General features: G+C 58.0%; 53 protein-coding genes (2 of these 53 running past the window's edge). 23 read left to right on the top strand and 30 right to left on the bottom strand.

What is annotated here, in order from left to right:
- Nucleotides 1-1,200, bottom strand: partial view of a 1-acyl-sn-glycerol-3-phosphate acyltransferase gene (locus tag K1X75_04545; protein MBX7057310.1) — the beginning only. 1,218 nt of this gene lie to the left of the window's left edge; 1,200 of the gene's 2,418 nt are visible here — the first part of the coding sequence; it begins with the start codon at nucleotides 1,198-1,200; its stop codon lies off the left edge, out of view.
- A gap of 17 nt (nucleotides 1,201-1,217) precedes the next feature.
- Nucleotides 1,218-2,621, bottom strand: coding sequence for a Si-specific NAD(P)(+) transhydrogenase (gene sthA / locus K1X75_04550; protein MBX7057311.1), 1,404 nt, complete (start codon nucleotides 2,619-2,621; stop codon nucleotides 1,218-1,220).
- 104 nt (nucleotides 2,622-2,725) lie between these two features.
- On the opposite strand from sthA, the gene K1X75_04555 reads away from it, so the two are divergent.
- Together K1X75_04555 and fliM are read left to right on the top strand one after the other, a co-directional pair.
- Nucleotides 2,726-3,781: a hypothetical protein gene (locus K1X75_04555; GenBank protein MBX7057312.1), complete on the top strand. Its 1,056-nt coding sequence runs from the start codon at nucleotides 2,726-2,728 to the stop codon at nucleotides 3,779-3,781.
- A 26-nt stretch (nucleotides 3,782-3,807) separates the two neighbouring features.
- The gene (gene fliM, locus K1X75_04560; protein MBX7057313.1) at nucleotides 3,808-4,833 is read left to right on the top strand and encodes a flagellar motor switch protein FliM; all 1,026 of its coding nucleotides are present in this window, start codon (nucleotides 3,808-3,810) and stop codon (nucleotides 4,831-4,833) included.
- Nucleotides 4,834-4,860: 27 nt separating this feature from the next.
- On the opposite strand, the gene K1X75_04565 is transcribed toward fliM, so the two are convergent.
- Together K1X75_04565 and K1X75_04570 are read right to left on the bottom strand one after the other, a co-directional pair.
- Nucleotides 4,861-5,397: a hypothetical protein gene (locus K1X75_04565; protein ID MBX7057314.1), complete on the bottom strand. Its 537-nt coding sequence runs from the start codon at nucleotides 5,395-5,397 to the stop codon at nucleotides 4,861-4,863.
- A complete protein-coding gene (locus tag K1X75_04570) occupies nucleotides 5,394-5,843 on the bottom strand; it encodes a hypothetical protein (GenBank protein ID MBX7057315.1) in 450 nt (149 codons plus the stop codon). The genes K1X75_04565 and K1X75_04570 overlap by 4 nt, the downstream gene beginning before the upstream one ends.
- Before the next feature lie 15 nt (nucleotides 5,844-5,858).
- On the opposite strand from K1X75_04570, the gene K1X75_04575 reads away from it, so the two are divergent.
- The 3 genes from K1X75_04575 to K1X75_04585 all read left to right on the top strand — a co-directional run bounded on the left by K1X75_04575 (nucleotide 5,859) and on the right by K1X75_04585 (nucleotide 7,746).
- Nucleotides 5,859-6,116: a hypothetical protein gene (locus K1X75_04575; GenBank protein MBX7057316.1), complete on the top strand. Its 258-nt coding sequence runs from the start codon at nucleotides 5,859-5,861 to the stop codon at nucleotides 6,114-6,116.
- 46 nt (nucleotides 6,117-6,162) lie between these two features.
- Nucleotides 6,163-6,849 (top strand): hypothetical protein, encoded by a 687-nt coding sequence (locus K1X75_04580; protein MBX7057317.1) that lies wholly within the window; start codon nucleotides 6,163-6,165, stop codon nucleotides 6,847-6,849.
- 66 nt (nucleotides 6,850-6,915) lie between these two features.
- A complete protein-coding gene (locus K1X75_04585; GenBank protein ID MBX7057318.1) occupies nucleotides 6,916-7,746 on the top strand; it encodes a tetratricopeptide repeat protein in 831 nt (276 codons plus the stop codon).
- On the opposite strand, the gene K1X75_04590 is transcribed toward K1X75_04585, so the two are convergent.
- From K1X75_04590 to K1X75_04600, 3 genes are all read right to left on the bottom strand, one after another.
- Nucleotides 7,743-10,205, bottom strand: a complete 2,463-nt coding sequence (locus K1X75_04590; GenBank protein ID MBX7057319.1) for a cyclic nucleotide-binding domain-containing protein — start codon at nucleotides 10,203-10,205, stop codon at nucleotides 7,743-7,745. The two genes, K1X75_04585 and K1X75_04590, sit on opposite strands and share 4 nt — an antisense overlap.
- 79 nt (nucleotides 10,206-10,284) lie before the next feature.
- On the bottom strand, nucleotides 10,285-10,974 hold the full coding sequence (locus tag K1X75_04595; GenBank protein MBX7057320.1) for a YggS family pyridoxal phosphate-dependent enzyme: 690 nt from the start codon (nucleotides 10,972-10,974) through the stop codon (nucleotides 10,285-10,287).
- Nucleotides 10,975-10,980: 6 nt separating this feature from the next.
- Nucleotides 10,981-11,502, bottom strand: coding sequence for a hypothetical protein (locus K1X75_04600; protein MBX7057321.1), 522 nt, complete (start codon nucleotides 11,500-11,502; stop codon nucleotides 10,981-10,983).
- A gap of 205 nt (nucleotides 11,503-11,707) precedes the next feature.
- Between K1X75_04600 and sppA the strand changes: the two genes are divergently transcribed.
- The 5 genes from sppA to K1X75_04625 all read left to right on the top strand — a co-directional run bounded on the left by sppA (nucleotide 11,708) and on the right by K1X75_04625 (nucleotide 15,347).
- Nucleotides 11,708-12,688 (top strand): signal peptide peptidase SppA, encoded by a 981-nt coding sequence (gene sppA, locus K1X75_04605; GenBank protein MBX7057322.1) that lies wholly within the window; start codon nucleotides 11,708-11,710, stop codon nucleotides 12,686-12,688.
- Between the two features lie 3 nt (nucleotides 12,689-12,691).
- On the top strand, nucleotides 12,692-13,291 hold the full coding sequence (locus K1X75_04610; protein ID MBX7057323.1) for a hypothetical protein: 600 nt from the start codon (nucleotides 12,692-12,694) through the stop codon (nucleotides 13,289-13,291).
- A gap of 15 nt (nucleotides 13,292-13,306) precedes the next feature.
- Nucleotides 13,307-14,041 (top strand): 5'/3'-nucleotidase SurE, encoded by a 735-nt coding sequence (gene surE, locus K1X75_04615; GenBank protein ID MBX7057324.1) that lies wholly within the window; start codon nucleotides 13,307-13,309, stop codon nucleotides 14,039-14,041.
- Nucleotides 14,032-14,700, top strand: coding sequence for a tetratricopeptide repeat protein (locus K1X75_04620; GenBank protein ID MBX7057325.1), 669 nt, complete (start codon nucleotides 14,032-14,034; stop codon nucleotides 14,698-14,700). The genes surE and K1X75_04620 overlap by 10 nt, the downstream gene beginning before the upstream one ends.
- Nucleotides 14,701-14,762: 62 nt before the next feature.
- Nucleotides 14,763-15,347: a DUF3332 domain-containing protein gene (locus K1X75_04625; GenBank protein MBX7057326.1), complete on the top strand. Its 585-nt coding sequence runs from the start codon at nucleotides 14,763-14,765 to the stop codon at nucleotides 15,345-15,347.
- Between the two features lie 50 nt (nucleotides 15,348-15,397).
- On the opposite strand, the gene carB is transcribed toward K1X75_04625, so the two are convergent.
- Both carB and K1X75_04635 read right to left on the bottom strand, forming a co-directional pair.
- Nucleotides 15,398-18,781 (bottom strand): carbamoyl-phosphate synthase large subunit, encoded by a 3,384-nt coding sequence (gene carB, locus K1X75_04630; protein MBX7057327.1) that lies wholly within the window; start codon nucleotides 18,779-18,781, stop codon nucleotides 15,398-15,400.
- Between the two features lie 86 nt (nucleotides 18,782-18,867).
- On the bottom strand, nucleotides 18,868-19,902 hold the full coding sequence (locus tag K1X75_04635) for a M23 family metallopeptidase (protein MBX7057328.1): 1,035 nt from the start codon (nucleotides 19,900-19,902) through the stop codon (nucleotides 18,868-18,870).
- Between the two features lie 130 nt (nucleotides 19,903-20,032).
- Between K1X75_04635 and lysS the strand changes: the two genes are divergently transcribed.
- The gene (gene lysS / locus K1X75_04640) at nucleotides 20,033-21,559 is read left to right on the top strand and encodes a lysine--tRNA ligase (protein MBX7057329.1); all 1,527 of its coding nucleotides are present in this window, start codon (nucleotides 20,033-20,035) and stop codon (nucleotides 21,557-21,559) included.
- A gap of 68 nt (nucleotides 21,560-21,627) precedes the next feature.
- Here lysS and K1X75_04645 read toward each other — a convergent pair whose 3' ends face one another.
- Both K1X75_04645 and K1X75_04650 read right to left on the bottom strand, forming a co-directional pair.
- Complete coding sequence (locus tag K1X75_04645; protein MBX7057330.1) at nucleotides 21,628-25,335, bottom strand: vitamin B12-dependent ribonucleotide reductase; 3,708 nt, start codon at nucleotides 25,333-25,335, stop codon at nucleotides 21,628-21,630.
- 424 nt (nucleotides 25,336-25,759) lie between these two features.
- Nucleotides 25,760-26,767, bottom strand: coding sequence for a hypothetical protein (locus K1X75_04650; GenBank protein ID MBX7057331.1), 1,008 nt, complete (start codon nucleotides 26,765-26,767; stop codon nucleotides 25,760-25,762).
- A 25-nt stretch (nucleotides 26,768-26,792) separates the two neighbouring features.
- Between K1X75_04650 and lysA the strand changes: the two genes are divergently transcribed.
- Nucleotides 26,793-28,079 carry a diaminopimelate decarboxylase gene (lysA, locus tag K1X75_04655; GenBank protein ID MBX7057332.1) on the top strand — a complete coding sequence of 429 codons (1,287 nt, stop codon included), beginning with the start codon at nucleotides 26,793-26,795 and terminating at the stop codon, nucleotides 28,077-28,079.
- A 36-nt stretch (nucleotides 28,080-28,115) separates the two neighbouring features.
- The gene (locus tag K1X75_04660; protein MBX7057333.1) at nucleotides 28,116-29,180 is read left to right on the top strand and encodes a hypothetical protein; all 1,065 of its coding nucleotides are present in this window, start codon (nucleotides 28,116-28,118) and stop codon (nucleotides 29,178-29,180) included.
- A 9-nt stretch (nucleotides 29,181-29,189) separates the two neighbouring features.
- Here K1X75_04660 and K1X75_04665 read toward each other — a convergent pair whose 3' ends face one another.
- Both K1X75_04665 and K1X75_04670 read right to left on the bottom strand, forming a co-directional pair.
- Complete coding sequence (locus tag K1X75_04665; GenBank protein MBX7057334.1) at nucleotides 29,190-29,543, bottom strand: hypothetical protein; 354 nt, start codon at nucleotides 29,541-29,543, stop codon at nucleotides 29,190-29,192.
- Nucleotide 29,544: 1 nt separating this feature from the next.
- Nucleotides 29,545-31,629, bottom strand: coding sequence for a UvrD-helicase domain-containing protein (locus K1X75_04670; GenBank protein MBX7057335.1), 2,085 nt, complete (start codon nucleotides 31,627-31,629; stop codon nucleotides 29,545-29,547).
- 117 nt (nucleotides 31,630-31,746) lie between these two features.
- On the opposite strand from K1X75_04670, the gene K1X75_04675 reads away from it, so the two are divergent.
- A complete protein-coding gene (locus K1X75_04675; protein ID MBX7057336.1) occupies nucleotides 31,747-32,841 on the top strand; it encodes a saccharopine dehydrogenase NADP-binding domain-containing protein in 1,095 nt (364 codons plus the stop codon).
- Between the two features lie 40 nt (nucleotides 32,842-32,881).
- Nucleotides 32,882-33,964, top strand: coding sequence for a hypothetical protein (locus K1X75_04680; GenBank protein ID MBX7057337.1), 1,083 nt, complete (start codon nucleotides 32,882-32,884; stop codon nucleotides 33,962-33,964).
- 43 nt (nucleotides 33,965-34,007) lie between these two features.
- Here the strand turns inward: K1X75_04680 and K1X75_04685 are convergent, their stop codons facing one another.
- The 3 genes from K1X75_04685 to K1X75_04695 are packed head-to-tail and all read right to left on the bottom strand — an operon-like array spanning nucleotide 34,008 to nucleotide 36,429.
- A complete protein-coding gene (locus K1X75_04685; protein MBX7057338.1) occupies nucleotides 34,008-35,258 on the bottom strand; it encodes a sulfate adenylyltransferase in 1,251 nt (416 codons plus the stop codon).
- 2 nt (nucleotides 35,259-35,260) lie between these two features.
- Complete coding sequence (gene cysD, locus K1X75_04690; GenBank protein MBX7057339.1) at nucleotides 35,261-36,163, bottom strand: sulfate adenylyltransferase subunit CysD; 903 nt, start codon at nucleotides 36,161-36,163, stop codon at nucleotides 35,261-35,263.
- A gap of 14 nt (nucleotides 36,164-36,177) precedes the next feature.
- Nucleotides 36,178-36,429: a hypothetical protein gene (locus K1X75_04695; GenBank protein ID MBX7057340.1), complete on the bottom strand. Its 252-nt coding sequence runs from the start codon at nucleotides 36,427-36,429 to the stop codon at nucleotides 36,178-36,180.
- On the opposite strand from K1X75_04695, the gene K1X75_04700 reads away from it, so the two are divergent.
- Nucleotides 36,325-37,041 carry a phosphoadenylyl-sulfate reductase gene (locus tag K1X75_04700; GenBank protein ID MBX7057341.1) on the top strand — a complete coding sequence of 239 codons (717 nt, stop codon included), beginning with the start codon at nucleotides 36,325-36,327 and terminating at the stop codon, nucleotides 37,039-37,041. The two genes, K1X75_04695 and K1X75_04700, sit on opposite strands and share 105 nt — an antisense overlap.
- Nucleotides 37,017-37,853 carry a uroporphyrinogen-III C-methyltransferase gene (gene cobA / locus K1X75_04705; GenBank protein MBX7057342.1) on the top strand — a complete coding sequence of 279 codons (837 nt, stop codon included), beginning with the start codon at nucleotides 37,017-37,019 and terminating at the stop codon, nucleotides 37,851-37,853. The genes K1X75_04700 and cobA overlap by 25 nt, the downstream gene beginning before the upstream one ends.
- Here the strand turns inward: cobA and K1X75_04710 are convergent.
- Nucleotides 37,820-38,836, bottom strand: coding sequence for an NAD-dependent epimerase/dehydratase family protein (locus K1X75_04710; GenBank protein MBX7057343.1), 1,017 nt, complete (start codon nucleotides 38,834-38,836; stop codon nucleotides 37,820-37,822). The two genes, cobA and K1X75_04710, sit on opposite strands and share 34 nt — an antisense overlap.
- Nucleotides 38,837-38,883: 47 nt before the next feature.
- Nucleotides 38,884-39,750, bottom strand: coding sequence for a rhomboid family intramembrane serine protease (locus K1X75_04715; GenBank protein MBX7057344.1), 867 nt, complete (start codon nucleotides 39,748-39,750; stop codon nucleotides 38,884-38,886).
- Between the two features lie 118 nt (nucleotides 39,751-39,868).
- Here K1X75_04715 and K1X75_04720 point away from each other — a divergent pair, with 118 nt between their 5' ends.
- Nucleotides 39,869-41,065 (top strand): DUF1343 domain-containing protein, encoded by a 1,197-nt coding sequence (locus K1X75_04720; protein ID MBX7057345.1) that lies wholly within the window; start codon nucleotides 39,869-39,871, stop codon nucleotides 41,063-41,065.
- Nucleotides 41,066-41,087: 22 nt separating this feature from the next.
- On the opposite strand, the gene K1X75_04725 is transcribed toward K1X75_04720, so the two are convergent.
- Together K1X75_04725 and lepA are read right to left on the bottom strand one after the other, a co-directional pair.
- Nucleotides 41,088-42,041: a hypothetical protein gene (locus K1X75_04725; GenBank protein MBX7057346.1), complete on the bottom strand. Its 954-nt coding sequence runs from the start codon at nucleotides 42,039-42,041 to the stop codon at nucleotides 41,088-41,090.
- Nucleotides 42,041-43,843 carry a translation elongation factor 4 gene (gene lepA, locus K1X75_04730; protein MBX7057347.1) on the bottom strand — a complete coding sequence of 601 codons (1,803 nt, stop codon included), beginning with the start codon at nucleotides 43,841-43,843 and terminating at the stop codon, nucleotides 42,041-42,043. Before lepA ends, K1X75_04725 begins: the two co-directional genes overlap by 1 nt.
- Before the next feature lie 190 nt (nucleotides 43,844-44,033).
- On the opposite strand from lepA, the gene K1X75_04735 reads away from it, so the two are divergent.
- From K1X75_04735 to K1X75_04750, 4 genes are all read left to right on the top strand, one after another.
- Nucleotides 44,034-45,011 carry a M48 family metallopeptidase gene (locus K1X75_04735; protein MBX7057348.1) on the top strand — a complete coding sequence of 326 codons (978 nt, stop codon included), beginning with the start codon at nucleotides 44,034-44,036 and terminating at the stop codon, nucleotides 45,009-45,011.
- A 237-nt stretch (nucleotides 45,012-45,248) separates the two neighbouring features.
- Nucleotides 45,249-46,988: a gamma-glutamyltransferase family protein gene (locus K1X75_04740; protein MBX7057349.1), complete on the top strand. Its 1,740-nt coding sequence runs from the start codon at nucleotides 45,249-45,251 to the stop codon at nucleotides 46,986-46,988.
- A gap of 115 nt (nucleotides 46,989-47,103) precedes the next feature.
- The gene (gene gshA, locus K1X75_04745; GenBank protein ID MBX7057350.1) at nucleotides 47,104-48,687 is read left to right on the top strand and encodes a glutamate--cysteine ligase; all 1,584 of its coding nucleotides are present in this window, start codon (nucleotides 47,104-47,106) and stop codon (nucleotides 48,685-48,687) included.
- Entirely contained in the window at nucleotides 48,684-49,721 is a 1,038-nt protein-coding gene (locus tag K1X75_04750) for a carboxylate--amine ligase (protein MBX7057351.1), read from the top strand. The genes gshA and K1X75_04750 overlap by 4 nt, the downstream gene beginning before the upstream one ends.
- Here K1X75_04750 and K1X75_04755 read toward each other — a convergent pair.
- From K1X75_04755 to K1X75_04800, 10 genes are read right to left on the bottom strand one after another with little or no spacing between them, the layout of a single operon-like run.
- The gene (locus K1X75_04755; protein MBX7057352.1) at nucleotides 49,710-50,567 is read right to left on the bottom strand and encodes a class I SAM-dependent methyltransferase; all 858 of its coding nucleotides are present in this window, start codon (nucleotides 50,565-50,567) and stop codon (nucleotides 49,710-49,712) included. The genes K1X75_04750 and K1X75_04755 overlap by 12 nt on opposite strands.
- A 2-nt stretch (nucleotides 50,568-50,569) precedes the next feature.
- Nucleotides 50,570-50,827: a glutathione S-transferase N-terminal domain-containing protein gene (locus K1X75_04760; protein ID MBX7057353.1), complete on the bottom strand. Its 258-nt coding sequence runs from the start codon at nucleotides 50,825-50,827 to the stop codon at nucleotides 50,570-50,572.
- A gap of 10 nt (nucleotides 50,828-50,837) precedes the next feature.
- Nucleotides 50,838-51,149, bottom strand: coding sequence for a Grx4 family monothiol glutaredoxin (gene grxD / locus K1X75_04765; protein ID MBX7057354.1), 312 nt, complete (start codon nucleotides 51,147-51,149; stop codon nucleotides 50,838-50,840).
- 35 nt (nucleotides 51,150-51,184) lie between these two features.
- Nucleotides 51,185-51,409, bottom strand: coding sequence for a BolA/IbaG family iron-sulfur metabolism protein (locus K1X75_04770; GenBank protein ID MBX7057355.1), 225 nt, complete (start codon nucleotides 51,407-51,409; stop codon nucleotides 51,185-51,187).
- A 54-nt stretch (nucleotides 51,410-51,463) separates the two neighbouring features.
- Nucleotides 51,464-51,706, bottom strand: coding sequence for a BolA family transcriptional regulator (locus K1X75_04775; protein ID MBX7057356.1), 243 nt, complete (start codon nucleotides 51,704-51,706; stop codon nucleotides 51,464-51,466).
- Nucleotides 51,678-52,787: a tRNA pseudouridine(13) synthase TruD gene (locus tag K1X75_04780; GenBank protein ID MBX7057357.1), complete on the bottom strand. Its 1,110-nt coding sequence runs from the start codon at nucleotides 52,785-52,787 to the stop codon at nucleotides 51,678-51,680. Before K1X75_04780 ends, K1X75_04775 begins: the two co-directional genes overlap by 29 nt.
- A complete protein-coding gene (gmhB, locus tag K1X75_04785) occupies nucleotides 52,780-53,331 on the bottom strand; it encodes a D-glycero-beta-D-manno-heptose 1,7-bisphosphate 7-phosphatase (protein ID MBX7057358.1) in 552 nt (183 codons plus the stop codon). The genes K1X75_04780 and gmhB overlap by 8 nt, the downstream gene beginning before the upstream one ends.
- Complete coding sequence (locus K1X75_04790; protein ID MBX7057359.1) at nucleotides 53,328-54,101, bottom strand: ABC transporter permease; 774 nt, start codon at nucleotides 54,099-54,101, stop codon at nucleotides 53,328-53,330. The genes gmhB and K1X75_04790 overlap by 4 nt, the downstream gene beginning before the upstream one ends.
- Nucleotides 54,098-55,033, bottom strand: coding sequence for an ABC transporter ATP-binding protein (locus K1X75_04795; protein ID MBX7057360.1), 936 nt, complete (start codon nucleotides 55,031-55,033; stop codon nucleotides 54,098-54,100). Before K1X75_04795 ends, K1X75_04790 begins: the two co-directional genes overlap by 4 nt.
- Nucleotides 55,030-56,307: a 4-hydroxy-3-methylbut-2-enyl diphosphate reductase gene (locus K1X75_04800; GenBank protein ID MBX7057361.1), complete on the bottom strand. Its 1,278-nt coding sequence runs from the start codon at nucleotides 56,305-56,307 to the stop codon at nucleotides 55,030-55,032. The genes K1X75_04795 and K1X75_04800 overlap by 4 nt, the downstream gene beginning before the upstream one ends.
- Nucleotides 56,308-56,329: 22 nt before the next feature.
- Between K1X75_04800 and K1X75_04805 the strand changes: the two genes are divergently transcribed.
- On the top strand, nucleotides 56,330-56,524 hold the 5' portion of the coding sequence (locus K1X75_04805) for a hypothetical protein (protein MBX7057362.1). Its footprint extends 93 nt past the window's final position; 195 of the gene's 288 nt are visible here — the first part of the coding sequence; it begins with the start codon at nucleotides 56,330-56,332; its stop codon lies off the right edge, out of view.

A 56,524-nucleotide genomic window follows, 5' to 3' on the forward strand; every position in this document is an offset into this window, starting at 1 on the left:
GTAGATACGCTTACGCAAGAGAGCGACAAAGCTGGCGCCTGCGGCCTGCGAGAGCGATTGATTGTGGAGCTGCATGGCGCGCCCGGTATCCAGCGACATGGGACGTGTTACAAAAAGACCGGCCAGCGCCTCTGGCGGTTTGCGCCTGGAGAGGATATCAAATATCGTCTGATAGAGACGCATGCGAATCTTATGTTCGGCGGCGAGTTCCAGCACTGGCTCCAGGCTGAAGGCGCCTTCCACCAGCTCGGTACTGGCCAGCACTTCGCGCTCAATCACCGCGGTAGGACGGACCAGCGCCTCAATGCGCTCCATAAGCCCCGGCTCTTCCTCGCTCATCATGCGTCGTACAAACTGCATGCCAAAGGAGCGATTTCGACTGTTGGGACTGGCGGCGGTAGCAATGAGATCCGCGAGGCCCGACATCCCCATCAAAGTACTCGGGTCAGCTCCCATCGCTCGACCGAAACGAAACATCTCGCGGAAACCCTGGCTGAGGATCATGCCCTGTAAATTGGCGCCGCTGGCCGGCAGCAGCTCGGCCATGCCGCAGGCAATTGCAATAGGATTCTTCAGCAACCCGCCGACTTCAACGCCCACGCAGTCTCGCGTATCTGCAGTATGAATGGTCTCGCTATGCAATAGCGTCCGAAATACGTCGGCGGTCATTTGATCGTGCGCGCCAACATTGAAAAAACTATAGTGCTGAGCGTAGATTTCTGCCAGCAGACTCGGCCCAGTTATCACAGCGCTATGGATATCAGCGCGCTCCTTCTCTTTCAAGAGGGCATCAACGTACTGATGGAATGTCGCCGCACCATATTTGCGCCGCGTACTGCGTGAAGCCAGGCCCTTAGTCATTACCGCCAGATAGTGCGGTCCCGCCGAGGATAAACGACGAATTGCATCAGCGGCGATTTCCTCAAACGTGCGCGAGGGGCAGGCAATCAGCAGCGCCCACTGGCCCTCTTGCAAGAACTTCAAATCCAGCGCTATGTCGACATTCTCATGCAGCCGATAGGGATTGCCGCGAACGCGGCCAATGCGCTCCTGCTGCAATCGACGCGCCTCGCGCGGATCGGGAAGCCACAGCGTAACTCGCTGACTCTTTGGCGCCAGCACGCTGGAGAGTATCAGGCCAAATGGTCCGCCGCCGATGATGGCAAGATTTGCCGGCGTTTCTACTTCGGTATGATTCATCCTTCTGCTCCGCCGTCCTAGAAGAGACGGTTCAAACCATTCAGCGCCGCAACCCGATAGGCTTCGGCCATTGTCGGATAGTTGAATGTTGTATTAACAAAGTAATGCACGTCATTGACCGGTGCGGCCTGGCTCATGATCGCCTGGCCAATATGAATGATTTCTGCGGCCTGGTAGCCAAAGCAATGGATACCCAGAATTTCGCCGCTTTCCCGATGAAAAAGCAGCTTCAGCATGCCTGCCGTGGTTCCGGCAATTTGCGCTCTGGCCAGGCTGCGAAAGAATGCGTGACCCACTTCGTAGGGCGCTCCGGCAAGGGTCAGCTCGCGCTCTGTCTTGCCAATGCAGCTGATTTCAGGATTGGTGTAGATGCCGGCCGGGGCCTCGTGCAACTTCAGAGCCGCCGCCCTTCCCTGGCAAAGATGTGCAGCGGCATAGCGTCCTTGGTCATAGGATGCGCTGGCCAACGCCGGCGGACCGGCCACGTCGCCGATTGCGTAGATGTGGCTGCAGCTCGATTGATAAAACTCATTTACGGGAATGTTCCCCCGTCGATCGGGCGCAATGCCAAGCTCCTCCAGACCAAGGCCATCGGAGTTTCCGGTTCGTCCGTTGGCCCACAGCAGGTAGTCGGATTTGAGCTTTTTTCCCGATTTCAAATGCAGTATGACGCCGTCGTCACGGCCCTCGACGCGCTCGTATTCCTCATTGTGTCGAATCAGCACGCCTTGTTCCCGGAGATGATAGGCGAGGGCGTCTACAATTTCGTCGTCCAGAAAAGCCAGCAGCTTCTCACGCATATTGATCAAATTCAACTTCACGCCAAGGCCGCGAAATATCGAAGCGTATTCACAGCCAATGACTCCCGCCCCGTAGACTGTGAGGCTTTGCGGAGTTTCGCTCAAATTGAGAATGGAATCGCTATCGCAAATTCTGGGATGACTGAAATCGATGTCTGCCGGTCGGTACGGCCTCGAACCGGTCGCAACGAAAAAATTCCGTGCATGAAGCAGCCGTTCGCCCGCGGCTGTGACCACCGACAGGACCCCGGCTTCTGCAAAGCGCGCCTGACCGGCGATAATATCCACGTGGTTTCTTTCGTAGAAATCCTGGCGCATACGCACCTGGGATTGAATAACCGCGGCGGCGCTGCGCAGCAACTCGGGCAACGGAGTGTGCAAATTATCCAGAGCGCTGCGAAACAGCGGATTCCGTTTGAAGCTGATCAAATCCTGCACGGACTGACGCAGGGCTTTGCTGGGTATCGTCCCGCTGTGAGTGCAGGCCCCCCCGACCTGGGGCAATCGCTCCACCATCGCCGTTCTTCGTCCGGCCTTGGCGCACTGCATGGCAGCGCCTTCGCCCGCTGGCCCGCTGCCTATGACTACCACATCGTACTCTGTCGCCGCCGAGCCTTCCATCCGGCGGCAAGCTCAGGAAGAAACGGGAGCGAACGCCATGCTTTTTTTTATCCGGCGGGAATTCGGGCGGCTCTGCGCTGCAATCTGCCGATAACTGAAACGATATGCTGTCTCCAGCCCTCGTTGCATACGGAAGACGCCTGACGCTCTTGCTGGCGCTGGCCATTGGCGCGCCCGGCTACGCCCGCAATCTGGATCTTCCAGAGCGCGATGCCCGCGGAGACGAGACCGTGGACTATTGGTCGCGCTACGCGCGGGCCGAGCTGGCTCTGGAGCGCAGCCTGTTTCGAGGCGGCGACGACATCGCGGTGCGCTTTCGCGTCAGCAACACGGGAGTCCGCGCCCTGCGCATCTATCCCCAGGATGGACCCAATCGCACCTGGCAGCTGATGGTTACGGACCGCCAGGGACGGGAGCTTCCGCTCGAATTCAATGCCGCCAGCTATGCCAGACGCGAACACGGCAATCAACGCATCGAAGACCTTTACGGCTCGCCGGTTCGTGAAGTCATATTGCAGCCAGGCGAAACGCTAGAACGAATGCTCTATCTCAATGATTTCTTTCGCCTGTCCCCCGGCGGAGAGTATCGCCTGATTGGCTACTTTTACCCCGATGCGCGCAACGAGTTTGTTGTGCGTAGCAGCGTTACCCTCAGTCTCCGCATTCGATCGGCTCAGAGCGCGGCCCATGGCGCCGCCCCCGGACGCTTTCAGGCGCCGGACGGAAGCGCCCAGCAGATGGGCCTTAGCGCCGAGGAGACGGTCTATCTGTTTCTCTCCGCTGAGATGCAGCGCAACTGGGAGAATTACTTGAAATATGTGGAGCTGAGTCGTTACATTACCAGCTATGATCGCTTTTCGTCGCGCTTCGCTCGCGCCCAGGAAGCGGAACGCCCCAGCATACTTGAGGAATTTGCCGCCTATCTTTGCGGCGATCCAGCGGACCGCTTGCGGCGTTTTCGAATTCTCTCTGCAGAACCGGAGAGAGATGAAGACGGCGCAACCATGATGGATGGCCGAATGTTTGTTCGCGCCTCCGCTCTCCGCGAGGCGGAAGGCTACTCTGCGCAGTATGAATATACCTACACCCTGGAACGGGCGCGCGGCGGCGAGGCTGGATTCTGGAAGATAGTGCAAGTAGAAGCGCGATTGATTCGCTGAGATCCTGAGTCTGAGGAGACGTTGCAATGACCGAAATTCTATCGCAGGACGAAATCGACGCGCTGCTGACTGCAATTTCGTCGGGCGAGGTCGACCCCGAAGACTACAGCTCCGTCGGCGAACAGAAAAAGGTCAAGATCTACGATTTCAGGCGTCCGGACAAGTTCTCTAAAGACCAGATTCGTACGCTGCAGATGATGCATGAAACTTTCGCCCGTTTGACCACAACGGCGCTCTCCGCTCAGCTTCGCGCCCTTGTCAGCGTCCACGTTGGCTCAGTGGACCAGCTGACCTACGAGGAATTTATTCGCTCCATCCCGAATCCAACAACTCTGGCCGTGATCAACATGGATCCGCTGCGCGGTTCTGCTGTACTGGAAATTGATCCGAGCATTACCTTTACGATCATCGACCGACTATTTGGCGGTCCCGGCGAACCAACCAAGATCACTCGAGAACTCTCAGATATCGAGATGTCAGTTATGGAAGGCATCATCGTCCGGATTCTTGGCAACCTCCGGGAAGCATGGTCCACCGTGATCGACCTGCGGCCGCGACTGGGCAACATCGAGACCAATCCACAGTTTGCGCAAATCGTTCCGCCCAATGACATGGTGGTGTTGATTACCCTGGAAACTAAAGTGGGCGATGTGGAAGGAATGACGAACCTTTGTATTCCCTATATTACAATTGAACCTATTATTTCTAAGTTGTCCGCACAGTACTGGTACGCCCAGATTCGGCGCGGCGACGAAGATCAGAACCGCGATATCATTCAGGATCGCCTGGATCAGGTGATGATTCCCCTGCGCTGCGAAGTTGGCGACGTGGAGCTTCCTCTGCAGGATATTGTAAGCCTCAATGTCGGCGATGTGGTCAAACTTTCGGCCACCCACATAAAATCCGATATGGTCGTGAAGGTTGGGGACCGTCGCAAATTCAGCTGTCGTCCTGGCAAGATTGGCAGCCGTCTTTGTATCCAGATCGGCGAGACGCTGGAAGACATTCCAGACGAGTTGCTGGGATCAACCAAATCGGACGAAGAAGACTGATGCGGAGCCCTGCGCCGGGGGCTTCGCTCAGCTCTTGCCTGGCGGCGCGGCCGGCTGCAGAAATTCGGAATCGGCGCGCACTGCCAGCGGCAGCTTGATGGCAGCGCCAGGCGCAACCAGGTAATAGGCGCCGTGCTCATCAAGATAGAGATTTTCTACAAGCGAGGCCATGGCCATTCCAGAGAGACGCACCGCAAAGCCACGCTGCGGGATCTCAACTACAATACAATCCTCGGCAGTCATCGCCGCGTTTGCCGCAGGAACCTGAAGTTCCTCGCCGCTATCCAGACGCAGCATAAGCTGCAGTTGGCCGTTTTCGATCAGCGGATGGCAAACGATGGCGTGTAGCGGATAGGCCTCTACTGCGTCCAGGTCGCCGCGCTCCCTTAGCTCTCCAAATCGATTGTCGATCCAGTAGCCCTGTGCATCGCGCCGTAGTTGCGCCTTGAAATATCGCAATACCTCTACATTGTCAATTTCGGCGCCCTGAAAACGCCAGCGACCGGCGCGGTCGACCAGGATGCCTGGCCTCGTCCGAAGCTCTCCTGGCGCAGTCCGTTTCATCGGCTGTTCCCGACCTCGACTTCGCCGGCATAGTTATAGAGCAAGATATTCAGCTGATTGCGCGCCAGCTCCAGTTGCCCGGTCTCCTCCAGATGCCCATCCCGTTGGCGGGTTCCAGTTCTCATGGACTGTGATCGATCCAGCGCCGTTGACTGGACCCAGATGCCCGCGGCGCCGCGGCTGCGCGCCTCCGATTGGAGAAAAGCAACAAAGGAAGGGTCCTGTAAATCCGCACTCGCATCCCGTACTACCAGTCGCCCAAGGCTCTGGAAGCTGCGCTCCGGCCTGCTGCGCCTTATTTCGACTTCGCCGACGTCGCTTCGACGCAGGTTGGGATAGTCTGGCGACGGGAAGAACTCAACCGAGTAGCAGGCCCCGGAGCAAAAAATAATCCCGGCGGCCAGCGCCCTGACCAGGAATTGTACTTTCTTTGCAAACTCCCGCATGGATTCTCTGCGTCTATGGCGCGCAAGCAGGGGAACGCTGCCGATGTGTGGAGCGCACTGGCGCCCTTGATCACCGACCTGGTCCCGACACTTCTGGACCGCTGGGCCGATGCACAGGAGCGTCCGGGCCTCAAAGAGCTACAGCGCGACCAGGTTCGCATGGAGCGCAGGATTGCGACGCTGGTCAACCACATTCGACGATTGTTGTTTGTTGCGGCGCTACTGGCGCTATGGAATGCCGTTTTGACAGCGCTCTGGTTCTTGCGCAACTAGCGCGCTGACAGAAGACGAACCAGGACAAAGGGAGATCGTAGTTCGAATGGAGCAGCCGACCAGGGAGGAACAGCGAAAAGAGAACCCGCTGCGCATCGGCATGTGCACGCTGGACGAGCTGGAAGAAAAGATCAAAGCCTTCCGGATTATGAACCAGTCGGCCCTGAAAAAACGCTACATCCTCTCCCGCGAGCCCATCACCGTTCCCGGGCAGGGCGTCATCATTCAAAAAAGCGGGGAAATCGATATCAGCAAGGCCAAGCTGTTACGACGCCATTTTGTGGGCGATCACGTATTCAAGAGTTTCCAGCCCGACGAAGGAATTGTCATCATATCGGACATGTCCAGCCCTGAGGGCATTGCTCTTTCCATGGACATCGTAACTCAAATCATGAATATCGGCGGCGGCGCCTACGAAGGCTTCATTGACCGCGTGGACTCTTTTAGCGACTTCCTGAATCTACTAAAAAAGGCGCTGTTTCCCAAACTGTTGATCATTGGCTATATACCGCCGGAGCGGCTGGAGGTTGAGAAGATCAACTTTGTTCGCGCACGCCGCGTTGACTACTACATACGGGCCATTGAACTCACGCATAGTACACAGAAGCCACAGGCCTATTTTCCCAAAATCAAACAGGTCCATATTGATATTCGGGAGCCAAAGAGCTGGGGTCGATTCATCATAGAAATTGTTCGCGAATACACCAAGCCTTACTTTGTCGAAGATTTTTGAGATCGTCGCCGCAGCGGCCCCGCAATCGCAGCTTATGGACGGCGCTCAGCCGTCGATAAGTAGAATATGCCGAAGTTCTCGGATCTGATCTGCTTTCTGCTCTGTCTTTTTTTGTCGCTTCCTTCAGCGTTAGGCGCCCGCGCCTCAAGCGCACGACAGAATGCGGCGCGATCGGCCGAAGCGCGTCAGCTGCTGGTGCGAGCAGCCGGCGAGGATGACCTGCGCGCCCTGGCTACCCTGGCCCAGGCGCGCCAGCTGGATTCCTCTAATCCGGAGATTCACTTTCGCATCGGCTATATCTATCAGAAGATGAATCGTCGGCCGGATAGCGCGGCAAGCTACGAAGCCGCGCTGCGACTCTCGCCCTGCCATGTGTCAGCACTCAACAATCTCGCCAACCTTCGGCGCGATGCAAACCAGGACGCTCGAGCGCTGCCGTTGTTGCAGAAGGCAATTCGCTGCAACCCGCGGCTGGTTCAACCTTACTACAATCTTGGCAACCTCTACCGCGACAGCGAGCAGCTCGAACTCGCCGTCGCCAACTACCGGCAGGCTCTCAACCTGGCGCCCCGTCACATACACGCTCGTCACAATCTGGCGGTAGTACAACTCAATCGAGCGGAAAGAATTCAGCAGCCATCCGATCCGCGGCGGGCAGAACTGTTGCGGGCTGCGCTGCAAGAATTTGAACGCGCTGCAAGACTGGAAGCAACGGACCCCTTGCTGCTGGCAAACCATGGCCGCGCCCTGGAACTCCTCGGCTTACGGGATGCCGCGCTGCAGAAATACAGACGGGCCCTGGAAATTCTCCCCAGCGGCGGGCGCTGGCGGCTGGAGCTCGGGCGTCGAATCCAGCGATTGCAGATTCTGGACGGCGGTCAGGCCGGCGACATTTAGACCTTATAAAAATCGAGATTTTCTTGCAGTTCTTTGGGCATGGATTCGCCAAACTTCCGGTAGCGGACTTCCAGCTCGCGCAATTTGCGCGTCCGAATATTCTTGAATCGATTGTGGATATCGGAAAAGGCCGGTTGGTTGGCAACGTTGTCACGAATACTCTTGGCAAAAGGGATGTGCCGGTAGAGGATCGCACGCACCACTTTGTTCAACTTCATAACGCCCTGTGACTCGAACTTGATCCAGTTGATATAGTCATTGACAAATCGATCGCGGTCGCTGCGGAAACGTTTGAATTCTACCGCCAGCTTTTCCTTCAATTCCGGGCTCAGCTCTCTGTTCTTCTTATAGAATTGAACGTAGTCGGTGTAGTCGGCGGTGATGGAAGGCTGAGAAACGTTGTTCCAGTCCGGGCCCATGATGGTCTTGGTTAATTCCCAGCGGAAGGCGGCTACCGCCTCCATCAAAAGAGTAAAAAGGTCCGCCGTAGCGAAAACGGGAACGGCAATTCGGCCGGGCGAGCTCTTGCTTCTCCCGGAAACGTCCTGCCACATCATCACCTTGGTTCCAATGGAAGGAACGATAATGAAATTCGGAATGACCTGAGTCTGGATGAATTCCTTGAGGATATCGCGAGATTCGTCATTCAGTAGAACTTCTCGGTGGAAAGCCGAAAAGTCCACGGCCAGCAAATTGTCGATTTCCTGACTGAGGCGCTCGTAGGTAACCTGCGCCTTATCCAGCGCCATCGTGACCTGATAGCGTGTGAGCAAGGGAAAGGCCGTGGTCGGCGAGCCGGTAGTCAGTCGCACGTTGACTTCCAAAAAGCTTTGGATTTCGTAGTGTACGCGGCGCTCTGCGGTGTTTACATCCGCAGTCATATCGCTGTCTTTCTTCCAACCGCGATCCTTAAACTCCGTTTTCATCTTTTCAAAGTAGGTGAGGCCCATCTCGTCGACGGAAGGCGGTTCTTCGGCCCTGGAAACCCGGTCCAGCCAGTCCAGCGAATTGTAAATCCGGTGGCGAGCGGCGCTATTGTCTTCGGCGCTGAATATATAGGCGAGGTGATCGTCGTCCAACAGCTCCTCGTCGAAGAAGCCATAGTTCAACATCAGCTTTACGGGCATCGGCACATTGCCGTGCGATTCACGAAACTTATAGTATCCGGCCTCGTACACCTTCCAGTAGGACTGACTGATTTGCCGTCGAATCTTACGCGCATCGCCGCCGGAATCCATGGGGTTTTGCTGCTTCTTGAAAGCCTTTAGCTGAGCGATCAAGTTCTTCTGATCGTCGGCGCCGATCTTCAAGAAACTCATGATCTTACCGACCGAGCCGGCCAGCTCACTTTTCACGGCCTGCATGTCGACGCCCGCTTTGATTTCGGTAACAGGCTTTTCCTGCGAGGCGGTCAATTCGTCCTGGTGTTGATCGAGAAATGCGCGCAGCTTTTCCAGCGAGGGCGAAGTCCCTTCAAATACGATTCCAAAGTTTTGCTGATAGCCGCGCAACAGGGTGTCTGCGCTGCTAACCAGAAATCTACAGATGGCCGTAAATTCCGGCAGTGAAACATTGTTCCATCCGGAATCGAGCAGATCGGACAGCAAGAAGAACTTCTCGACGAAGGCGTAGTCTCCTTCCAGCAGGCTTTCCAGACCAAGATCTACGGAATCGTGCAGCTGATATAATTCCTGAATGCTGGCCTGCGTCATCGTCGCCAGCTTGCGGCTCAAACCTTCAAGGATCTTAATATCAGCCTGAAACATGGCGCCCTGAATGTTTGGCGCGAGCCCCAGTAGTCGCCGGACAAAATTGAATTCGTCCATATCAAATTCAGAATCAAATTCGTAGCTCTTCTTCAACAGACCGGAGTTGTCGCTCTGCAACCAGATCAGATTGATTGCCTGCGGAAACTGTCCGCCGTTTTGCAGAAAGTCTGAAACTGTAATTCTGGCTTGCGTAACGGTTGCATCGATGACTTCCCCGCCTTGAGTCTGGCCGGGATCAAAGGGTTGCGGATTGCAGCGGTAGTATGCCAGGGAAAGGTTGTCTGAAATCTTCAGCAGCTGCGCCAGATACGCGGAAAGACCGCGGACAGCCTGCTGACTCTGCATTGCCTCCTGCAGCAGCGAGCGCGCGGCCATGACCCCGACGTTGAGCTTGCTGAGAATCAACGACTGGTAGGCGCCGCGCGCCGGAAAAGAACTAACTACACAATCCTTTGAAGCAACATAGTGACAGGGAAGGGGCTGGCCATTCAGCAATTGTGCAAAGCCAGGGAAGGAATTCGCCCCAAGCGTGTAGAGACGACGTTTCCCGGTCCGATCGAGGCGATTGATTGCCGCGACCTCGCCCTGATGCACGAGCACCAGGCTTTGCATCTGGGAACCGGCGCGCAGTACCGGCGAGCCCGCTGGAATTTTCGCCTGTTGTAAAGGCTTCGTTGGGTCGAGACTCATGCCGGCTGAAAAAACGCCCGATCAGAAGGTCATCAAGCGTCGAGCCCGACAAGAAAAATCGGCGCCGTCTGCTGAAAAATCACGGGGCCTTCCAGGCCCCGCCGGCGCGCACTCCGAACAACAGGCTGCCAACCCGGATCATTGTTGCGCCTTCTTCCACTCCGATTCTCCAATCGGCGCTCATGCCCATGCTGAGTTCTCCGCCAGGCGCTAGTTCATCGCGTATTTTACGCGCCCTTTGGAAAACTCGGCGCGTTGCCCCGTGATCGCCGCTGGATGGGCCCATGGTCATAAATCCGCGAAATCGCAGGCGTTCGCTGTCCGCTTGCGCGCAGAGTTCCCTGGCGCCAGGCTCATCGATTCCTCCGGCTTTGCTGGTTTCACCGGTAAGGTCCAGTTGAATCAAGAATTGCATCGAGCCGCCTTTGTGAACCAGCGCTTTCTGCAACGACTGTAAGGAGTGCAGGGAGGATACGCCGTGAGCCCAGTGAAAAAGGCCGGCCACCTGACGCGCTGCGCTGCTTTGTAGAGGACCAATATGATGATAGATCGGCTGGCGATTGGGCGGCAGGTCCGCGACCTGCACCAGCGGAAATTTGTCCCGCGCCTCATTCTGGCGATTTTCGCCGAAATCGACCAGTCCGCACTCGAGCCAGCCTCGAATTCTCTCCGGACCGTGCGTCTTGCTGACGCCGATGATTCGCACGTCGCTGCGGCCCATCCGTTCCAGCTCCGCACGCAGCGAATCCAGCAACGCACAATCTTCCACGTCAGCTCAGGGTCGCGTCAGTCGGGCAACTCGTTCGGGGTCCAATTCTTTCAAGCCGCCGCGATCGACCAGGGCTTGAGCATTGGGACGGCTGCCAGCCACTGGCTCGCCGAAGTTCAGGGCGTTCAAGTTCTCCATTTCAACCTGGACACTTTTTAGAGCTCGAATCAGGCGCTCCATCGCCCCCTGGACCTCAGGCCTCAAGGTCTGTGGATCGATGCCTCTGGCCAACTCGGGGAAGAGCGGTTGATCGCCAAAGCGGAGATCGGCGCTGATTTCAGCAGGATTGGAGTTGAGATAGCTGAAGCGAGCCTGCTCACGCGAATAGTCGCGCTGGATGTCACCGAGACTGGACTGCAAACGCAACAGACGGGACTCAAGGACGCCCTGCTGCAGGGTATCTAGCCCGCTTTCCCGCGGTCCGGCCGCTTCGATTCCCGAAACGGATGCCTCGGGCCCGCGCTCCTGCTTGCGATCTCGTAGAATACCTTCTGCCGAGCTGAGAATGGATCTGCCGTTGATTTGCATGGGCGTACCCGGTGGTCTTATGTCTCCGCAGGCCGCTTTGACAATCCCCGCGGCCTTTCAGGTATATTTTCGGCGGGTTGAGCACTTTTCTGCATCATTTCGCAAAAAAATGCCCGGGCCATCTTCCTGGTCAAGCGACATAAAACGCTTGCCGGCTTGCTTCACGGCCGACGATCATTAGAAGCGAGTCCCACTCCGAGGTACCATGGACCGATCCCGATTGCTCACCGCGCTGGCGCTGGCCTTTACGCTGCTGGCAGTGATTCTCAGCCTGCTGAATATTAGCCTGGGGCGCGGTTCGCGGACCTTTGTATCGCCGGCGGAGAGCTTCATCAACTCCGGGCGCGCCGGTGTTGCTTTCATTGAAATCAAAGGCGTTATCGGCGATGGCGGCGGGCCGGGGGGGGCCGACCAAATCGTGGCCAGCCTGGATGCAGCGGAGAAGGATGCCGCCGTTCGGGCCGTGCTGCTCTCAATCAACAGCCCTGGCGGTTCGGTTGGAGCGACGAAAAAGATCTACGACCGTATCATGCGACTGCGTAAATCGCGCCCGGTGGTTGCCATTATCACCGACGTAGCCGCCAGCGGCGGCTACTACGTGGCAAGCGCAGCTGACAAGGTCTATGCCTATGCCGGTTCCCTGGTCGGCTCGATTGGAGTGATCGCCATCCACCCCAATGTCGGCCCCTTCCTGGATCGCTACGGCATTCAGATTGAAACCATCAAGGCCGGTCGTTTCAAGGACTCCAGTTATCCCTTTCGAAATATGACCGAGGAGGAGCGCGCCATGCACCAGCGCGCGCTTGATCAAGCCTACGATCAATTTATTGTCGATGTGGCTGAAGGGCGTCGCCAATCGCAGGCGACCGTTCGCAGTTGGGCGGAGGGTCGCATCTTCTCGGGAACGCAAGCCCGCGCCGAGCAAATGATCGATGATCTGGGCGGCGAAGATCGCGCGCTACAGGCGATTCGCGAAGCATTGAAAAGCGACGAAGAGCTGCCGGTGCTGCGGCCGCGTCGCGAATTCTGGGACGAATTCTGGAGCTCTTCGCCATGGGGTTCGCGCGTAGACCACGGCTCAGCGGCCATGCAATCCGCATTGCAATCGCCTATGCTGTATTTGTATCCGGGAGGTTTGGGATTCAGTCTTGAACTCAGCGGCGCCACGCGCGCCCTGGAGCGCTGATTCATGGCGGCCCGATTTCTATACAACCTGGTCAATCTTGCCTATCTGGCCCTGCAGCGACCCAGCGAGCTGCCAATTGCCATCGAACGCGCATCGTCGCTTCGCGGCCCGCTGATCGGAATTGTTACTCTCACTGCTCTGGCCCAGGGCGTCGGCGCCTATTTGATGCGCGACTATTACGATAGTAACTTTGCTCTGGTTATCCTTGTCTTTGCTGCTATCGTCGCGGCTGTTACCGTGCTCTGGGCGATCCTCTTTGCTTCAGTGATCGACGCTTTTGTCCTGCGCCTCAAACACGAACGCGCTGGACGGATCTGGTCAATGGCCGCCATTCTGATGTGTTCGGCGCTGCCCAATGCCTTTATAATTGCTGTGGCCATCATTGCGCGCTTTCTGGCTCAGCCCCTGATTCTGACAATCCCGATGTACCTAGGCGTATTCGTCTGGAGTCTGTTTATTACTTTGCGCGGGCTGCAGTATTTGTATGAGCTTAATACACGAGCCGCCATTCGATTGTATTTCCAATCGCTAGCTATTACCCTTGGTTTTCCGGCTGCAGTCGTTGCATTCGTGTCCCTGCGACTTGCTCAGTCTTTCCTTTGAGAGCCTCGCAGCGCTATGCGAATCCTGCTTTGCAATGACGATGGTCCAGATGCAGAGGGTGTGCGCTGCCTGCAACAGCGCTTGTCCGCCCTGGGAGAAACGTGGGCAATCACGCCTGATCGCGAGCGCAGCGCCACATCCCATGCTCTGTCGATTCGTGAAAGCCTGCAATTGAAGGAGGTCGGTCATCGTCGCTTCACATTGAGCGGCTATCCGGCCGATTGCGCCAATGTTGGCCTGCATTCTGGCCGATTTCCCCGCTTCGATCTGGTCGTTTCGGGAATCAACCATGGGCCGAACCTCGGCGACGACGTACACTATAGCGGAACGGTAGCGGCCGCACGACAGGGGGCGGTGCACAGCCTGCACTCCATCGCCATCAGCTTTCCTGACTACAATCCACAGGCCAGCGCAGAGCGACCGGCGCAATGGTTTGCCGGCTGGCTGCAGCGTAACCTGGACCGGCTGCATGCTGGCATCGTTTACAATATCAACTATCCAGATGAGCAAGCTGGCGCCGAAGGCTTTCCGGAAGAGCGCTGGACCTATCAGGGACGTCGCACCTACAGAGATGAATACGAGATCCTGGAGGAAGGGAATGGCGAAGCGCTACTACGAATGCGCACCACTGAATTCGGCCACGTCCGGGAGGATCGTTCCGATTTTGAGGCCGTAATCGACGGCTGCATATCAATCACCCCCCTGTCCACATACACTACCCACATTCGCGAGTTGAAACGATGGTTCTAGATGAAGCGGAAAGAGAGCGCCAGATTCTTGATCGAATTCTGGGACTGAAGCAGCGGTTGAAAGACAACCGGGGCGGTCCGGTCGAACTCCATGAACTTGCAATCTGCTACTTTCACCTGAACAACTTTCAGATCGCCGCCGATCGTCTTGCTGAGTTGTGCGAAAACTTCCCCGACTACGTGGAAATCGCGGCCGCCTATGCCTTGCGCATATTGAGTCTGATCCATGCTGATGAGCCGCTTGAAGCAGAGCGGCTGCTGCGCCAGCGTATGGAACGCTTTCCCTCCGATCTCAGGCTGTTATCAATGCTTGCTCACGTGGAAATGATGAAACGCAAATACGTCCGTTCGATCGAACTGCACCGGCGCATCCTGCAGCTGGATCCGGACAACTTGAACAGTCTGAATTCCCTCGGCTACCTGCTTGCGATCCATGGATCGCCACAAGAACAGCAAGAGGCTTTTGCCCACCTCAGCAAAGCTGTCGCGCGCAAGCCAGATCATTCCGCCTACCTTGACTCCCTTGGAGTTTACTATACCCGCAATGGCGACGCCCGCCGGGCGCGCCAGGCGTTGGAGCGAGCGTTACAGAGGTCGCCGGAAAGCGGCGAGATACTCGATCATTACAAGGCCGTGCATTGCCCGCCGTCAAAAAGCTAATTGCAAATCTGAGCGCACCCTGGGCTTGCTGGAGCGCCCAATCGGGATGAGGAGCGTCAGAGATGAAAATTCGAAAAGTAACCGCCGCTCTGCTGGCGGCCGGCATCAGCTTGAGCGCTGGAGGCGCCTGCCACGGAAGCTTTGTTTTGAATCGGGGGTGGGATCGATTTGTTTCTGGAATCAACAACAAGTGGGTCAAAGCAATCATATTTATCATTTCGATCCCGATCTACTTCATTGCCTTTGCCCTGGATGCGATCGTTTTTAACCTCGTCGAATTCTGGAGCGGAAGCAATCCGATTGCCGGCGCGGGAAGCGACGGGCAACAATCGGCTGTCGTCATTGAGAATCAGAATGAAAGGATTGAAATGGTCCGCAGTCCGGATGGAGAGCGACTGGACATCCAGATCAGTCGCGAGGGCCAGCCTGTATTTGCCTTTGTCGCACTGCGCGCTGCGCCAGGCGCTCTGTTCGTGGAGCAAGGAGGACGTCTGGAAATTGCAAACGCCAGTATAATGCGCGAGGCTGGCGGCGCCTTGTTGCAACTGAATGCCGGCGGAGAAGACCTGGGCCAGCGTCGTATCGACAATTCAACTCTGGAGGCGCTCCAGAATGCGCAGTTCAGACTGGAAGCCGGACTGCGCTGATCTATCCATTCCGGAAACTGCCCGGACCCCGGTTGCGCGGCGTCATCGCTTCAGGCAATGGGAGCGACGGCGCCATCGCGCAAGGCGTGGATAGACTGCAGTGAATTGACTTCCATTTCAATTCCTCGCGTACTGCGCAGACCATGGACCAGCGCCCGGACTGCGGCCGTTGTGGTGATGCAAAGCAGTCGCCTGCGTATCGCCTGTTGACGAATAGCAAACGCGTCATCGCGCGTACGCCGGGAGTCCGGAATATTGATGATCAACTGAATTTCTCCACGTTTGATCAGATCCAGCGCATTGGGGCTCAGATTTTCGCGCATTTTATGCAGAGCCGTCATTTCCACGCCGTGCCCGCGTAGAAAGTCGGCGGTCCCCCGCGTTCCATATAGCTGATACCCCAGCTTTTGTAATTGAATTGCTTCCTCGACCAGCTGCGCTTTGACACGGTCGCTTACGCTGAAGAATATGCCGCCGCTCTGCGGTATGCGGTCGCCGGCGCCAGACTGCGCCTTGAGGTAAGCTGCGCCAAGATCTCTGGCAATACCCATTACCTCGCCCGTAGATTTCATCTCTGGCCCGAGAATGATGTCCGCACCCGGGAAGCGCATGAACGGCAATACGGCTTCTTTGACAGCAACAAAGCCGGTATCGGCGCCATCTTCTGGCAGCTTCAATTGTGCCAGCGACTCGCCCAACATGACTCGAGTGGCAAGGGCCGGCAACGGCAGCCCAATGGCCTTGCTAACGAATGGGGCGGTCCGACTGGCGCGAGGATTAACTTCGATTACGTAGAGCTGCTCCCTTTGCACCGCAAACTGAATATTTAACAAACCTACAACATTGAGCTCCAGCGCAATAGAACGAGTTGCCGACCGAATCTCTTCGATAATAGCTGCGGGCAGCCCGACCGGCGGAAGCACGCAGGCCGAGTCGCCGGAATGCACGCCTGCTTCCTCAATATGCTGCATTATGCCGGCGACAAAAACATCGTGGCCGTCGCTCAGCGCGTCGACATCGATTTCGATGGCATCCTCCAGAAAACGGTCAATCAAGACCGGATGCTCCGGCGCAGCCTCTTGCGCCTCGCGAACGAAAGAAAGCAATTGTTCGCGCTCATAGACAATAGCCATCGCTCTGCCGCCCAGTACGTAGCTGGGTCTCACAAGGCAAGGATAACCTATGCGACGAACAACTTCCTCGGCCTCCTGGGTCGTGGAAGCCATGCCGTTTTCCGGCTGACGCAAGCGCAACTTTTCCAGCATTGCGCTGAAGCGATCGCGATCCTCAGCGCGATCGATTGCATCCGGCGACGTTCCGAGAATCGGAATACCAGCGGCTTCCAACCTTCTGGCCAGCTTGAGCGGCGTCTGTCCCCCAAAACTTAGAATAACACCGTGCGGCTGCTCTTTGCGGCAAATGTTCAGAACATCTTCGAAGGAAAGCGGCTCGAAGTAAAGTTTGTCCGATGTATCATAGTCGGTTGAAACTGTTTCGGGATTGGAGTTTACCATGATCGACTGCACGCCCATCTTTTGCAGCGCAAAGGACGCATGGCAGCAGCAGTAATCAAATTCAATGCCCTGGCCAATTCGGTTTGGGCCGCCGCCCAGAATCACAACCTTCTTTACCGATCGCACTCGCGATTCATCTTCGTCTTCGTACGTGGAATAAAGGTAGGGGGTGATTGCCTCAAATTCTCCGGCGCAAGTATCAACAGACTTATATACGGGCGCCAACGCAAGGGCGCTTCGGGCGGAGGCAACGGCCGCTTCGCCCGAGGACAGCAGCTCCAGCGATCGCGAGCGACGCTCGTGTTCCGGATAGGCGGCATTGCCAAGTACTCCGCGCAGCGCTGATCTATTCCTTAAAAAGCCAATCTGGCGATCGGAATAGCCGTTTCGCTTCAGCGCCTCCAACCATTCCCGATCCAGCGGGGCGCCGGCCGCTGCGTATTCCATTTCCAGACGCAACAGATCGAGAATTTGATTCAAAAACCATGGATCAATACCGCTCAGCTCATAAACTCGCGCGACATCAAATCCGCTTTCCGGCTTTTCCAGGCCGAGTTCCAGGGCGCGACGCACGCTATAAATCCGCTCCGGAGTCGGCCGCGCCAGGCTTGCTTCCAGATACTCGATTTCTTCACGTTCTCCCTGTAGTTCAAAGTCTAACAAACGCAACATTTCGCTCAGGCTGCCATCGGCGCCAAAACCGTAGCGCCCCGTTTCCAGCGAACGAAATGCTTTTTGAAAGGATTCCTTGAAGGTCCGGCCGATACTCATCGCCTCGCCAACCGACTTCATCATCGAACCCAGAGTATCACTGGCCCCTGGAAACTTCTCAAAGGTAAAACGGGGCGCTTTCACCACCACATAGTCAATCGTTGGTTCAAAACTGGCTGGCGTCACGCGTGTGATGTCATTCTGAACTTCGTCCAGCGTGTAACCGACGGCCAGCAAAGCTGCGATTTTGGCGATGGGAAAGCCGGTGGCCTTGCTGGCGAGAGCGGAAGAACGCGAAACCCGAGGGTTCATTTCGATCACGACCATTTCACCGTTCTTCGGGTTTACGCCGAACTGAATATTCGAGCCGCCGGTATCGACGCCTATCTCTCGAATGATTTTGATCGCAGCATCGCGCATTTCCTGGTACTGGCGATCGGAAAGCGTTTGTTGCGGCGCCACCGTAATGGAATCGCCGGTGTGCACGCCCATTGGATCAATATTTTCGATCGAACAAATGATAACTACATTGTCTGCCAGATCGCGCATGACCTCCAGTTCGAATTCCTTCCAGCCCAGTACGCTTTCCTCAAGCAGGATCTGGTTTGTCGGCGAGAGATTCAGACCATTCTGGACGATTGTATCAAAATCGTCGTCGGTGAATGCAATGCCGCCGCCGGCGCCGCCGAGCGTGAAGGAGGGTCGAATGATCAAGGGTAAGCCGCGACGGCCCTTGAATTGCAGAGCCTCTTCCATACTGCTGCAGAGCGCCGACTGAGGCACGCGCATGCCAATGCGCAGCATTGCCTCCTTAAATTCCTCTCTACTTTCCGCCTTCCGTATTGCCGCCACATTGGCGCCGATTAGCTTCACCCCGGACTTTTCCAGGTAGCCCATCTTTTCGAGATCCATTACCAGGTTGAGCGCAGTTTGTCCGCCAACGGTTGGCAAGATTGCATCTGGCTTTTCCTTTTCGATCACGCGAATTAAGGTTTCGGGCGTGAGCGGCTCGATGTACGTGGCGTCCGCCATCTCCGGATCGGTCATGATAGTCGCCGGATTGGAATTAAACAAAATGGTACGAAAGCCTTCGCGGCGCAGGGCCTTGCAGGCCTGAGTTCCGCTATAGTCGAACTCGCAGGCCTGGCCGATTACTATCGGTCCGCTTCCAGGGATCAGTATGCTTTTGATATCGGTACGACGGGGCATGGCCAATTTCGCTGAGCAAAGAAATCGGGCCACGTTGACGGTCGCGTCGAAGCCGTCCACACAAATGTCCAGGCGACAACCCGGGTCTAGAGGCGTTCTGCTCGGTGAAACGCGCGACAGCGCTCTGTAGAAAAATCGAGCGAGCAGAGAAATGGTTTGGGGTCGACGCGATCCGACTCGCCAATCCAGATTTCATAGTGGAGGTGCGGACCTGTAGCGCGACCCGTGCGACCAAGGGCGCCGATCTGCTGACCGCGACTGACCGCTTCGCCTACCTGTACGTAGCTACGCGAAAGGTGCGCGTACATCGCAAAAAAGCCGGAACCGTGTCGCACGACTATCGCTCGGCCGTAGCCGGGATCGAGAAATACACGATAGACGACGCCGCGCCCCGTTGCGGCGACCGGGGTTCCTTCGACGCCGGCCATATCGTAGCCGGGATGAAATTCTAGATTGCCGCGCGTAACCGGGTCCTCGCGGAGACCGAAGGGCGATGTATCATTGAAGATCTCAAGGTCCCTGAAAGGACGTCCCAGCGGCATCTCAGAGTAGAGACCGATGCCTCCATCTATCGCGTCGCGTACAGAATCCCTTAGCGCTTGCCGCAATTGAATGCTCCAGCGCAGCTGCTTCAATGCCGCTACTGGCGGCAGATATCCGGCGCGCGGACTGAGATGATCGTCCTGGTTACGATCTCGATCCAGTTCGGCTCGCGCCAGCTGATCCGCCTTGCTGTCCTCGGATATTTCATTGATCTCTGAATCCGGAAATCCAATACTCAACGCAGCCTGTTCGAGGTTAGCGCTCAGCTCCAGATGGAGCTTGCGGTTTTCGACCGCGGTTTCTTTTAGATGCAGGGCTTGACTGAAATTGGCGCCATAGAGCTCCCGCAACCTGAGAATCTCGCGCGATTGAGCGGTACGCAGATAAATGCCGTAGAAGGCCAGAGTCACCGCCAGAATGGCAGTGCCGGCAAGAAACAGGATCATGAACCAGTTCAGCTGCAGACTGAAGATGCGCTCCTGCCCGTGCGGAATGATCATGACCGTAAGGCGTTCCTCGCCCTTGCGACGCAGCGCACGCCGCAGGTCTTGCATCCACTCCTGCAGGCTTTCGACCATGGATCTCATCTTGCGTGTTGCAGACAGTACGCGCCCTGCGTAGAGGCCGTCAATCACCCTTGCCGGCCTGATCGGGGGGCGAAAGGCCTTTTTTCATTTACCGCGCGGACCGGCGGCGGCAATCGACCTGATGGCCGAATCCACCGAGCGCGAACCAGTCGCTGATTCCTCTGATCTTTTCGAGCATCGACTGCACAAACTGCAAAACCTGCAGGCTGCGGGAAATGACCCCTACGCCGCCTACTTCCGCCCCGCGCAGACCGCAGCCGAACTCCTGGCCCTGGCTGAGAGTGAACACGGCGAGGCCAAACATTTCAGCGTAGCCGGACGCATTCGTTCGCGTCGCTTGATGGGCAAGGCCGGCTTTATGGATCTGGAAGACGCCAGCGGCAGAATCCAGCTGTACGGGGCGCAGAAGGAGCTGACCGATCGCTACTCGGATTTTTGCGAGCTGGATCTTGGCGATCAGATTGGCGCCGGCGGCTACCTGTTTCGCACGCGAACGGGACAGACGACCCTGCACTTGACTGAATTTGTTCTGCTGGCCAAGTGCCTGCGACCGCTTCCGGTCGTAAAAGAAGCGGAAGGACGCGTATTCGACGCCTTTGCGGACAAGGAACAGCGCTACCGGATGCGCTATGTAGACTTGATCGTCAATCCGGAGGTGCGCGAGGCCTTTGAAAAGCGGTCGCGTATCGTTGCGGAGGTCCGGAATTTTCTGATCGAACGCGGCTTTCTGGAAGTGGAGACGCCGATGATGCATCCCATTCCGGGCGGAGCAACGGCGCGCCCCTTTGTAACCCATCACAATGCTCTGGATATGGAGCTTTACTTGCGCATCGCTCCGGAACTCTATTTGAAGCGACTGATCGTCGGCGGCTTTCCGCGCGTATTCGAAATCAATCGTAATTTTCGCAACGAGGGCATCAGCTACAAGCACAACCCGGAATTCACGATGCTGGAGCTCTATGAAGCCTACGGCAACATGGATACCATGCTTGAGTTGTGCGAATCTTTGATCTCGACAGTGGCGCAGAAAACGATTGGCGCTCTGCAAGTTGAATACGGCGAGCAGCGATTGGACTTCAGCCCCCCCTGGAAGCGAGTGGGCTATCTGCAGGCGATTGCCGAACACTCCGGGGTTGCGTTGCATCTCGATATGGCGCCCGCCGAGGCCCTTGAAATGGCGCAAAAGGCTGGCATACGCCCGGAGCAGTTGGCCGGCTGTGACACGGTCTGGAAGGTAGCGGAAGTCCTATTTGATGAACGAACAGAAAAAGAACTGATTCAGCCGACCTTTATCATCGACTATCCCACGGCGATCTCGCCGCTGGCCAAAGCCTGGCCCGAACGACCGCAATTTGTGCAGAGATTCGAACCTTATATTGCCGGCCGCGAAATCGGCAATGCCTTCAGTGAGCTCAATGATCCCATCGAGCAACGCCGTCGCTTCAGCGAGCAGGTGGCAGAACGCGAAAAGGGCGGAGAGGGCGGGTACATGGACCTCGACTACGTTCGCGCCCTGGAGTACGGCATGCCGCCAACGGGGGGAATGGGCATCGGGATCGATCGGTTGGCAATGCTGCTGACCAATGCCGCCTCAATCCGCGATACAATCTTATTTCCTCTGATGCGACCGGAACGATTCGAAGAGTAAGAGCCGTCGATTTTCAAGAGCGGTGCAACGGCGAGGAATCGTCCATGACAACGATTCCCCGCCTGTTATCAACTGCAGCCAGTAGTTGCGCCGCAGGAATTGCACTTCAAGCAGCTCCCATTGCGAACCAGCGTCAGCTGGCCGCATTCCGGACAGGGATCGCCTTCATAGCCTTTCATCCGTGCAATTGCTACGCTCTCCGAACGATGTAGCGTTGCCTGCGCAGCGCCAGCGCTGCTCCGAGCGGGCGCCAGCGGCTCAAAATTCAGCTCTGGCATCCAGGACAACTTGCTTCCAGCGTCCAGGTCGGGCTCTGAACGCGACACAGAGGATGAATCCGCTGACCCGGCCTGGGAAGCGAAACCGGCCTCCTCTTCCGTTTCGTCCACAGTGCTTACAATGTGACGCCCGCCCTGACGAACCTGCAAGGATGGAGAACGGATTGAATCCCCGCGCAGGTCTTCTGGCTGCACCTGGGCCAGATCGTGTCGGCTCAGATAAGTTACGGCAAGTTCGCGGAACACATAGTCAATGATCGAGGTTGACATTTTGATGTGTGGATTGCCCGTCACCATGCCATTGGGTTCAAAGCGCGTGAAAACGAATGCTTCCACAAACTCTTCCAGGGGCACGCCGTACTGCAAGCCAATGGAAACGGCTATGGCAAAGGAATTCATTAAGGCCTTGAAAGCCGCGCCTTCCTTGTGCATGTCGAGAAAGAGCTCGCCCAGACGTCCGTCTTCATACTCGCCCGTGCGAACATAGATTTTGTGCCCGCCAACAACAGCCTTCTGGGTGTAACCCGCACGCCGATCGGGAAGGCGGCGGCGTTTTGCAATGTAGCGATAGACAATCTTCTCTACCGCCTTTTCGATTTGTTCCGTCCGTGAAACCGCCGGCGCCGCTTCTTCGGCCTCGGCTGCCTCTTCATCGTCGGTTTGAATATTCAAGGGCTGCGAGAGCTTTGAACCGTCGCGGTACAAAGCGACAGCTTTGATCATAAGTTGCCAGGAAAGCCAGTAGGCGTTCTTCACATCCTCGACCGACGCCTCCATCGGCAAGTTGATCGTTTTAGATATGGCGCCCGAGAGAAAGGGCTGTGCGGCCGCCATCATTCGCACATGCGCCTCCCATTTCAGAAAGCGTTTGCCATAGCGACCACAGCGGTTGGCGCAATCGAAGACCGGATAGTGTTCTTCGCGCAGGTAGGGAGCTCCCTCAATAGTCATGGTTCCGCAAACAAAGTCATTGGCTTTGCGAATTTCTTCTCGGCTGAATCCCAGGCGCTCCAGCAGGTTGAAGTCAGCCTGGTCCGCTTCGGCGCCAAAACCAAGCTTCCCCTTGACGAAATCTTCGCCGAGCACGAAGCGATTGAAGACAAAGCTGATATCAAAGGCCGTTCCCAGCGCCGCCTCAATGGCATCCAGCGATGCATCGGTAAAACCCTTTGCACGCAATGTTTCGTGATTGATGCCAGGTGCGTTACGCAGCGTACCGTGACCGACGCAATACTTTACAATCTCCTCCGCTTGCATCGCGTCGTAGCCAAGACGAAGGAGCGCCGGCGGAATCGAGCCATTGATGATCTTGAAATAGCCGCCGCCCGCCAGCTTCTTGTATTTTACCAGGGCAAAATCCGGCTCAATGCCGGTGGTATCGCAGTCCATTACCAGGCCAATGGTGCCAGTAGGCGCCAGCACTGTTACCTGAGCATTGCGATAGCCGTGTTGCTCGCCCATGTGCAAGGCGCGGTCCGATTCCTCTCGCGCCGCTTTCAGCAAATACTCCGGGCAGTACTGAGGATTGATTGCCACCGGCGCAACGCTCAACCCTTCGTAGTCCGCCGTTGGCGCGCCATAAGCAGCGCGGCGGTGGTTGCGTATTACACGCAGCATACTCTCGCGATTGCGGGTGAAGCCGGGAAAAGAACCCAGCTTTCGGGCCATCTCGGCGCTGGTGGCAAAGGCGTTCATATGCATGATCGCCGTAAGGGCGCCGGACCAGGCGCGCGCCTCTTCCGAATCATAGGCGATGCCAAGTACCATCAGCAGGGATCCAAGGTTAGCATAACCCAGACCCAGCGTGCGAAAAACATAAGAAAGCTCCGCAATGCGCGCCGAGGGATACTGCGCCATTGTCACCGATACTTCCAGTGTAATAGTCAGAATGCGCGTTGTATGACGGTAGCCCAGATCATCGAATTGACTGCTTTCCTGATTCAGGAATTTCAACAGGTTCATAGAGGCCAGGTTACAGGCCGTATCATCCAGAAACATGTACTCCGAACAAGGATTGGAAGCATTGATGCGTCCATCTGCGGGGCAGGTATGCCACTCATTGATGGTTGAATCATACTGTACGCCGGGATCTGCCGATTGCCATGCGGCGTAGGAAATATCTTCCCATAGTTCGCGAGCCTTGAGGGTCCGGTGCGGACGCGGCAGCCGGTTTTCTGCGAGACTGCGCTCCCGCTCAGTCCGCCAGTAAAGCGACCAATCGGCATCGCTTTCCACGGCGCGCATGAAGTCGTTTGTAATGCGTACGGAGTTATTCGAATTCTGTCCGGATACTGTGGAATAGGCGCGCGACTGCCAGTCCGTAGTAAGCTCTTCAAAAAGAATGGAAGTATATCCCTGACGCGCCAGATCGATGACGCGACGAATGTAGTTGTCCGGAATCTCGACCCGGCGCGCTTCCTTGATTGCTTTCTTAAGTTCGCTATTGTGCGCCGGATCAAATCTCTTTTCCGGATCTTCGCCCTGCTGGGCAGCGTGCATGACGGCATTCAAACAGCGATTGGCCAGGCGCGAACCGGCAACCATCGCTACGACCTTTTGCTCTTCCGCTGCCTTCCAATGGATGAACTCATGAATGTCTGGATGGTCCATATCCAGACTGACCATTTTTGCAGCACGACGCGTGGTTCCGCCGGATTTGATGGCGCCTGCCGCTCGATCTCCGATTTTCAGAAAACTCATCAATCCGGAACTCTTGCCGCCGCCCGATAGCGGTTCGCCTTCGCCGCGCAAATTGGAAAAGTTTGTGCCGGTTCCGCTGCCATACTTGAACAGACGGGCTTCGCGAACCCAGAGGTCCATGATCCCGCCTTCATTCACCAGATCGTCCTGAATCGACTGAATGAAACAGGCGTGTGGCTGAGGATGCTCGTATGCCGACATCGAACGTGTCAGAATTCCCGTCCGCGGATCTACGTAATAGTGACCCTGGCCGTTGCCATCGATTCCGTAGGCCCAGTGCAAGCCAGTATTGAACCACTGCGGCGAATTAGGGGCGGCAATTTGTGCGGCCAGGATATAGCAGAGCTCTTCGTAATAAGCGCGGACATCGGTCTCGCTATCGAAGTAGCCGTGCTTGAAGGCCCAGTACGCCCAGCAACCGGCAAGGCGATGAAAAACCTGGCGGGCGCTTGTCTCACCGCCATAGCGCTCTTCCGGCGGCAGCTGCTCCAGAGCTTCGCTATCTGGAACCCGGCGCCACAACCACTCCGGCACACCGTCCTCTGCAACCGGACGGGTTCGCGAAGGGACGCCAGCCTTGCGAAAATACTTCTGAGCAATGATATCAACGGCAACTTGCGACCAGGCCTCGGGAGCATCCACGGCCGGCGCCTCAAATACGACTTTCCCGTCCGGATTTACGATTCGCGAAACGCGCGTAGCCCAGGGCAAAAGCTCCCAGACGGCCGTATTTTCGTGGGCGGCGCCAATCACCCCGCGATCTTCCAGGCTTGATGTGTAATAGCGTTTGATGCGCATCGTTATCTCCCGGACCAATCAGGAAGCAGAGGTTTACTATACATAGAACGGGCTTTCCCGTCGAATTGTAAAGAGGATTCCAGCGAAAAATTCAATCTGCGCCCGCAGTCCCCGCATTGCGGCGGCGCCGATCTTATGTCGCTCTGCTATCTGCCAGCGGCCCTTCCTCCTCAGAAATCGTTCCTCGCGGCTGCTTAATTATGTCACATTGACTCGGCCAGAATCAGCGTCATTCTTCAGTCGGGTCAACAGAAATTGGCCGACCGTTGCGCTGAAACTGATCCGGGTCCGCTCACTGCACAGTTGTGGCTCGTCGCGGGGAGGGCACGCTTGTCGCTCCGACCTGGATGGTCAACCTTCTCAGCGATGGCAAAGCCAGTTCCGCTGGGAAAAAAAAGGGTACCTCCTGGCCGGCGTTCCCGCTTCAGCGCTGCTGGACGGGATTGCCGCCGCCATCCCGCTCCACACGTGCGTGAATAGCCGTGTATTCCGCGGAGCTGGGGCCAAAGGCCAGCAGGGCATATTTCAGTAGATGTTCGTTCTTTCTTCTTCTATATTCATCGCTCATGCGTAGATCCTGCATGCGGTGGGCAAGGGTCTCATTGCGGCGATAGCAGGCAGCGAGCAGTCGATGCGCTTCCGGGTCCTGGGCGTGTTCCGGACGAATCTTGAGATAGCGCTCCAGCACATCCTGACAGGCGCTGAAATTCTGAAGCCGAAATTGAAGTTTGACGTAGTTGCGGTAAACCAGACTCAGCAATTCCTTAAAGGGCGCCGAAGTGGCAACCTCCGGATTGCCCACGGCATCCAGCTCGTTAATCGCCTTAACGAGGTGCGCCACAGCCTGCATTCTGGCACGATTGCGAATCTGTGCTTCGCGCCGCCGAATCGCCTCCTCGTAGTCCAGCCTTTGCCAGCCGCCCTGGGGACGACTTGCCTCCAGACGAACGCGTTCCTGGCCGGCCTCTCGCTCGGCAAGATTCAGCAGATTCTGCGCGTCCCGCAATGATCCGCGCGCTCGCTCCACTCGGCGCATGGATGCACCCGCGCTAACTTCATCTATGACGCGCAATTCCGGGAATAGATTGGAAATGTCCTGATCGATCCAGCCCGAGTCGGCCTGGCTTCCATCCTCGCGGATCCCGGAGCTTTCTGGATGATGATCGAATGCCGTTTCTGCCAGACGATCCTCAGCGGCTCGCTGCTCTGTACTCCCGCTCGCTCCAGTACCGAAGAAAAAATTCGAATCGGACTCATCAAAGCGGTCGGAAACGGCCTGGGCGCGCGCCCCGGAAGGGCCGGCAAGGCCAAAGACCAGAGTGCAATAGACAAGCGCCAGGCGCCGACCGCTTTGCCATGCTTTGCTTGTTAAGGCGGGCTGAGAACATTTGCTGACCCCGGAAAGAAGTCGGCAAGGAGACGATGAGGCCATGGATATAGAGTCGGCAGACAGAGCGATGGCATTAACCGGAAGCCTGCCCGGGCCGCTGGCCTATTCAGGAGAGCATTTGCACTTTGGCGGATTGCCCGTAGCTGACCTTGCCGCTGCTTTTGGCACTCCGCTCTATGTTTACTCTGCTGCCTATCTCAAGGAACGTCTGGAATCCTACCGGCGCGGCCTGCGCGGCCGCAAACATCTATTGTGCTATTCGGTGAAAGCCAATAGCAACCTGGCAATCTTGCGACAGGTGGCCGGAGCGGGGGCCGGCGCAGATATTGTCAGCGGCGGCGAGTTGTATCGCTGCTTGCAGGCTGGTATGCCGCCCGAGCGTATCGTATTTGCCGGCGTTGGCAAAACGGAGCGCGAGATCGCCGAGGCGCTCAAGGCTGGCATCCTGCTATTCAGCGTTGAGTCGGTAGCCGAAATGGAGTCGATCCAGCGTTGCGCTGAGACCCTTGGTGCGCGCGCCCGGATCAGCATTCGGGTGAATCCCGACGTAGACGCCGCCACCCATCCCTACATCAGTACCGGTCTCAAAGAGAATAAATTCGGCATTTCACATCAAGCAGCGCGCGAGGTATACGCCCTGAGCCGGCAAATGCCGGCGTTACAGGCCAGCGGCATTGGCTTTCACATTGGTTCGCAAATGCTTGAATCGAGCGGGGTGCGCGATGCCTCTGCTGTTCTCTGCGCTCTGATCGAGCGGCTGAGATCAGATGGCTTTTCCTTCGAACACATCAGTATTGGCGGCGGCCTCGGCATTCGCTATGGGGCGGAGCAAGCGCCCGAACCTGCGGACTTTGCAGCCGAGGCAGCCGCCGCTCTGCCTTATCCGGATGCTACCCTCTGTCTGGAACCTGGCAGAAGCGTGGTTGGCAATGCTGGGATCCTGTTGACCAGGGTTCTTTACGCGAAGGAACAAGCCGACCGCCGATTTCTGATCGTTGACGCCGCCATGAACGATCTGATTCGTCCGGCGCTCTACCAGGCGGAACATGCCATTGTCAGCGAAAAATTGCAGGAGGCCGAGCAGGCGCAGCGCTGGGATATTGTCGGTCCAATTTGTGAGAGCGCTGATTTTCTAGGTCGCAACCGCTTGCTGAGCGCCGCGGCCGATGATCTACTCTGTATCTGCTCAGCCGGGGCTTATGGATTTACCATGGCCTCCAACTACAATTCCCGGCCTCGTCCGGCGGAGGCGCTGGTCGTCCCGGACAGCGAAGGGCGGCCCAGAGCCCTGGTGGTGCGCGATCGAGAGAATTACGAGGATCTGATCTATGGTGAAAATACAGGGGAAGATTGAGCTCCCGGACGCCGATATTGTACCCGGCGATTGACCATGACAGGCACGTTGCTCAAATCAGGCCGCCGCGGCCGGCGTCGCGGATCGGTCGTTCTCTTGCTTGTACTGCTGCTGACATTGCCTGGCGTCGCCCTTCTTGCTCAATCGCCAGACCTGACCAACATGGGCGTGTTGCTGGAACAGAACCGCGGCGACATTCGCTTTTTTGACATCGCTCTTTCCAACATGAGCGACAAGAATCCCGACGGTTCGCCCAACTCCCTGCGCGCCGAGCTAATCGAACAGTACCGCGCCGCGCTGACGCACGACTTTTACGCCAACCTGTGGTACCTGCAGGGACAGTACGGGCGAACACACCGCGAACTAAAGGAATCTCAGAACCAGCTGCAACAGGCGTACCGCAAAATCCTGGAGCGTTACCTGGAAACAACCTGGGCGCTGCTTGAGGAAAGCGCCCCGCTCATCGTCCGCTCTCGCGACCAAAGCGCTCGCGCTTTGCTGCGTCTTGGTTTTCGCGATCTGGAAACGACCCGACTGTTTCACGTGCGCGGGTCCAACATCCATCCCCGCTTGCACACCAATCAGATCCAGTACTATCGCGAGGGGCTCAAGCGAATTCGCCGCGCCCGTCGCTTTGCGCTGCTGGCGTTGGTTGAGGCCAAGTTGCCGCGCGAAGAACGACCGCAGTACCAGCTGGTTACCTACGATGACGTGCGCAATCCTGAGCCTGGCGAGCAAGACAATGACTTCCAGCGGGTGCTCAAGCTGTTGATCAATATGACCGGCCGCCGATTGATTCCGGATGCCATTACCACTCGCAACCTTGCGCAGCCGGCCGAACTCAAGCTTCTTGAAATCCATCAGGACAATTACAATCGCCTGATCAGCGATCGCCGTTCAATCTGGATGGAGGAGAGCGCCAAGCTCAATACAGACTCTTTCTACGAAGCTTATTCCTTGCCGCGACGTAACAGTCAAAACAAGGATGAAGTGCCGCGCGCAGAATCGGATCCGCGGCAACCGTCCGGCGCCGGCCAGAATCCAGGGCCTGGCGCTGCGCCGCAACCGGCTGGCGCTGCACCGGCCGGAAACGCCGGCTGAGCGTCGCTCCTATTTTTTCTCCGGCGGGCGTCCCAGCAGCATGTTCAACCCTTGCTCTACGATGCTGGTGCTGTTCTGGGCGGCTTTACGCGCCGCTTGTTCAATGATCTCGCCGCTGAGCGCCGAACCCATCGCTTCCTTAAATCCCTCGCGCACCTCGTCCCGAAAATCGGGCTTCAATTCGCGCCCGGCTTCGATAACTCCCTCGCGCAATCGCGCCTTCATCAATTCCGCAAGTTCGTCAATCTCCTGGTAGAGCCTGGCCTTCAGGCTGGCGCGGAAGAGCAGGTAGCTTCCAAGCAGCGTAAAGCAACTTGCCAGAATGGCCGAGCCGACGCCGGACAGGATAATTGTCAGTGTCATATTATCCATTTCCTATTTCTCCCTCAGTCGCGCCGGGCGCCGAAGCGATAGTTTGCAATCCGGACAGGAAGTCCGTCAACGCGTTTTGGGAGTCCGGCGGCTGGGCCTCGCGTACCAGCCATTCTGGCTCGTCTTCCGGCAGCTCATCAAGGAAACGACAGGGGTTCTGAATTTGCGCTTCGCCGAAGCGACGTCGCGAGGCCGCGTAGCTGAGATAGAGTCGTTGCCGCGCGCGAGTCATGCCAACGTAGAACAGACGACGCTCCTCGGAAAGCGCCTCCTCCGGATCGCTGGACTCTTCGAGACTGCGCTGCGCGGGAATCACGCCCTCCTCCAGTCCAGTGAGGAATACTACCGGAAATTCAAGGCCCTTGGAAAGGTGCAGGGTCAATAGCTGAACGCGACCACGCGGGCTCTCCTCGTCTTGATCTGCGGCCAGCAGGCTGATGCGCGCCAAAAAATCGAAAATGCGCGGCGGCGTCGATTCCTCCCAGTTGTCCTCCAGAAACGAGAGCATATTGACCAGTTCGGAAAGATTCAACAAACGCGCCCGAACGGCGGAATCATTGTCGCCCTCGCGGCGGAACTCTGCCTCAAAATTCAGATCGCGAATCATATCGGCCAGCGCGGGCGCCAGGCGGCGGGCCTCGGCAAAACGACGGCGCTGTCGGCCCAGCAGCTCTTGAAATTCATACAGGGCGGCTACGACGTCCGCGCGTAGTCCGGGCACTAGAGCGGGTTCGGCCACGATGCGTTCCAGGGCTTGTTGAATATCGACCTTCTGCTGTTGCGCTGCCATCCACGCTCCGATCTTGCCGATTGCCGCCTCGCCAATGCCCCGCCGCGGACGATTGATGATGCGCAGCACGGCCGTTTCATCGCGAGGGTTGGCGATAGCTCTCAGGTAGGCAATGATGTCTTTTACCTCTCGTCGATCAAAGAACCGGTAGCCGCCTACTACATGATGTGGGATGCTACGCGTACGCAGCTCTTGCTCGAATGCTCGCGATTGAAAGTTAGTTCGAAATAGTATTGCAAAGTCCCCGGGCTGACGACCGCCGCGCAGCGTTTGATGGCGGATTTCTTCCGCCACCAGCGCCGCTTCGCGCTGTTCATCTTGCGCCTGCAGTCCATGCAAGCGTTCGCCTTCGCCAAGCGCGGCGCGCAAGACCTTGCCGGTGCGTACCGCATTGTTCTGGATTACGGCATTTGCCGCGCGTAAAATGCGCGCCGTAGAGCGATAGTTCGTCTCCAGCTTGATAATGCGCGCGCCGCTGAAGTGTCGATGGAAATTGAGCATCAAATCGACGCGAGCGCCGCGCCAGCCATAGATGGATTGGTCATCATCGCCAACCACGCAAAGATTCTTTTCAGCGCCGATCAGCTGTTTGAGCAGCTCAAACTGGACGGCATTGGTATCCTGAAACTCGTCGATCAAAAAATGCTTCCAGCGTCGACGGTACTTGTCGCGCATAGATTTACTGCCGCTCAGTAGTTTGAGCGGCAGTAAAATCAAATCGTCAAAATCTACTGCATTCAAATCGCGAAGCGATTCGGCATAGCGGCCGCAGATTTCTTCGAACAACGCTCCGCTCTGTGCAAAGCCCTGCCGCTCGGCAAAATCGCCAGCGGATAGTCCGCTGTTCTTAAACAGGGAGATCTTCCAGAGAATGCCATCGTTACGGATGTCCTCCACATCAAGCTTCAGAGATCTATAGATCTCCGCCATCACATTGCGCAAGTCATCCGGTCCAAGGATTGAGAAGGGCGCGCGATAGCCAGACAGCTGATCAATCTCCAGTTGTAAGATACGATTGCCCAGCGAGTGAAAAGTAGACATCACAATTCCACGACTCTTTTGTCGCGGCAGCAATTGTTGCAGGCGCTGCTTCATTTCGCGCGCGCTCTTGTTTGTGAATGTTACCGCGACGATAGACGCTGGCGCCATGCCAGATTCAATCATCCGCACAATGCGACGGGTGATCACCGTCGTCTTGCCGGAGCCGGCGCCAGCGAGTATCAGAACCGGACCGTGGAGGGCGGAGGCGGCGGCCTCCTGCTCGGGATTGAGGGCTGCTCGAGACACGGCAAGCGACATAAGCAGCCTGCGGGCCTGAGCCGGCAAGCGATTCCGCCAGTACAGCGGCCGATTGAATTGGCGGCCGCGCTTGACCGGCAGCCGCCACGCACGGCAGCGTCTGATGTGGCAAAACGCTGGATGATCTATGGCGCCACCGGCTTCAGCGGCGTGCTGATCGCCGAGCGCGCCGTCGAACTCGGATTGGCGCCGATCCTGGCCGGCCGTGACGAGTCGAAACTTGCGCCGCTGGCGGAACGTCTTGGCCTGCAGTACTGCGCCTTCTCCCTTGATGACTCGCAGCGTATGGTTCGCGAAATCGAGGCGACCGCTCTGGTACTGCACTGCGCCGGTCCATTCGTACGAACCGCTCGGCCGATGCTTGAAGCCTGCATTGACGCCGGCGCAAGCTACATCGATATTACCGGCGAGATTCCAGTCTTTGAAATGGCCGACAGCCTGCATGAACGCGCCCGCGATCGTGGCGTCATGTTAATGCCTGGCGCCGGCTTCGATGTCTGCCCGACTGATTGCGCAGCGCTACGCGCCAGGCGATTGCTACCGGATGCCGCCGAGATTTCACTGGCCTTTGTCGGGCAGGGCAGTCTCAGCGCCGGCACGGCGCGCAGTGCGCTCCTGCAGCTGCCGGAGGGCGGAAGAATCCGGCGCGGCGGTCGTCTGATTCAGACCCCGCTGATGGCCCTGTCACGCACCATTGCCTTTGGCGCCGCTTTAGAGGTGCGCTGCTATTCGATTCCGTGGGGCGATCTTTTTACCGCGTCACGCAGCACCGGCGCCCAGGATATCACCGTCTACACTCATGCACCGTTCTTATCCGTAACAGCGGCTCGCGCGATTTCGCCATTTCGTAAACTGCTATCCGGCCCATGGCTGAGCGCTTCCCTGGAGTCCTTGCTGGCAGCAGCCTTGCCGGGCCCGGACGCCAGGACCCGCGAGACCGGTCAGACGCTGGTCTGGGCCGAGGCGCGCAACATTGAGGGCCGCAGCGCCGAGGTGCGGCTGGTAACGCGGGAAGCCTATTCCTTCACAGCCAGCTCTGCAATTGAAGCGGTGCGGCGCACCTTAGGCGGCCAGTTTCAGCCGGGCTATAAGACTCCAGCAAGCGTCTGGGGCGATGAGTTTGTACTCTCGATCAACGGTTCGCGCTACTTTACAATGGGTGAAAAAGATGATCCTACGTTGCAGAGCGGCGTCCAATAGAACTGTGCTTTCCCTTCGCCTGGGGCCGGTGTACTAAATCATGAAAATTCGCTGCGCCCTGGGCCTATTGATCCTGCTCTCAGCGGCGGCCCAGTCAGCCCAGTCTGGCCCGCAGGTTGGAACGCCAGCAGAGCAGTCCCCCTCATCGCCCGCGGCGGACAGCAGCACCCCAGGCGAAAGCAATCTACCGCCACCGGGCTTTGCCGAACAGGGTCAATTTGGCGACTACCTGGTAACGGAAAGCTCGCACCAACTCGACCAGATCGCCTGTGAGGAAAGCAGTTGTACGAAGCTCTATTTTAGCCAGGCGCGAATCGTCTCGGAGCTGGAACCGTTATTCCGGCAGCGCGCCGGTAGGATCCTGATCGATTTCGATGTCAGCCGACCGCGCTTGAATGATCCAGACCTGGAGACGCTGCGACCATTTTTGCGCGAAATTGCCGCGCGCGGCGGCAGGGTCATCGTCGAGCCAATTTCTATTGGCGTACGTGATGAATCCGGCGTTACTTTGCCAGTTGCGGCGGACCTCTTTGGAGTGGGCTACAACCTCGTTCAACGCATTTACAACTACTTCCACTACGACGCGATGGATGACTACCACGCCAAGGCCTTGACCAGCCCCACAGACGGTCGACTGCTGATGCTCTACTTTGTTCACCGTTCCCTGGGCGACCCCTGTACATCGCTCTACTCGCGCTGCGATGTAATAGAGTACTTTGACCAGCAAATCTTTGATGATACGCTATCGCGAGCTCTCGAAGACGCCCGTCAGAGCGGAAAGAGTGTGCGCGTTTCCTTCGAGCATACCCCGGCCCTGCTGCCTGAGGCGACTCTCGACGGCGAAACACTGGTCCGCATCGGCGCTTCAGCCAGGCTCTACAAATGGCTGGTAGCCAGCGGAGAAAATGAAACGCGCGAGCTGCCGCCGCCTGGATCGCGCTTCCTGCCGCTGGCGGCCGCCGTCGGCGCCATCAAGTATTCGCTGCAGGCCTATGATCTGGTACAGGCGCTGCGAATGTACTGGCCGGCCCGGAGTATGCGCGCCGAGGTTTACTACCAGCAGCAGGATGGCGAACGGCGACTGCAAAGCGTTGTGTTTTCACCGGCGGCGACGGAGCAATAGAGTGATTGCCATTTGAGTTCGCGGCGCACGGCAGCGTTGCGGTTTAGAGCCCTTCGACGATCATTCCGGCAGCTTCCGTATTGTTGCTGCGTTCATCAATGAGAATGAAGGAACCGGTGCGACGGTTTTCGGCGTAGGCGTCGAAACACAATGGCTCGGAACAGCGGATTGTCACCGCGCCAAGATCATTCAGTCGCAATTCCTCAGAGCCTGGACCATCGCGAAGCGCGTGCAGATCGACGGTGGAATCTATGGAGCGAACAACCGCTCGCACCCGGCGCGTAGTATGCTGCAGGAGAAAACGCGATCCAGGGACAAGGCGCTGTTCGCTCATCCAGCAGATGCGCGCCTGAAATTCCTGAGACACGACTGGCGGGCGAGCAGCTTCGGCTATCATCGCCCCGCGCCCGGCGTCAATGTCGTCTGCCAGGCGCAATGCAATTGACTGAGGTGCGCGCGCTTCCGCCAGCTCGCTGCCAGAAAAATCAACCGACTCTACGGTGCTGGCAATTCCAGCCGGTAATACCACAACCGCATCGCCGGGGCGAAAGGCCCCGCCGGCAATGCGCCCGGCAAAGGCCCGATAGTCGCGGTATTCGGCGCTCTGTGGCCGAAGCACATACTGCACTGGCAGGCGCGCCGCTTTCAGGCTCTCTTCATCTTGCAGTTCGACAGTCTCCAGGTGTTCCAGCAGCGCCGGTCCCTGATACCAGGGCATTCGCGAGGAACGCGAGGCGATGTTTTCGCCGTCCACTGCAACAATGGGTATGGCCAGTACATCGGGAAGCCCCAGCGCTTCGCTGACTGCAGCAAATTGCTGCCGAATGGTCTGGAATTCGGACTCGCTGTAATCGACCAGATCCATCTTGTTCACACAAAGGACGAGGTGTCGGATGCCGAGCAACGCTGCGATGTAGGCGTGGCGCCGCGTTTGTTCGACGATTCCGCTGCGTGCATCGAGCAACAGCAGGGCGAGATGCGCAGTGGAGGCGCCGGTTACCATATTGCGCGTGTACTGTACATGACCTGGCGTATCGGCAATGATGAACTTGCGGCGCGGCGTTGAAAAATACTTATAAGCAACATCAATTGTGATGCCCTGTTCGCGCTCTGCGCGCAGCCCGTCGGTGAGCAGGGCAAGATTGACGCGCTCTTCGCCGGAGTGTTCTCGACTGCGCTCCAGCGCCTCAAGTTGGTCGGCCTGAATTGCCTGGGTGTCGTAGAGCAGGCGCCCGATCAGCGTGCTTTTTCCGTCGTCAACGCTGCCGCAGGTTAAGAATCGGAGCAATTCCATAGTCAAAAATACCCGCTGCGTTTGCGATCTTCCATCGCTGTTTCTGATCGGCGGTCATCGAGCCGGGCGCCGCGTTCGGTGATGCCCGAAGACAGGTTTTCGCGAATGATATCGTCCAGATCTTGAGCGTTGGACTCCACCGCCGCCGTGCAGGTCATGTCGCCGACCGTACGAAAGCGAACGCTTCGCTCCTCAACCTCATCGCCTGGATCAATCCGCACAAATTCGCTGATCGGAAAGAGCTGGCCGTCGCGTCGAATTACCTGTCGCTTATGCGTGAAGTAGAGCGACGGTACGGCAATCCCCTCGCGCTGGATGTACATCCAGACATCGAGCTCCGTCCAGTTGGATAGCGGAAATACGCGCACATTCTCGCCGGGATGCACCCGTCCGTTGTAGTTACTCCACAACTCAGGGCGTTGCAATTTTGGATCCCATTCGCCAAACTCGTTGCGTACCGAAAAAACGCGCTCCTTGGCGCGCGCCTTTTCCTCGTCGCGGCGACCGCCGCCCAGGCAGCAGTCCAGTCGCAGCTCTTCGATGGCCTCCAGCAGCGTAACGGCCTGGATGGCATTGCGACTGGGAAACTTGCCGGCTTCTTCTCGCGCTGTACCGCGATCGATCGAGGCCTGCACCAGCCGAACCAGCAGACGGGCGCCCGACTCTCTGACCAGCGCGTCGCGAAATTCAAGGGCCTCGGGGAAGTTGTGGCCGGTATCGATGTGCAGCAGCGGGAAGGGAAAGGCCGCCGGAAAGAAGGCCTTCCGGGCAAGGTGGACCATGCAAATGGAGTCCTTACCACCCGAAAAAAGCAAGGCCGGTCGCTCAAACTGGGCCGCCGCCTCGCGCAAGATATGAATGGATTCAGCCTCAAGTAAATCCAGAGAACTCAGGCTACGGCCCATTGCAAGGTCCCCGATCAGTTCAGCCACGGTCCGACCAGCGTTTGCATGCGGATATTGTAGTCAAACAATTCATACCAAATTACCAGGAATACGCAATCGATCTCTTGACGGAGTCGCCACCATTCCTGGTATGACACCAGGATAAGCGAGAAACTCAGGCCATGCAAGGCAATGCCATCCACGACGTCGAGAGTTTGAACCAGCGCTTTCAAAAAGAGCCGCCACAGTCGCTGGTTGCCTGGGGCCTGGAGCAATTTGGTCGTCACATCTCCCTGGCCTGTAGCCTGGGAATGGAAGATGTCGCCCTGGTTCATATGCTCTGCAGCATTGACCGCACGGCGCGCATCTTCGTCCTCGATACGGGACGCCTTCATGAATCGACCTATGAGACAATGGAAGCTCTGCGCAGCAAGTACGCCATCGACTTTGAGCTTTACTTTCCAGAAGCGGCGGCCGTAGAGCAGCTGGTGCGCGAGAAAGGCGCCTATTCCTTTTACCAGTCGGTGGAAAATCGTAAGCAGTGCTGCCAGATTCGTAAGGTAGCGCCGCTGCAGCGAGCGCTACAGGGAGCGGAGGCCTGGTTCACAGGTCTGCGTCGGGAACAAAGTCAGGGCAGGGCTGAAACCTTGCTGGTGGAACGCGACGACGCTCATGGCGGAATTCTCAAACTCAACCCGCTTGCCTACTGGTCGCTGACGCAGCTCCAGCAATTCATAGACGAGAATCGAATCCCGCTGCACCCCTTGCATCGTCGCGGATATCCAAGCATTGGCTGCGAACCGTGCACGCGGGCCGTAGAACCAGGCGAAGATCTTCGCGCCGGACGCTGGTGGTGGGAGTTGGACAACAAAGAATGCGGTTTACACACAAAAAGTTGAAAGCGCATCGGGAAACAAAAAGCTCCGGGCCGGCAGTAAGTCTGGTAGGCGCTGGCCCGGGGGACCCGGAATTGCTGACGCTTCGCGCGCTTCGCCGATTGCAGGAAGCTGATGTTGTGCTCTATGATCGACTGATTTGCATCGATGTTCTGAAGCTGGCGCAACAGGCCACGCTGGTGCCGGTGGGGAAAAAGCCGGGCCGCGCCGGCGCCCTGCGGCAAGATCGGATCTGCCGACTGTTGATTCGCTATGCAAGCGCCGGTTTTCGCGTTGTCCGACTCAAAGGCGGCGATCCGTTTGTATTTGGGCGCGGAGGCGAGGAAGCGCTGGCGCTCAGCGCAGCCGGAATCGACTTTGAAGTGGTACCCGGCGTAAGCAGCTTTTACGCCGCACCGGCCGCCGCAGGCATTCCGATTACGCACCGCGGTCTGGCCGGAGGGTTTGCGGTCTTTACAGCTCAACAGGCCGAAGGCAATGCGGCGCCGCCGTGGCAGGCGGCCGTGCAGATGCCCACAGCGGTTTTCGTAATGGGCGCCACGGCGCTGTCGGAAATCACGCGGCAACTGATCCTGCACGGCAGATCCCCGGAAACGCCAGCGGCGCTGATATCACGGGCCACCTGGCCGGACCAAGAGGTGATCTGCGGCAGTCTGGATACGATTGCAGCGCTGGCAGCAGAGGCGCAATCGCCGGCCTGCCTGATCGTTGGAGAGGTCGTTGCGCTGCGTGCGAAAATTCTCGGCCTCGAGGGCGAAAACGACATCGCAACGGATATCGCTCAAACCGGCGGCGGATACTTGTTGGGTGCGTAGGATCTTATCAGAGCTTCGGCAGTTGCCACCGGCGCCTGCCAGCCAAACTGACGACGAAATCGAGAATCATCAACCCACAGCGAATCGCAGAGTCGACGGATGGCGTAGTTGCTGAATGGGATACTGCGTCCGCTAAACTTTTCAAGCAGGTCGCCGGCGCGACCAAGCGTCCGCAGGCCAGGGGCGGGCAAAGGAAAGAGCCGGGCAGGACGCTGGAGAGCGGCAGCCAGCATTCGAATCAACTGTGGCGTAGAAAAGTCCTCCGCATCGCGCAACAGATACACCCCTGAGCCAAAGCGCGTCGCGCCCAGCAATGCAACCAATGCACTGGCCAGGTTTTCTACGTAGAGCACAGAGCGCCTGTTGCGGATGCTGGCCAGTGGCAGCGGCAAACCGCGTTCAATCAACGAGGCCAAACGTTCCAGATTGCCGCGCCCGCCCGTTCCATACAACATCGGCGGACGAACGATCGCTACGGGCAGGCGACGCTTCTGCTGAAGTCGAAGGAGGATGCGGTCTGCGGCCAGCTTGCTCCGACCGTAGGCGCTGTCCGGATGTTCGGGATAGCGCTCATCAATTGCGACTTCGCTACTGGAAGCAGCGGCGTGCAACGAACTCAAGGCAGTGAAACGACCTACGCCGCTGCGAATGCTGGCCTGCGCAAGGAGTTCCAGGCCGTGCACATTGACCCGCTGAAAATCTGATTCCATGGACGCCGCGTCGCGGTCCAAAACATGAACATGGGCGGCCAGGTGCAATACCTGCTGGCAACCGCGCAGCAACGCACGGCCGTCGCGCAATTCCTCAAGCGGACCACAGTGGACAACCTCGATATCCGCCGGATATTCGCGCTCCGCCGGCCGGCGCAGGGCAAGGCGCAAACGGAAGCCGGCCCGCCAGAGCGCCGGCACAATGCTGCGCCCGACGAAGCCGCTGGCGCCGGTGATCAATACTCGATCGCTGCGTTTCGTCCGCTGTCCCACAGCGTCACAGGATCGACGACAGGTTATCTGTCAGCTTCATCGCCGAATTAGCGGTAGATTACAATATAGCGTCCGCTGAGCGGATCAAAGTAGATGCGCTTGCGCGGCGACTGTTGCGGGCCGTCGCCTGGCATCGGGTTGATTACCTTCTCATGGGGATGGGCGTTTTCGCGCCACGGATTGTTGCGCTGCCCAAAGCCCGCCCAGCCGTCGGCGCCTCGATTGCGCAGAATCTCCTCGCGCGGATCAACGCCGCGAGCGTCATTCCACTGTCGATGTTGCGCTTCAATGCGTTCCTCCATCCAGCTGCGACTGATTGCCAGCCAGGTATAGATCGCTCCGCCAATCAAGCCGCCGAGATGTCCCAGGTGGGAAATGCCGGGCAACATGCCGCTGAAGGCAAATCCGACGGAGAGCAAACCGATCAGCAGCGCGGCGGTGCGCGCCCGTACCGGGAAGAAAAAGACCAGCATCATCGAATTGGGGTGCAGAATTGCAATCGCGCCAAGCAGTCCAAGCAGGGCGCCAGAAGCGCCGACCGTCGGAACCTCAGGAAGGCTTCCGGAGAGCATCGGCTGAAAGAAGGCCACCGCAAGCGAGCCCAGAATGCCGGAGAAAAAATACAATCCCAGGAAGCGCGCCGTGCCAATTCCGCGTTCCAGCACGCTGCCAATGCTCCAGACGCCAATCATGTTAAAGGCCAGATGTAACAAGCCTCCATGCAGGAAGATGCTGGTCAAAGGTTGCCAGAAGGCGCCGCGCCAGAAGTGATCCGGGACCAGACCAAAGGTCTGAAATACGGCCTGGCCGCTTCCCGATGCGGGCGATAGGACCAGGAAGCTGATCAAGAAGATCGCTACGTTCAGATAGACCAGTAGCCTGGTGGCCGGCGGAGCGCCCGAAAAGGATCGCATAGTAACTCCTCAAAATACTAAAGCAAAACGTGCACCGAAGAGCAAGCGGCCAAATTGCGCTTTTCGCCGCCAATCAAGTCTGACGACCTGCAATTTTGTCTTTCAGATGTCAAGCGACATGAATCGCTCCTCCCAACCCTACCTTGGCGCGCTGAGCGCTCTGGCCAGCGCTCCTCAGGAGCTGGGCCAGCGCATAGGATTGATTTGCAATCAGAGCTCCTGGCTGCGCGCTGCGCAAAGCTACTTGTTTCAATCTCTGGCGCAAAAAGGGATCCTCCGCCGCCTCTTTCTTCCAGAGCATGGACTTTTTGCGGAATTGCAGGATCAAGTAGCGCTCGATGATGTTGACCACTACCAGCGCCTGGCGCCCGGCGTGGAAATCATTTCGCTCTATGGCGCCACGGAGGCGGCGCTGCAGCCAGCATCGGATCAGTTGCTCGATCTTGATACGCTCTTGATTGATCTTCAAGACGTGGGCGCTCGCTACTACACCTTTGCAACAACCGTGAGCTATGCTTTCGACGTTCTGGCTCTCGCCCAAAAAAAACCGCGCATCATTGTTGTCGATCGACCCAATCCGGCCGGTCGTCTGGTGGAAGGCTCGCCGCTGCCGCCGTCCTACGCCAGCTTCGTCGGCCGTCCCGGACTGCCGCATCGTCATGGCTTGAGCCTCGGCGAACTGGCGCGCTTCTACGAGCGCCAGTGTGGCGTTGATCTTGATTTGCGCTTCCTCTACGCGGACGACAGTCCATGGGAAATTCCGCCATCGCCCAATATGCCCACAGCGCTTACGCCGCTGGTCTACAGCGGCCAGTGTCTGCTGGAAGGCACCAATCTTTCCGAGGGGCGCGGAACAACCAGGCCGTTTGAGATCTTTGGCGCACCCTTCATGGATTTTGTTTTTCAACTTTCACCGCCGCTGCAGGCCGGGGCCGCCCTGCGCCCGCTGTGCTTTCAACCAACCTTTCACAAATGGGCCAACGAACTTTGCTACGGATACCAGATTCACCTTGATGGCGCTCCTTACCACTCGCTGGCACACAGCCTCAAGTTGATTCGCTGGATTCGCGAAAACTCCGCGCGCTTCGACTGGCGCCACGGAGTCTACGAATACCGCTCTGATCGTCCGGCCATTGAACTCTTGGCCGGCGATGCCATTTATACGGACTATCTGCTGGGTAAGAGGAACTATGCCGAAGTGCGCGAATTCATGGAACAGCAGGAAGAGGAGTGGCTGGCGACGGCGTCCTCGCTGCGTCTGGATGAACGGCCTCTGCGGCGCGCGGCGCAAGAACCTCGATTGGACTATTGTTGAAGGAGACCGGGCGCATTCCCAATCAGGGCGCCACAGTGTTTTCTGCTTCAGGAATTTCACGCTCCGGATCTTTCTGTTGCAAACGAAAGTGTTCCTGGCGTTGCCGATGTGCGCGAAGCAGATCGAGCCGATCGCGTCGTATGGCGCGCAACTGTCGTTCCAGACTTTGGTCCAGTTGATCGGCCGAGTCCTCCAGCCTGGCGGCTTCAGCCGGGTCCGCTGGCGGCGCTGCAGCGCTGTCGCTTTGCGGCCCTCGTTGCGGCTGATACAGGTCGAGGGGCGGAAACCAGGACTCCTCGCCAGGCAGCTCCAGCCGACAGGGATTGCAGCGACGATCAAAGTCAAAGAAGAGCAGGGCGCGGATCTCATCGCCGGGTTGCGCACTGCGCCAGCCCTCAAGCCGACGCTGTTCGTCTTGTAGCCAGCGCTGTAAGCGTTCGCTGCGCTCGCTGGCAGAAACGGTGTCTTCTGCCAGCGTCAGTTGCCAGTCCGGAAGATGCTGCAGAAAGTATCCGTTGCGTCGCGGCGCCCCAAAGGCAGACGGAACAAAGGGCGCCAGCGCCGGCGAATAAATCTCGCGGGCGTAGTCAGACAGCGAAGTAGCGCGAACGACCAGGTGGTCGGCTCGCCACAGCACTTGATCAATGGCAAGCTCTCGGGGGCGGCGGTCTACATTTAAAGCGCGCAGCAGCAACGGCCGTCCGGGCGGCGTTTCGCGCACTGCTGGTTTGTGCACATCAAGCAGGCCGGACAGGCGGCCGCATTCTTCAGCGCTGAGCCCGCGCAGCGTCAACTCAATGCCATCGCGGCGCGTGCGACGTTCCCAGCGACCGTCGCCGTCGCTCCAGAAATACTCTCCGCCGTGAAGATTTGCTTCGCCGCTATGCACCGCCTGTGGCAAGAGCACTGGCTGAAAGCAGCCGACGGTCAGAACCGTCGCCGCCAGTACAAAGTCCAGGAAGCGCCAGCGAAGCATCAGGAGTCCGTTTTCAAGATGGCCAGAAAGGCTTCCTGCGGAATGTCAACATTGCCGATCGACTTCATCCGTTTCTTGCCTTCTTTCTGCTTCTCCAGCAGCTTCCGCTTGCGGCTGATGTCGCCGCCGTAACATTTTGCTGTTACGTTCTTGCGCAGGGCGCTGATATTTTCGCGAGCGATCACCTTGGCGCCGATGGCCGCCTGCAATGGGATCTGAAACTGGTGACGCGGAATCAATTCTTTGAGTCGCTCTACAAGCGCGCGTCCGCGTTGTTCGGCGCGCCCGCGATGCGTAACCATGGCCAGAGCATCAACCGGCGCGCCGTTGACCAGGATGTCCACCTTGACCAGCTGCCCCTCGCGGTAGCCTTCCAGTTCGTAGTCCAGCGAAGCATAGCCCCTCGATATTGACTTCAATCGATCGTAAAATTCGAAAATCAGTTCAGCAAGCGGCACCAGATAGAGCAGTTGCACCTTGCCATCTTCCAGATAGACAATATTGTCCTGGATTCCTCGCTTCTCCTGCAACAATTGCAAGACGTTGCCGAGGTAATCCTGGGGCGTCATGATCGATGCCTTTACGTAGGGCTCTTCCATGCTTTGAATCGTCGCCGGATTGGGCCAGTGCGCGGGGTTGTCGATCTCCTGCACTTCGCCGCGCATATCCTGTATGCGATACTTCACAGTCGGCGCCGTAGAAATCAGGTTCAGGTCAAATTCGCGCTGCAATCGCTCCTGCACAATTTCCATGTGCAACAAACCCAGATAGCCAACACGATAGCCAAAGCCGAGGGCCGGGCTGGACTCCGGTTCAAATACCAGGGCGGCATCGTTGAGCTTCAGCTTGAGCATTGCGTCTTTCAGATTTGGATAGTCCTCGCCATTGACCGGAAAAAGGCCGGCAAAGACCATCGGTTTGGCTTCGCGATAGCCGGGCAGGGCCTCCGTGGCTGGCCGATCTTCGCGCGTCACCGTGTCGCCCACGCGCGTATCCTCCACCGATTTCACGCCGGCGATGATATAGCCGACTTCGCCTGCCGAGAGCCCTTCGCGCGGGACATTGACGATGGTATTGACGCCGAGTTCCGTGACCACAAAGCTCTTGCCGGTGCTGATCATCTGAATGCTGTCGCCCTTGCGCAGGCTGCCGTCAAATACGCGAACCTTCATGATCGCGCCAGCGTAGCTGTCGTAGTACGAATCGTAGATCAGCGCTCGCAATGGTCCGGCGAGGTCGCCTCCCGGCGGCGGGATCAGGCGGGCAATGGCGTGCAGGATCGCCTCTACATTGTGGCCGGTCTTGGCTGAAACCGGAATTGCCTCTTCGGGATCAAGGCCAAGCGAGTTCTCAATCAGTTTGAGCATGCGCGGCACATCGGCCGCTGGCAAATCGATCTTGTTGATGATCGGAATAATGCGCAGATTGTTTTCCATGGCCAGGTAGAGATTGGCCAGGGTCTGCGCCTCAACTCCTTGCGTGGAATCCACCAGTAACAATACGCCCTCGCAGGCTGCCAGCGAACGCGACACCTCGTAAGTGAAGTCCACGTGACCGGGCGTATCAATCAGGTTGTAGGTAAAACTCTGGCCCTCCGAGGAATAGTTGAACGTAGCCGAGTTGGATTTGATGGTAATGCCGCGCTCACGCTCGATATCCATCGTATCGAGGATTTGATCGCGTCGCGTGCGCTTGTCGGTCACGCCGGCGATTTCCAGCAGGCGATCGGCCAGAGTGCTCTTGCCATGATCGATGTGAGCGATGATGGAGAAATTACGGATGAATTTTCGTCGATCTTCCAGCTGCGCCATGTCAGGGCTGCTCCGTCGGTCAGAAACGGCCAGGGCCGGTCGTCGCCCAGCGATTTTCCCGGCGCTCCGCGGGTCGCGCAAACGGCGGCGCCGCGGTTGACGGCAAGCGCAGCGGAGTTCCTGCGACGCGGCGCTGTTCTGGCCAGGTTCGACAATCGCCAGAATCAGTCTGCGATGCGCAGTGAACCCTAAAATTGCTGGCGGCGGGGCGGCAAATTCGTCCAATGCAATCATGCAGACTCGACACATCAAGTGGGGCGCTATCCTGCTGGCCTTGCTCTCTCTGGCGGTTTACTACTTTTCGGCGGAGACCTTTCGCAATCCGGTTACTGGCGAAGAATCGCGCGTTGGCCTTTCACGGGACCAGGAACAGGCACTGGGGCTGCAGGGCTTCCAGGAGGTCATCTCCGGCGCTCGCACCATTGATAGCGGTCCGGAATACGAAATGGTGGGCCGTGTCGCACAACGGCTGACGCACGCCGTGGGACAGGACGGCGCGGATCTGGACTGGGAGGTAGCGCTGGTCGATAGTCCGGAAGCCAACGCTTTCTGTTTGCCTGGCGGCAAGATCGTCATTTACACCGGAATTCTGCCGACAGCCCGAGACGAAGCGGGTCTGGCAACCGTGATGGGCCACGAAATCGCCCACGCCATTGCGCGACATGGCGCGCAGCGCGTATTCGAACAGGGCGCCATACAGATTGCGGTTCAAGGATTGCAAGAAGGACTCAGTGATCTTTCAGCTGAGCAACGACAAACAATCATGGGGCTATTTGGCGCCGGCGCGCAATACGGCGTGGTGTTGCCCTTCTCGCGCGAACACGAACTGGAAGCGGATCGCATGGGACTTGTTTACATGGCCCGCGCTGGCTATGACCCGGAGCAGGCTGTTGATTTCTGGAAGCGCATGGCGGCCAGCGCCGGCGCCGGACGTCCGATCGAGTTAATGTCCACTCATCCATCGGATTCGCGGCGCATCCAGGCCATTGGCCAGCATATGGCGGAGGCGCTGGAGGAATACCGGCGCGCACGTCAGCGCGATGGGGACCGTCACTCGGACTCCTCGCTTCTGGATTTTGGCCGCGTGGACAATGGACCGGAGGATGCGCCAGCTGAGGAAGAAACACAAAGTGCAGAATTGCGAGGCGCTGGCAAGTAGCTCTGCCAGCGGCGATCGCCTCTGACGCGCAGCGTGGAGCGAATTCGCCGCAATCAGCCCGTCTATACCTTGCTGGCGCCGCCCGTTTGTGACATAAGATAGATTATCGGAAGTAAGGGCGGGGTCTGCAGCTCATGGCGCTGCAGGATTCGTCGGCGCTTGATTGCGTGCACTTTGACTCAGATGGTTGAAGTATGGCCCGATGCCAGGATCAAGGCAGATCTCCGGAGGCAGACAATGAACGAACTACAGCAAGCAGCGCTTTGGATTGCCCTGGCCGCAGGCAGCGTTGCCGGCTGTCGCCCGGCGGACCCGGTCGTTCTGGATGGACACAGCTATTCTGCCGCTGAATTGGTGCAGCCGCCAGAGCATCGCAACTGGCAAGAGTACAGTGCAAGGGGTCGCCAGTGGGCTGTTGCGACCGATTCGCCTGATGCGACAGGGGCAGCGCTGCAGGTCTACAAGGCTGGCGGCAATGCGATTGATGCTGCCGTGGCCGCAAGCTTTGTGCTGGCCGTAGTACGACCGCAATCAACCGGCCTTGGCGGCGGAGGCTTCCTCATTTATCACGATGCACGTCGTCGTCAAAGCTTTGCCTACGACTTCCGGGAGCGGGCGCCATCCTCGGCGCGCGCCGACATGTACCGGGACGCCGAAGGTCGCGTCGATGCGCGCGCTTCGCTCTTTGGTCCGCGGGCCATTGCTACGCCTGGCTTTGTTCCGGGGCTGCTTGAAATTCACCGGCGTCACGGCCGACTGCCGCTCTCTGCCATTCTGGCCCCGGCGCTAAGACTGGCGAGCAATGGATTTGTGATCTATCCCGATCTGGCCAGTTCAATCAGCGATGCCTTGCCTGATATGGACGAAGAAATGCGCCAGACCTTTGCCGCACCGGGCGCGCGCGATAACGGCCAGCTACTGCGTCAGCCAATGCTGGCCAGAACTTTGCAGACAATTATCGAAAGCGGCGACCGTGAATTTCGCAGCGGCACGGTCGCAAGGGCCATGGTCCGCAGTTCTGAAGGACAGCTGAGTCTTGCCGATCTAAAAAACTATCAGGTGCGTCGCATGCCGCCGCTGCAAATGCAGATTGGCAATCAGCGATTGGAGACGATGCCGCCTCCATCCTCCGGAGTATTCTTGCTATTGATGGTGGCCGGCTTTCAACAGGCCGGAGGCCAGGCAATTTGCGGCAGCGACTCGCTGCATTGCGTGCACTTGAAAACCGAGCTATTGCGCCGGGCCTTTGCCGATCGAGCCCGCTATGGCGGCGAGGGTTCGGCAATTTCGCCTGGCGCGTTGCTTTCGCCAGCTCGAATTACACGCGTCGTTGCAGGCATCAATATGCAAAAAGCAACATCATCGCGACAGATCCTCGACGCCGAAAATCAATCTGCCGAATCGACGCAGACCACCCACGTCTCGCTCATGGATCAGAGCGGCGACGGCGTCAGCGTAACCCACTCAATCAACTATCGCTTTGGATCGCGGCGGATGGCGCCGGGGACCGGCATCGTAATGAACGATACCATGGACGACTTTGCCGTAGCGCCTGGCCAGGCCAACGTCTACGGCCTTGTCGGCGATGCCGCCAATGCAATTGCTCCTGGCCGCACTCCGCTTTCCAGCATGTCGCCGCTGCTTGCCTATCAGGGGGGCCAGCTGCAACTGGCCCTGGGCGCGCCCGGAGGCTCGCGTATTCTGAGCACAATCTTTGAGAGCTATTTGCATGCCGTAGCCGGCGATCCAGCCTACGTTGCTGTAGCCCGCGGCCGCATCCATCACCAGTGGCAACCAGATACTCTTTTCTACGAGGCGCAAAGCGCCGCCAGCCGGGAACTGCCCGCATTGCAGGCAATGGGACACAAGCTTTCCCCGACGCAAATTCCGGCCAAAGCCTTCCTCACACTCCGACGCGGCGCCTACTTTGAAGCGGCCTCCGATCCGCGCGGCGATGGCCTCGCTGGCGCACATTGAGTCCTGTGGACTTTCGAAAAATTGGCGCTGTCGATGAAAACGATTCGCCCGCCGAATCGACCGAAACTAAGCTGATTGCGGCGCCAGCCTCGTGGCGGCGCCGAAGCTTACAACTATGACCCACAGCCTTCGTCCGATGCGTCTGCCCTCGCCAGAAATTATCCTGAACGAAGGCAGCTTGCACGGCCTGGAACGGGAATGCCAGCGCGTTAGCGCGACTGGCGCTCTTTCCCGCAATCCACATCCCATTGCCCTTGGCAGTCCCCTCGCCCATCCGTTGATCACTACTGACTACGGCGAGGCGCAGCTGGAGTTCACCACCGCGCCGCATCACTCAATGCAGGATGTGTTGAACGAGGTAAAACTGGCCGGGGCTTTCACTGCCCGCCACATTGGCGATGAACTGCTCTGGCCGTTCAGCATGCCGCCGCGACTTCCCGAAGACGAAGCCGATATAGACATTGCGCGCTACGGAAAGTCGCGCAGCGGTCGCAACCGCGAAATCTACCGTCGCGGTCTGGCGCATCGCTATGGCCGGCGCATGCAAACGATCAGCGGCGTGCACTACAATTTTTCGCCGGGTCTGGAATTCTGGGAACGGTGGCACGGGCGAACTCTTCGCGAGCAGCCCGGAACGTTGCATTCCGATTCGTTGCGAACTCTGGTCGATGAGAGTTACTTTCACATCATCCGCAATTTTACGCGACGCGCATATCTACTGGCTTTTCTGTTTGGCGCCTCGCCAGCCGCAGACGCCAGTTTCGTAGAGCGCGCCGATCCGCGCTTGCAGCGTCTGGACCGCCACACCTGGCTCGGTCGCCACGCCACATCGCTTCGGCTGAGCGACCTGGGCTACAGCAATCGACGCTCGCCCGGCCTCCATATTTCGCTCAACTCGGCGCGAGAATACATGCAAGATCTCTGCAACGCCGTCAGCTCTCCCCATCCAGCTTACGCAGCGTTTCGCAATCGTCCTGACGAAATGCTCAACGACTTCATCCTCCAGAACGAAAACGAGTACTATGCGCCGATTCGCCCGAAACAGCCAATCATGGAAAATGAGCGGCCGCTCGACGCCCTCAATGCACGCGGCGTCCGTTATCTGGAAGTACGCACGCTCGATCTGGACCCGGAAAGCAACGGCGGAATATGTATCGAGCGGCTCAGCTTTATTCAGATGCTGCTGCTCCATGCGCTCTTTACGGAATCGCCGCCGCTTGGCGAAACCGAGGCCCGGCGCTGTCGGGAGCGGATGTTGCGCGTTGCCTGGGAGGGTCGGCGACGCGACCTGAGTCTCGTTGGCGAAAACGGACGGAAGTCGCTGCACGATGACGGGCTTCAGCTTTGCGACGAGCTACTGCCGCTGGCCGAGCGCCTTGACCAGGAGTGTGGCAGCCAGGACTATACTGAATCGCTGCGCTTGCAGGCGGCGAAATTTCGCGATCCGGAATTGACGCCCTCTGCGCTTCATGCTCGCGAACTGGACGCATCGGGTCTGTGCTACATTGACTTCGGCCTGCAGCGCGCGCGCCGCTTGATGGAGCAGCTGCAGAAGCGGGTCATCAGCGAATCAGAAATGCAACATATGCAGGAGTTGAGCGCCCGCTCGCTGGAAGCGCAGGCGCTTCTGGAACGGCAGACTGCGACCGATCCAGCGCCATCCGTTGCGGCGCGTCCGGCAGTTTGCGGTCAACCATGAGTCAAGCTTTGCCGGCGCGCCGCGCTTTCCAGACTCCGGGCTTTGAAGATCTGGAAATCTCTACGCAGATTGTGGCAGCCGCTGCGCTGGCGCGCGGCTGTCGCGTGGAGACGCTTGATCGCAATGCGCAGCTGATCCTGATTGAACGCGATGGTCGAAGCGAAATCGTAAAAGAAGCCACCAAGACTGGCTGCGATTCCTATTTGAGCTTCCTGTTGATGGAAGACAAGCGACTGACTAAACTAATGCTGGGTCGAGCTGGACTGCGCTATCCCGCGGGCTGGGCTTTCAACGAAGCGGCGGATGCTGAGGCCATCTTCGGGGAAATAGCGCAGGCCATTGTTGTCAAACCGGCCACCACCAATTTTGGCGAAGGGGTCGTTGTTTTTGAAAGCAAGCCATCGCTGTCCAGATATCGCGCCGCCGTTCAAGAGAGTCTGCGGCTCAGCCCCACGGTTATTGTCGAGGAATTTGCTCCCGGTCCCGAGTTGCGCTTTCTGGTGATCGACGGCGAATGCGTCGCCGTCTGTAATCGTGTGCCGGCCAATGTATGCGGCGACGGACAGCACAGTATTGCCTGGCTTGTGCAGCAGAAGAATCAGGACCCCTGGCGCGGAACTGGCCACCGCAGCCCGCTGGAGAAGATTCAACTTGGCGCAGTCGAACTGGAACACCTCGCTCAGCAGGGGCTCAATGCGGAGTCCATTCCAGCAGACGGCCAATGTATTTATCTGCGGCGAAATTCTAATATTTCCACCGGCGGAGACTCAATCGATCGCAGCGATGATGTCCATCCCGGGTACAATCAGATCGCTGTGCGCGCGGCGGCCGCCGTTGGGGCGCGGATCTGCGGCGTCGACCTGATTCTTCCGGCGGCCGAGCTTCCGCCGGCGCAGGCTGGCTACCATATTCTCGAACTCAATTTCAATCCGGTGCTCTATATTCACGAGTTCCCACATCAGGGCCCTGGCCGATCGGTCGGCCCCCGGGTGTTGGATTTGCTTGGATTTGAAGCGATGGCTTCAGCAGGTTAGCGATAGTACCGCGCGCCATCCGCAACGTAAAGCAACGCCGGATTCGGCGCGCTCCTGCTGTTCTTCGACTTGTATGTTCTCGTCGGCAAAGCCAGCCTGCGCGCATAGATTTCGAAAACGCGACTCGTCCATTTCGGCGGCATGCAGCGACAACAGCGCCCGTCCGTTGGCATGCAGCAGCGCCCGGCAAATCTTGAGCAACGGGATCAAATCGCGCTCAAGTTTCCAGATCGCTCCGCCTGCGGCGCGGCCAAAGGCCGGCGGGTCGAGCGCTATGTAGTGGTAGCGCCGATTGCGCTTCAATTCGCGCGCTGCAAAGGCCATTGCATCATCGACGATGTAGCGAATTCGGTCCTCGGCAACGCCATTCAGCTGTGCATTGCGCCGCGCTCGATGTACAGCGCTTGATGAGGCATCAAGGTGAACGACGCGACAACCGCGCCTGGCTGCGGCGCAGCTGAGCATCCCGGTATAAGCAAAAAGATTGAGCAGAATGCAGTCAGCGCCAGAAGTTTGATTGGAAATCAGCTCGTCGTCCATCCAGCGCCAGAGTGGAGCATGGTCGGCAAAAAATCCAAGCTGTCCGCCCTGCAACAGAGTCGCTTCGCAAATGAGGTCTTCCGGCAGCCGCGCCAACCAGGCTTCTTCCGGGCGCCCGGCTGATTCAGGTCCGCGTTCCCGAAGCCAGATCTTTCGTTCGGCGCTGTAGAAATAGTTTGCGTTTGACCAGGATTCAACCGCAGCTGCGGGGCCCCGGGCGGCCCCCGAGGGACGGTCGATCAGTAGCTCGCCAAGACGGTCCAGGCGCCGGCCGTTGCCGGCGTCCGCCAGCGACCAGCGAAGCACATTCAAGCCTGGGGAGCGCCAGCCGCAAAGCGCGTCTGAAGGTAAGAGACGATATCGTCCGATTCGTACATGCGCAGATCGCCATCCGTCAAAAACGGCACCTGACTCATACCGCCCAGTTGAATCACCTCGTCTCGCCCGGGCGTACCCCGACTGGCCTCCACCAGTTCATAGTCGCGGCCCTTCTGCATACCCAGACGATCGCAGGCCTGTCGCACGCGCTGGCAGTAAGGACAGGAGGCAAACTGATAGATGCGGATCATGGTTCAGCTACCCGCTGATCTTCTTTTGCAACTCGCCTGATTGAGCCATCTGCACCACGATGTCATGCCCGCCAATGAACTCGCCATCAATATAGAGCTGAGGGATGGTAGGCCAGTTGGCGTATTCCTTGATTCCCTGGCGAATGCCCTCGTCCGCCAGAACGTTGCAGGATCCGTATTCGGCGCCCAGGCGGTTCAGAACTTGAACAACGCCAGCCGAAAAGCCGCACATCGGCTGCTGCGGCGTTCCCTTCATGAATAGGAATACTTTTTTGCTTTTGATCGATTCTTCGATGCGATCCTTCATTGCCTGTTCCATTTCAATCTCCCTGCCCTCAAATAATGTGCTTCTGTTCAATCGGCGCGCGTTTCCAGCGCCAGGGCGTGCAATTCTCCCTTTAGTTCCTCGCGCAAGAGCTCATATACCATGCGGTGTTGCTCTAGCAGAGGGCGGCCAGAAAATCCGGCAAAGCGAACCACCGCCTTCAGATGGACGCCATCGCGCATTGGGTCCTGAATCTCAACGCGCGCCCCGGGAAGTCCCTGTTCAATTCTGCTTTGCAACTCGCTGATTGTCATGACGCCTCAACCATCGCCGGGTAACGCGGCCGCCGGTCCAGAAACAAAAAAAGATCAGCTCGCGGCAAGATCCAGCGAAAGGGCATGCAGTCCGTCCTGAAATTCTGCCGCCAGGGCCTGATTGACGCGACGGTGCTGTTCGATCAGGCTGAGTCCAGCAAGGCTCGCAGCGCGCATCCGAATGTGGAAATGGGTCTCGCCGCCTGGCCGGGCGCCGGCATGGCCAGCGTGTCGGTCGCTGAGGTCGTCTATGAGCAGTTCCAGGGGCTCAAACTGTCGCGTCAGTAGCTGTTGCATCCGTTCCCGGCGCTGGTTCATTGCCATGCTGTAGCTCCGACAGCAGTACGGTGGCATAGCATCCGGGCGGCAACTCAAACTGCATTTCCAGCCGATGAAGGTCGTTTGGCGCGGCATGCCACTGCAGGGCCGCAATCGGCATGATCGCCGGTCTTCGACTGCCTGGCAGCTCGCTTCGGTCGAAGTCGCGAAAACCGAGACCCGCCGAATCGAGGACCGCCTTTTCCATTTGCGCCGGCCGGCCCTCAGCGGCAGGCATCTTCTGGCCAAAGATTGGGCCACACAGATCTATCTCGCCGCGCAGGCGTCGCTGGTTTTCCAATTCGGGGTCCTGGACGACAAAGATCCCGCCGCTCTGGCGCTTGCGCGCAACGTCGCCTGCGAGCAGTTGAGGATAGCAAAGCATTTGCAGGCGACTTGCCAGCCAGCGGTTGAACAGGTCTGATTGCAGAGCGGAGAGCATGAAACGACGCATCCAGCCGCGCGCTTTCTGACGCCCTTGAAGAATGGCCAATCCGCGCCCAGCGTTGTCGCCTTCGGCGCCAAAGCGCTGCTCTCCAAAGTAGTTGGGCGTCCCGACGCTGTCGAGAAAGGCCAGCTTGGCCTGCAGACGCGGCATCCATTGCGGATGCAGCTCGCGCAATTGCAGACGGAACCGATTTCCACGCAGGTGACCGACACGCAGTTTGTTGCGGTGGCGATTGGCGGCAAGCACCTGTAGCGACGGCAATCTGGCTGCGATTCGATCAACAACGGACTGCAGCGCTACGCGCGGCATGTGCAAGGAGAATGTCTGCTCGCTCAGTGCGCGCCTGTCTTTCAATCCAGCATAGCCGATGGATGCTTCGGAAATGCTCAGCTCGCGAGCCAGCATCCCGACCAGCTCTCGAGTATTGAGCAGGCGACGACGCAAGCGCAGGTAGATATGCTCGCCCTCGCCACAGGCGTCATATAGCGGCAGTTCCTCGACTACGAAGTCCTCTGGATGCGCTTTGAACTGTCCGCCAATGCCTGGCAGGTTGGCGCTGACCAGCGGCAACACCCGCTGCGTCGCGAAGTCGCCAGCCAGACTATCATTCATTTTCCTGTAGCACTTGCCGGCAGGCGGCGTCAAGATCGTCGAAGATTCCAGCGGCCAGCCGGGCGCCGCCGGTCGCCTCCAGCTCCGCGCCGTTGCCGCTGCGAACCAGCAGCGCTCGAATCCCGGCCGCCTGCGCCGCCTCGAGGTCCCGCAAGCTATCGCCAATCATTACCGCCGCCTGTGGCGTAACTTCAGCGCGCATTAGCAACTCCAGCAGCATTCCCGGCGCTGGCTTGCGACACTGGCACTGATCTTCAGGACGGTGGGGACAGATCATGATCCAATCAATCTTGCCGCCTGCAGCATGGGCCTCGCTACGGAGTTTGGCGTGCATCTTCTCAACTTCTGCTGCCGTGGTCCGACCGCGCCCGATGGCTGCCTGGTTTGTAGCGACGGCAACCAGAATACCGCTCTGACTCAAGGCGGCGATTGCTGTGGCCGCGCCAGGCAGCAGTTCAAACTCCTCCAGCTTCAGGATTGCATTCGGGCTGTCGAGATTGATCGTTCCGTCGCGATCCAATATCGCCAGGCGCACCGGTTTCACTGCCGCAAACCCCGTCCAACCTTAAGCAAGCGAACATTGATGAGGAAAAGCAGAGCCGCCGCTGCTGCAGCGGTCAGATAAGCCAGCTCTGGCGCGATGTCGCTATGGCCGGTCAATCCAAAGCGAAAGGCGTTGACCAGATACAAAATGGGGTTTGCCAGCGCCAGGCCGCGCCAGAAGGGCGAGAGCATATCGGCCGAGAAGAAGACGCCGCCCAGATAAGTGAGCGGCGTGAGGATAAAGGTTGGAATCAAGCTGATATCATCGAATTTCCGCGCGTAGCAGGCGTTCAAAAAGCCGCCCAGTGAAAAAACAAAGGAAGCCAGTATGCAGGAGCTCAGCGCAGATAGCGGGTGCGGCGCCGACATCGGCTGAAAGATTGCCGCAATCAACAATACTACCCCGCCCACCATCAACGAGCGAACTACGCCGCCCAGGGAGTAGCCCAGAACGATGATCCAGTTCGGCGTGGGCGATACCAGCAGCTCCTCGATGTTTCGTTGAAAGCGCGCGCTGAAAAAGGAAGACGAAACATTGGCATAGGCGTTGGTGATAACCGCCATCAGGATCAGGCCAGGCGCAATGAATCGCAGGTAGGTCATGCCCTGTACGTCGCCCACCCTGGATCCAATCAAGCGCCCAAATATCAAGAAATAGAGGGCCATGGTTATGGCCGGCGGAACAAGAGTCTGGATCCAGATGCGCAAAATTCGAACAATTTCGCGACGGACAATGGTGCTGAGCGCCACCAGCATTTGACGGCTATTCATAGCCCGACTGCCTCCGTGCGGGCGGTCAGTCGAACAAACAACTCTTCCAATCGATTGACCTTGTTACGCATACTGACGACGCGAATTCCTTCCTTGCTCAATCCTTCAAAAAGATCGTTCAGGCTGCGCCCCCGCGGCGCTTCAGCTTCCAACATACCTTCGGCAGTGCGACGCAACTGAAAGCCCTCGATGTTCGGAACTGCTCCGATGCTTTCGGCCAGATCCAGTACAAAGGTCTCAGAGTTCATCGTCTGGATTAGGTCGCGCACAGCGCTTTGAGCGACTATGGCGCCATGGTCTATGATTGCGACATTGCGACAGAGCTGTTCGGCCTCTTCCAGATAGTGAGTGGTCAGAATAATGGCGACGCCGCCGGCATTCAATTCCGTAAGAAATTCCCACATCGAGCGCCGCAATTCCACATCGACGCCGGCAGTTGGCTCGTCCAACACCAGCAGCCGAGGCTGGTGGACCAGCGCCCTGGCAATCAACAGTCGCCGCTTCATTCCGCCGCTCAACTGGCCGGCCGGAGTTTGGCGCTTATCCCAGAGCGACAGACGGCGCAAGAGCGATTCGGTTTGCACCTGAGCGACGCGCCGCGGGATGCCATAGAAGCCCGCCTGGGTGGTTACGATTTGTTCCACGGATTCAAAGATGTTGAAGTTGAATTCCTGGGGGACAACGCCAAGGCCCATACGCGCCTGCGACCAGTCTCTTTCAATATCATGACCGAAGATGCTGGCTCGCCCGCCCGAAGGGCGCACCAGCGAAGAAATGATGCCGATGATGGTGGTCTTGCCGGCGCCATTGGGTCCAAGCAGTCCAAAGAAATCGCCGGCGCGAACCTCCAGATCCAGGTTGCGCAGCGCCTCGACGCCGTTGGCGTAGGTCTTCTTCAATCCGCTGATGGCCAATGCCGTTTCTTGCTTCACTTTTCCTGATCCTGCTTGGCAATCAGTTCGCGAAAGGGGGCCAGGGCCTGGTCCAATCGATTTTCGATGCCCAGATGCTGGCAGAGTCGAAACAAAACATCATCGACCATTGCATCAGGACAGCTGGCCCCTGCCGTCAGCAGGATTTCCAGCGGGCGATTCGGCGGGATCCATGATTCGCTTTCGGTCAGGCTGCCGGAATGCATATCAAGGTGCCGGATTCGATGATCGCTCAAAATTTCGTCAGCATCCTTTATGTAGTATGTGGGATAGCGTTGTTCCAGCAGTTCCACCAGATGGGAGGTATTGGAAGAATTGTAGCCTCCCACCACTATCGCAAGATGTCCGCCAGCCTCAATCAGGCCTTTCGTTGCTGTCTGGTTTTCTTCGGTGGCATAGCATAGTGTATCGCGCGTGTCGGCGAAACGTTCGCCAAGCGCAGCCTCGCCGTAGCGCTGCGCGATGGCGCTGCGCAATTCGTCGGCGATGGACTGGGTTTCGCTGGCCAGCATAGTGGTTTGGTTGACCACGCCAATTTTTCCAAGGTCTCGCTCTGCTACGAAGCCGTCCGATACGCGAGGATTGAAATCCCGACCAAAATCGGTCCAGGGGCGATCGCCCCGCAAAAATTCAGCAAGCAGGCGCGCTTCTTTCAGATCGCGAATCACCAGGGAAGGCGCTGCCAGTCGGGCATGGGAGAAGGTTGCTCGCGTCTCTTCGTGGTCGGGTCGGCCATGAATGATCACGGTATAGCCCTGCTCGCCCAGCAACTGCGATCGATTCCAGACTTTCTCCACAAAGGGGCAAGTAGTATTGTATTTCTGCGTGTCGATGCCGCGATCGCGCATCTCGTTCATGAGTTCCACAGGCGCGCCAAAAGCTGGGACGATGACTACATCCCCCGCTTGCAACCCGGACAATGGAATCAACGGCGCTCCATCAGTCCGGCATAGAAATTGAATGCCACGCCGCTGCAGGTCGCCATTGACCGCCGGATTGTGGATCATCTCGCTGAGCAAATATACGTTCTTGCCTTCGTTTTCGGCCAGTGCTCGATAAGCGATCTCGATTGCATTTTCCACTCCGTAGCAAAAGCCAAAATGCCGGGCCAGCTTGAATCGCAGCGAGCCCAGGTCCAGGATGGTGGGACTGAGATCTTTCTTATATCGATCCTGCTTGCGCCGCGCCGTCTTCAGAATGGAAATGACTGGCGAGCGGTAGAAGGCCGGTATTTCGAATTGCCTGGCCATAGTGCGATTCCCGGGCAGGCTCATGTGCTGCCAACAGGAAATCAGAATGACCGAGTCGGGCTCACAACATCCCATTGCTCCCGGGCGGGCGCTGCAACGCCTCGCAGGCAGACTCGCGACCGCAGCCTTGATTGCCGTCAGCTCCTCGGGCTGCTTGATGGTAAAACGGGGCCTTCGCGACTCAGAGTCGCTGCTGCTGGGCCTGTTTGGCTTTGCCATGTTGTATGCCGGTTTGCGCTTC

It is taken from the genome of Leptospirales bacterium (assembly GCA_019694655.1).
In the GTDB taxonomy this organism is placed as follows: Bacteria; Spirochaetota; Leptospiria; order Leptospirales; family Leptonemataceae; genus SSF53.

Excerpts from the sequence above, each read along its gene's own strand:
- cobA (MBX7057342.1), top strand. The coding sequence starts at position 37,017 with ATGCGGTTTACACACAAAAAGTTGAAAGCGCATCGGGAAACAAAAAGC.
- K1X75_04800 (MBX7057361.1), bottom strand. The coding sequence starts at position 56,307 with ATGAGCCTGCCCGGGAATCGCACTATGGCCAGGCAATTCGAAATACCG.
- gshA (MBX7057350.1), top strand. The coding sequence starts at position 47,104 with ATGACCCACAGCCTTCGTCCGATGCGTCTGCCCTCGCCAGAAATTATC.
- K1X75_04740 (MBX7057349.1), top strand. The coding sequence starts at position 45,249 with ATGAACGAACTACAGCAAGCAGCGCTTTGGATTGCCCTGGCCGCAGGC.
- K1X75_04720 (MBX7057345.1), top strand. The coding sequence starts at position 39,869 with ATGAATCGCTCCTCCCAACCCTACCTTGGCGCGCTGAGCGCTCTGGCC.
- K1X75_04575 (MBX7057316.1), top strand. The coding sequence starts at position 5,859 with ATGGCGCGCAAGCAGGGGAACGCTGCCGATGTGTGGAGCGCACTGGCG.
- K1X75_04775 (MBX7057356.1), bottom strand. The coding sequence starts at position 51,706 with ATGCAACAGCTACTGACGCGACAGTTTGAGCCCCTGGAACTGCTCATA.
- carB (MBX7057327.1), bottom strand. The coding sequence starts at position 18,781 with ATGCCCCGTCGTACCGATATCAAAAGCATACTGATCCCTGGAAGCGGA.
- K1X75_04600 (MBX7057321.1), bottom strand. The coding sequence starts at position 11,502 with ATGCAAATCAACGGCAGATCCATTCTCAGCTCGGCAGAAGGTATTCTA.
- K1X75_04610 (MBX7057323.1), top strand. The coding sequence starts at position 12,692 with ATGGCGGCCCGATTTCTATACAACCTGGTCAATCTTGCCTATCTGGCC.
- K1X75_04570 (MBX7057315.1), bottom strand. The coding sequence starts at position 5,843 with ATGCGGGAGTTTGCAAAGAAAGTACAATTCCTGGTCAGGGCGCTGGCC.
- lysS (MBX7057329.1), top strand. The coding sequence starts at position 20,033 with ATGGCCGAATCCACCGAGCGCGAACCAGTCGCTGATTCCTCTGATCTT.
- sppA (MBX7057322.1), top strand. The coding sequence starts at position 11,708 with ATGGACCGATCCCGATTGCTCACCGCGCTGGCGCTGGCCTTTACGCTG.
- K1X75_04645 (MBX7057330.1), bottom strand. The coding sequence starts at position 25,335 with ATGCGCATCAAACGCTATTACACATCAAGCCTGGAAGATCGCGGGGTG.
- K1X75_04620 (MBX7057325.1), top strand. The coding sequence starts at position 14,032 with ATGGTTCTAGATGAAGCGGAAAGAGAGCGCCAGATTCTTGATCGAATT.
- surE (MBX7057324.1), top strand. The coding sequence starts at position 13,307 with ATGCGAATCCTGCTTTGCAATGACGATGGTCCAGATGCAGAGGGTGTG.
- K1X75_04650 (MBX7057331.1), bottom strand. The coding sequence starts at position 26,767 with ATGGCCTCATCGTCTCCTTGCCGACTTCTTTCCGGGGTCAGCAAATGT.
- cysD (MBX7057339.1), bottom strand. The coding sequence starts at position 36,163 with ATGGGCCGTAGCCTGAGTTCTCTGGATTTACTTGAGGCTGAATCCATT.
- K1X75_04590 (MBX7057319.1), bottom strand. The coding sequence starts at position 10,205 with ATGAGTCTCGACCCAACGAAGCCTTTACAACAGGCGAAAATTCCAGCG.
- K1X75_04685 (MBX7057338.1), bottom strand. The coding sequence starts at position 35,258 with ATGGAATTGCTCCGATTCTTAACCTGCGGCAGCGTTGACGACGGAAAA.
- K1X75_04585 (MBX7057318.1), top strand. The coding sequence starts at position 6,916 with ATGCCGAAGTTCTCGGATCTGATCTGCTTTCTGCTCTGTCTTTTTTTG.
- K1X75_04750 (MBX7057351.1), top strand. The coding sequence starts at position 48,684 with ATGAGTCAAGCTTTGCCGGCGCGCCGCGCTTTCCAGACTCCGGGCTTT.
- lysA (MBX7057332.1), top strand. The coding sequence starts at position 26,793 with ATGGCATTAACCGGAAGCCTGCCCGGGCCGCTGGCCTATTCAGGAGAG.
- K1X75_04555 (MBX7057312.1), top strand. The coding sequence starts at position 2,726 with ATGCTGTCTCCAGCCCTCGTTGCATACGGAAGACGCCTGACGCTCTTG.
- grxD (MBX7057354.1), bottom strand. The coding sequence starts at position 51,149 with ATGGAACAGGCAATGAAGGATCGCATCGAAGAATCGATCAAAAGCAAA.
- K1X75_04565 (MBX7057314.1), bottom strand. The coding sequence starts at position 5,397 with ATGAAACGGACTGCGCCAGGAGAGCTTCGGACGAGGCCAGGCATCCTG.
- K1X75_04770 (MBX7057355.1), bottom strand. The coding sequence starts at position 51,409 with ATGACAATCAGCGAGTTGCAAAGCAGAATTGAACAGGGACTTCCCGGG.
- K1X75_04580 (MBX7057317.1), top strand. The coding sequence starts at position 6,163 with ATGGAGCAGCCGACCAGGGAGGAACAGCGAAAAGAGAACCCGCTGCGC.
- fliM (MBX7057313.1), top strand. The coding sequence starts at position 3,808 with ATGACCGAAATTCTATCGCAGGACGAAATCGACGCGCTGCTGACTGCA.
- K1X75_04680 (MBX7057337.1), top strand. The coding sequence starts at position 32,882 with ATGAAAATTCGCTGCGCCCTGGGCCTATTGATCCTGCTCTCAGCGGCG.
- K1X75_04660 (MBX7057333.1), top strand. The coding sequence starts at position 28,116 with ATGACAGGCACGTTGCTCAAATCAGGCCGCCGCGGCCGGCGTCGCGGA.
- K1X75_04625 (MBX7057326.1), top strand. The coding sequence starts at position 14,763 with ATGAAAATTCGAAAAGTAACCGCCGCTCTGCTGGCGGCCGGCATCAGC.
- K1X75_04665 (MBX7057334.1), bottom strand. The coding sequence starts at position 29,543 with ATGACACTGACAATTATCCTGTCCGGCGTCGGCTCGGCCATTCTGGCA.
- K1X75_04715 (MBX7057344.1), bottom strand. The coding sequence starts at position 39,750 with ATGCGATCCTTTTCGGGCGCTCCGCCGGCCACCAGGCTACTGGTCTAT.
- K1X75_04790 (MBX7057359.1), bottom strand. The coding sequence starts at position 54,101 with ATGAATAGCCGTCAAATGCTGGTGGCGCTCAGCACCATTGTCCGTCGC.
- sthA (MBX7057311.1), bottom strand. The coding sequence starts at position 2,621 with ATGGAAGGCTCGGCGGCGACAGAGTACGATGTGGTAGTCATAGGCAGC.
- K1X75_04635 (MBX7057328.1), bottom strand. The coding sequence starts at position 19,902 with ATGGTCGAAAGCCTGCAGGAGTGGATGCAAGACCTGCGGCGTGCGCTG.
- K1X75_04725 (MBX7057346.1), bottom strand. The coding sequence starts at position 42,041 with ATGCTTCGCTGGCGCTTCCTGGACTTTGTACTGGCGGCGACGGTTCTG.
- K1X75_04780 (MBX7057357.1), bottom strand. The coding sequence starts at position 52,787 with ATGAATGATAGTCTGGCTGGCGACTTCGCGACGCAGCGGGTGTTGCCG.
- K1X75_04700 (MBX7057341.1), top strand. The coding sequence starts at position 36,325 with ATGCAAGGCAATGCCATCCACGACGTCGAGAGTTTGAACCAGCGCTTT.